Origin of the sequence: Bacteroides sp. An269 (assembly GCF_002159755.1) — a bacterium.
Lineage (GTDB): Bacteria > Bacteroidota > Bacteroidia > Bacteroidales > Bacteroidaceae > Phocaeicola > Phocaeicola intestinalis.
Map to the genome: position 1 here is coordinate 1 of NZ_NFJG01000009.1, position 57,671 is coordinate 57,671.

Consider the following 57,671-nt stretch of genomic DNA (forward strand, 5'->3'; position numbering starts at 1 on the left):
GAAGCTGTTTTGAATTTATCGTGCGATGATTTGGGATGAGTTTTTGAGGCATTTTCGCTTCTGTGATGAGGAAGATAGCGGGCTATCTGACGAAGAACAGGGGCGAAAAGGACCAAAAAATCGCCCAAAGCACACACGAAAAAGGATACATCAAGCCAAGAAAAACTTTTTGAAGAAATTCAAAACAGCTTCTGAATTCAGTTTCTGAATACGGTTGCGTTCTTATAGATTATGTGGTGAAAAAATCAGCGTATGTTGCTATCGAATGAAGATTTGCCCTATTTTTGCACCGTTATTTAGAAGAGATGATATGATGACGATAGACTTTACTTCGATTGCTGCCCTGTTGGCGGATATATGTGTCGTATTCTTTGTGGTTCAAATGAGTGTGATGTGCGGCTTTTACAGCAGGATTCACCGCCATTTCCGGAAAGATGCTGGAACGGATCCCGTAGAATATCCTCCGCTTTCGGTGATTGTCGTGACCAAAGATACGGGCGAGCTGCTGCACGATAGCCTGGCAGCTATTCTGGAACAGGACTATCCGGCATTTGAAGTGATTGTAGTGAACGATTTGTCGGCTGGTGAAGACGAACTGATATTGAAACGTCTGGCAAACATATATCCGAATTTGTATCATACGTTTATTCCAGAAACGGCACGTTATGTGAGCCGGAAGAAACTGGGAGTGGCGATGGGTATACGTGCCAGTCATTACGAATGGGTGGTAGTGACCAGTCCTTATGCCAGACCCGAAAGTAAGGAATGGCTGCGCAGCCTTGCCCGCGAGATGACACCCGAAACCGATATCGTGCTGGGTTACAGCAACTATGTGTACGGGAAAGGAATGTTTGCCTTGCGTGTCAGGACAGATGCTTTTTTCCGTTCGCTGCGTTACCTCGGCATGGCACTTGCCGGGCATCCTTATATGGGACTTGGGCATAATCTGGCATATCGCAAGCGTGCCTATCTGGAACACAAGGGCTTCAGCAGTCATTTGCAGTTGCAGCGTGGTGAAGACGATTTGCTGGTGAATGCCATTGCCGACAGGTATAACACACGGGTAGCACGGGGAAAGGAAAGCATTGTACGTCTGCCATTGCCTGTTTCCCGGAAAAGCTGGAGGGAAGAGATGTTGGGAAGCGTATTGACGGGACGTTTCTACCAGGGTGTGGCACCGTTGCTGAATGCGTTGGAAACGTGGACATGTTTCTTGTTTCACCTGGGATGTGCCGTTGCTTTTGCTGTAGGCCTGGTAAGCGGGCAATGGATATGGGCAGGTATGGCTGCAGGGCTGTGGCTGGTTCGTTTGCTGGCGGTGATGCATATATGGTATCATACAGCGTGGGATTTGGGCGAGAAGTTCGGCGTGTTTTTACCAATCTTCGATGTGCTGCGCCCGTGGTGGAGTCTGGCACACCATATCCGCTTCTGGTTTTGCCGGAAGGATGCTTTTCTCAGGAAATAGTTTTATTTTGAACACAGACCACACAGAATGTGCAGGGAGAGGCACTAGAATGATTAACGGTTGAATAGTTCGAAAGTGAATTTACATCCTACCGAAGTGAATTTGCCTTGCTCATTGCCTATGAAAATGCCGAAATCGAAGATGTGCGTGCCTATGCCGTACCCTAATTCGATATAGGGGTTAAGGTGTGGCATAAAGAGGATGCCCCCATATAGCCGTTCTTTCTGGATGAAGGACAGCAGACTGCCTACCGGATAGAGTAGCAAGAACGGTGTTTCGTAAGTCATATTACCCCGGATGTAATGGCGTGAGGCATTGTACCAGCGTGAATCAAGCATCTGGAAGGTGCCGCCGATATCATCGTTCCAGCCTTGTGGCAGGTTGCGGTTGGCAAAATTGACATAATCTACAAAATACATGTCATCCTGGTTGGTAAAAAAACCTCCTCCTACGTGGTAGGCAATGGTATGCATACCCCGTATCCGGATTTTCTGTTCGGCAGAGAACTCGAAACGTTCGTAGGCTCCAGAGTTGTTCAGTACTTTGATGCCCCGTTCATAGTCGATAAGGAAAGTAGGATAGCGTGAACCTATATTTACTTTGCGGTTGCCGTTGGTATAATAATGGTACATGCATGGGGTCCATTCGATGCGCAGCCGGGGGGCGAAGCTATTGTAGCGTAACCTTACCCGCTGTGCCACTTCGGGAGTGCCGTTGACAGCATGACGCCAATGCATCGATACACCGGTCCATAACGTCAGCCCGTTAATGATTTCGATGTTGTGCGAAACGTTGAGATACACATCCTTGAAGTAATCCAGTTCCAGTCCGTCAAAGCTGAATGTACTGTCGGGCTGAGCCTGAAGCTGGTCGAGCACGATACTGCTGTAGATGCGGTTACCGTTTCCTACACTTACAGAAATGGCTCCGTGTTTTCGGGGATTGTAGACATATTCTCCGTCAAGTTTGGCATAAAATTCTTTTTTCGTGAAGTTATAGCCGATTTGCGGCACCAGATGAAGCAGCCGTCCGTTATGAAACAGTTTGTTGTATTTGAATTCTTGCCGGTAAGAGATTCCGTTACGGTGGCTATAGCTGATTAACAACGGGTTGATAAGCGGCGAACAGGAGATATTTCCTATTTTGTTGATGTCAATGTTATAGCTGCTTATCAAGGCATCGCCCATCTGCCCCAGAAGTACCAGATTTTTGCGGAGTTTGGTAGGAGGAGCTTTCAGTGTATCTTCCGGACTTATTCTACGGCGTTCGTTATAAGCTTGGTAAAGGCTGTCTTCCATATCGCTGAGTGGTAGCGGACGGATACGTGCGAAAGAATCACGGTCGTGCATGAGCCGGGTGGTGTCGCAGGTTAGTGTGTACGAGTCGGTCAGGTTATATCGCTGTTGGTCTTTTGTCAACCATTTGTCGGGCAGGTCCGACTTTTTATGAAATTTTACCTCTTCGTAATTGAGCCAGCCAGTACAATTCATTTCCAGATCGTTGCGCAGGAACTTGAAGCGGATGTCGAGGTTCATCATGTGTGGCAGGTACTTGGTTTCTGGCGTGTCGCCCATATACATGGTGATGTGGAAAGTTATCAGGTCATATTTCCCTTGAAAATCGAGGTAGCGGATGGTCCAGTCACTGGAAGAAATCCAGCACGACCCTTCCAATAGCTGGGTACTGGGATAGCGTGGGATGATACGCAGCTTGTAGATTTTTCCGTTACGGCGGTAGGCGACCGAGTCGAGCAGGTAATTGTAATGGATGCTTGATTCCTTGCTGAGTGGGGAAAGTACTTTGTCTTCCATGATGGAAGGAGCATAGAGGTTGAACTTCAGGAAGTCGGCTATATCGAAGAAACGGCTTTCGCTTCCCGGAAACGTGCTCGATATCGACTGTACCTTCCGGTCGTAGATACTGGGAGCTGTATAGTGAAGCTTGCTGATGGACTCGTGGATGTATGTGTTCACTCCTTTCTCCAAACGGAACATCGAAGGGATGTACTTGATGATACGGTTTCGTTTGTGGATTTTCAGCAGGCCTTTCAAGTATAATTCAGCCTTGTATTCTTCCACTTCAGAGGCATAGAAGTTGGCGGCATTGAATATATGTGTCAGGATGGAATCGGGCACATCAGTCTTGTGAGGTAAAGATTTCTGAAACGAGCCTATCTCTCCCCGTGCCGGACATATTGCCAGTAAGAGCAGGACAATCCAGCATATAAAACCCTGTACAATTTTCATATTTGCCATTCTAAAGGCAAATATATAATAAATCCTCGTGTCACGGAGGCAATTTTTAGGGTTTGAAATAAAGATTTTCATTTTTTCTTACTACCTTTGTGCTCCACAACATCGTTTTATAGCACCTATGGTAAAGAAGGAACTGACAGAAGCCGAGATTGCCGAAAGTATCCCCGATTTATGGCAACCTCTTACAGAGGCGCAACGTGAATATCTTGCGCAGAACTTTACAATTCAAAAATACAAGAAAAATGAGGTTATTTATTGCGAAGGCGAAACTCCGCAGTATATGATGTGTCTGTTGAATGGCAAGGTAAAAATTTATAAGGACGGAGTAGGTGGGCGCAGCCAGATTATCCGGGTTGTGAAGAACAAGGAATATTTTGCCTATCGTGCCTATTTCGCGCATGAAAACTTTGTGACGGCGGCGGCGGCTTTCGAACCTTGTACGATGTGCCTGATTCCGATGGCTGTTATTGAAGAATTGGTGGTCCAAAATGCGGAGTTGGCGATGTATTTCATCCGTCAGCTGTCGAAAGATCTGGGTATTTCAGATGCGCGTACGGTAAACCTGACGCAAAAGCATATCCGTGGACGCCTTGCCGAATCGCTCTTGTTCCTGAAAGATACGTACGGATTGGAGGAAGACCAGTGTACGCTGAGTATTTATCTTTCGCGTGAAGACCTTGCCAATTTGTCGAATATGACGACATCGAATGCTATCCGTACTCTGTCGAACTTTGCCGCCGAGAAACTGATTATCATCGACGGGCGTAAAATCAAGATTGTGGACGAAGAAAAACTGAAGAAAATCAGTAAAATCGGATAACTCTCTCTTTAGGGGCACGATTGCCTCAAAAAACTTTCCCGCCACAGATTACACCGATTCCCATTCCATCGAACCTCCATTCAGACCGGTGTAATCCGTGGCTTTTCTTTTTCCCTGTCCGGTTGGTCCGCGCAGGCATATAGTTTCATTGGGCGCATCAGCCGGAAGCCTTAGGAAAGGCAATCTGTTTTCAGTCTGGTTTTATTATACTGAAACTATAGTTTATTTGTATTGAAACTATAGTTTATATACTTTGAAACTCCAGTTTCAGTGCATTGAAACTGCTGATACTTATAATTCCTTCTGGAAAGCAATGTAGCTGCCTTTCTCACTACGGAGGACACAGGTACACAGATTTAATGTGTCAATGAATAATAGGGCAATGTGCTAATTTATTTTCGCATTAGCATATTGTTTATTGACCTATTCTTCTGTGGCACTCTGTGGTGAATAGTTATGTTTCATTAAAATCATAAATCTATACCGCATATAGTATAAGAAACTTTTTGGAGAAATTCAAAACAGTTTCTCATTTGTGCGCCATAACGAAATCGGTGATAATCTGGTAAAGCCGTTGCAGGTCGGTTTCTTCTCCGCATGCTGTTTCCAATGGGCAATATCCGGTCTGCTGGCGGTTGATGATGTGAGGCACTTCCTGTGCGCAAGACACTTTTACTCCATATTGTTCGAATAACTTTCGTGCGGGGGTGCTTAACACATCGGCATAGACTTCCGTCATTCCGCCCAATATCATCAGGGCGGCGGCTCCCTTGCCGATGACTTTGTCGGCTATGGTAGCACCTTGCATAAAAGCAGGGTCATTATTATATAAGGTATAAAGATCGGCTACGCCACGTTGCGTAAACGTGCGCGTCTCACCACGGTTGGCAATGACGCACGAATAACCTCCTGCATGGAGGAGGGAGATAAGTTGGTTCATCTTTTTAATTTACGATTTTGCGATTTACTATTTACGATTTATGCCAATCAGGAGTTAAGGAGTTAAAAGGAGTTATCACTCCGCTCCGCTTCGTTAGGAGTTAAGCCAATAGTTTTGTTGGTGGAAGCAGGAGTGAAGGTATTGGCTTAACTTCTTAACTTCTTAACTCCTTAACTTCTTAACTCCCTCTAACTCCTGATTCACAATGTTTCCTGCTTCAATTTTTCCACATACTGGTCGATGCGTTGCATTTCGCGTGGGATATCGATGTATTGCGGGCAATGCGGATTGCATTGCTCACACCCGATGCAGTGGGATGCCTGGCGCAACTTCGGCACGCTGCGGTCGTAGCCTATCAGGAAAGCACGGCGGGCACGGGCATAATTGGGATCGAGCTTGCTTTGCGGCATATTGCCCTCGTTTACACATTTGTTGTAGTGGAGCAATACCCCCGGAATGTCGATGCCATAGGGGCAAGGCATGCAGTATTGGCAGTTGTTGCATGGGATGGTGGGGTATTTGAGCATCAGCTCGGCGGTATCGAGCAGGAATTGCTGTTCCTCCTGGGTGAGCGGTACCAGCGGCGAATAGGTGCGGATGTTGTCTTGCAGATGCTCCATGTAGGTCATGCCGCTCAGTACGGTGAGCACCATGGGCGGTGTGCCGGCAAAGCGGAATGCCCACGAAGCGACGCTGTTTTCGGGGTTGCGTGTCTTCAGACGTGCTACGATGTGTTCGGGCACTTTCGACAGGCGTCCTCCCTGCAGGGGTTCCATGATAACCATCGGAATGTTCCGCTTGGAGATTTCGGCATACAGGTAGTCGGCGTTGACGTTTCTGCCCGATGCGTGCTTCCAGTCGGAATAGTTCAGCTGGATTTGGATGAAATCCCAGTGCACCTGCTCGTGGTATGCCAGTATCTTGTCGAACTCTTCCTTGCTTCCGTGAAATGACCAGCCGAGGTGACGGATGCGTCCTGCCTCACGCTCCTTGATTAAGTAATCGAGCAGGCCGTTGTCGATGAAGCGGTTCTGGAAGCTGCGCTTGCCGGTGTTGCCCAGCGAGTGGAGCAGGTAGTAGTCGATGTAGTCCGTCTGGAGCTTCTTCATCGAGTCGTGGTACATTTCTACGCTCGACTTGAAGTCCGTAAGGTCGAAGTTCGACATCTTGGTGGCGATGAAGTATTTTTCTCTCGGGTGTCGTTTCAGGGCGATGCCTGTCGAGGTTTCCGACCAGCCCTGCACATATACGGGTGCAGTATCGAAATAATTCACTCCGTGTTCGATGGCGTAGTCTATCAGGCGGTTCACCTCTTCCTGGTCGATGACGTTTCCGCCTTTCTCGGGTGCGGGGAGCGTAGGCCAGCGCATACATCCGTAGCCCAGAATGGAGACTTGGTCTTTTGAAGGCGGGAAGTTGCGGTAAGTCATCTTGCCTGTTGGCACAGGATTTTGTGCAGATGTCTCGGCTGATTCTTTGGGGGAGCATCCCGTCAGGGCTGCGGCGGTACCGGCGGTGCTGATGCCTACTATTTTCAGGAAATCCCTGCGGTTCATGCGGTTATCTTGTTTGTTCATAATAGCAGTGTAATTTGTTGATGTAATTTTTCACCACAGATTACACGGATTTAAATAATTGATTTAATCTGTGTAATCTGTGGTGTATGTTTTAAATGATTCGGTGGACTTCGTGGCCTTCTACGTAGATGGCGCTGAGCGGGCGTGCCGGACACAGGTTCTCACAAGCTCCACATCCGATGCACTTCTCGGTGTCTATCGCCGGAATCTTGAGAGATTCGGAATCCGACGGGTCGGAAGGAATCATCAGAATAGCTCCTGTGGGGCAATGGCGCGCACAGTTTCCACATGCCTGTTCGTCGGTGAGTGGGATGCAGCGTTCTTTCACCCATACGGCATGGCCTATCTGGATGGCAGACTTTTCGGCTTTATCTATCAGGTGAATGGCACCCGTCGGACAGACTTCCGAACATTTCGTGCATTCGGGGCGGCAATAACCGCGTTCGTAGGATGCGGTAGGTTGCATGAACTTGTCAAGCGAAGAAGAAGGACGGAGCACTTCGTTGGGGCAGACCGATACGCAAAGCTGGCAAGCGGTGCAATGTTGCTGCATATTGCGTGCGCTTTGCGAACCCGGAGGAGTAATCGGAGTCTGACGTTTCGGTGCCTGCTTGTCGATGATGTCAGCAAGCCCGCCGTCCAGTTTGACGATTTCGGCTTTCTTTACAGCCTGTGCCTTGGCTGCGGAGGCAAGGAGCAACAGCGACCCTGCCAGTACCTCACGCCGTCCCTTATTCTTGGGTTGCGAAGTAGATTGTGACGGAGCGGCTTCTTTCTTTCCGTAGGCAAAACGATAGTGGATGGCATCGTGCTTGCATTGCTTCAGGCAGTCGAAGCAAGTCACGCACCGGCTATGGTCTACAGCTGCATTCGGAATATCAATGCAAGCTGCCTTGCAACGGCGTGCGCACAAGTTGCATTTCCTGCATTTCTCTTTATCGATTTCGATGCGGAATAACGAAAATTTAGAGATAACCCCCAACACGGTTCCTACGGGGCAGACGGTATTGCAATACGTACGTCCGTTCCGCCACGCCAATACACCTATTATTATAAAGGTAAGCAGGGCGATGAGGAATGTCGGAAGGCTCTTCAGCCACACCTCGGTTTCATAGAAAGCGTAGCTGTCGGCACGTTCTGCAAAATAGGCCAGCAGGTTGTTTCCCCACTGGTAAACGGGAGCAAACAGGTTGTTGGCGATTCTTCCGTAGGCGCTATAAGGGGCAACCAGTGCGGCAATCGAAGTGAGTCCGCCTGCCATCAACGCCAAGAACACGACCAATACGCTATAACGCAACACGTTTTTCGCTTTCGAATACGTATAAGGAAGTTTTTTCTTCCCTCGTCCTATCCGCGCCACGATGTCTTGAAAGACTCCCAACGGGCAGATAACGGAACAGTAAATGCGTCCGCATACGAAAGTAAGCACTATAAGAAGGAGCACAACGCCGGCATTGAGTGCCAATACAGCCGGCAAGAACTGAATCTTAGCCATCCATCCGAACCATGCATGCAATGTCCCTGTAAAGTCGAGGAACAAAAGCGTGACGATGCAAAAGAATAGGAAAGCTATTACTTGTCTGATTTTTTGCAACATAATGAGTGGTCTTTTGTTATTTCATGTCACAAAATTAGAAGTAAATGTTTTTTATGGTATCAGGCAGATAACAAAACTTTCTTAATACCGATAATTTATATCAGGTCTAAGTTTATTCTTAATTTGTCATGCTAGATTTTGTCACGCTGGATTTGTAATCCAGCGTAATGAAAGGCACAGAGGCACACAGAAAAAAAATAAAATTTGAATATCCGCATTTCACCCAATTGCCTTGTAGGAGCGTATCGCATACGCCCGAATACGTCAACTAATCCACGTGGATGTCTTCAGGGCGTATGCGATACGCCCCTACATGGGATGTTTGCGGATATTCAATAAATAAAAACTCTGTGTGCCTCTGTGGTGAAATATCAGAGCTTGCCGATACGGCGGATGGCTTCCTCGCAATCCTCGCGCTTGCCGAAGGCGGTGAGGCGCAGGTAGCCTTCGCCGCTGGGGCCGAAGCCTACGCCGGGCGTGCTGACGATGTGGGCACGGTAAAGCAGCTCGTCGAAGAACTTCCACGAGGTCATCCCTTCGGGAGCCTGCACCCACAGATAAGGCGCGTTTATGCCTCCGAACACCCGGTAGCCGGCACGGGTCAGGCCTTCGCGCATCGTACGGGCGTTTTCCATATAGTAGGCGATGGTTTCCTTCACCTGTGCCCTGCCTTCGGGCGAATAGACCGCCTCGGCACCACGCTGGGTGATGTAGCTGGTGCCGTTGAACTTGGTGCACTGGCGCCGGTTCCACAAGGGATTGAGCGGGACGCGCTCGTCATCGAGGGTAGCGGCGGTCACTTCCTTGGGCACCACGGTATAGCCGCAACGCACGCCCGTAAAGCCGGCGGTTTTCGAGAAGCTGCGTATCTCGATGGCTACTTTTTTCGCCCCGCGTATCTCGTAGATGGAATGGGGAACATCGTCATCGTGGATGTAAGCCTCGTAGGCGGCATCGAAGATGATGAGCGTATCGTTAGCCAGCGCATAGTCGACCCATTGCTTCAGCTGGTCGCGCGTGAGCGTGGTGCCTGTAGGGTTATTGGGATAGCACAGGTAGATCAGGTCGATGCGGTGGTCGGGGATGGCTGGGACAAAGCCGTTTGCGGCGGTGCAGGGCAGGTAAGTAATGTTGCTCCAGCGTCCGTCTTCGCCCAGCGTACCTGCACGCCCGCACATCACGTTGCTGTCGATATAGGCAGGATAGACCGGATCGGTGATGCCCATACTGTTATCCCAACGCAAGAGTTCGCCGATATTGCCCGTGTCGCTCTTCGCCCCGTCGCTGATGAATACTTCGGAGGGGCTGAGCTGGATGCCGCGCGGCGCGAAGTCGTGCTTGATGATGGTTTCTATCAGGAAATCGTATCCCTGCTCGGGACCGTAGCCGTGGAAGGTCGCAGATGATGCCATTTCGTCCACGGCGCGGTGCATTGCCTCGATGGATGCCTGCGGCAGGGGACGGGTCACGTCGCCGATGCCCAGGCGGATGATTTGTTCACCCGGATGGGTTACTTGATAAGCCTTTACTTTTTTCGCTATATCGGAGAAGAGGTAGCTCCCCTTCAGTTTCAGGAAATGTTCGTTGAGTAATGCCATATTGAGTTCTTGAGTTTTCTCACCACAGATTACACAGATTATTAAAATAAATTCTTCTGTGTTTCTGTGGTTCTGTGTTCAATAAAAATCTGTGTAATCTGTGGTGAAGCAGATTCACACGGTTATCACACCGTCGAATACTTTCTCGGCGGGGCCGGTCATGAAGAGGCGGGTGCCTTCGCCTGCCCAGCGGATGCGGAGCGTGCCCCCGTCCATGATGATGTCCGATTCTCCGGGGCAACGGTGGGTGTATGCCGATGCCACGGCGGTGGCGCACGCTCCGGTGCCGCATGCCATCGTGATGCCCGAACCGCGTTCCCATACACGCATGCGGACACGGCCGGAAGCCAATACCTGCGCGAACTCCACGTTCACACGGTCGGGGAAGAGCGGATGATGTTCCAGTACCGGTCCCACACGAGGCAAATCCACCTGCTCCATATCGTCCACGAAAATCACCAGATGCGGGTTGCCCATCGATACGGCAATGCCTTCGCGATAAGGATACCCCTCGCCCAATTCGACGGGATGAATATCCGCCGGGATGCCCATATCCACCGTCACGGCGTCCACCTTGCCGTCTTCCACATGCAGGCGGAGGGTCTTGATGCCCGAAAGCGTGTCGAGAGTCACTTCGGTCTTACGGGTCAGACCGTACTCGTACACATACTTTCCGATGCAGCGGCTGGCGTTGCCGCACATCTTGGCTTCCGAACCGTCGGCGTTGAAGATGCGCATGCTGAAATCCGCCTTGCCGGACGAGCCTATCAGCACCAGCCCGTCGCTTCCGATGCCCGTATGGGGGCGGCTCCACGCCACCGCCAGCTCTTCGGGATTCGGCAGGGGATATATCAGGGTGTTGACGTAGATGTAGTCGTTGCCTGCCCCTTGCATTTTGGTAAATTCTATCTTCATCAGTTAATAATTAATAGTTAATAATTAATAATGCCAATCAGGAGTTAAAAGGGAGTTATCACTCCGCTACGCTCCGTTAGGAGTTAAGCCAATAGTTTTGTTGGTGGAAGCATTAGTAAAAGTATTGACTTAACTCCTTAACTTCTTAACTCCTTAATTCCTGTGAAACTTTGGCGTATGCCTCCTCGTGCACCCCTGCTACAGCGCGTCCGCTCGGCTCGTTCATGTTCTTGAAAGCCTCGTCCCAAGCAAGCGCCTCGGCGGTGGAGCAAGCCACGCTGGGCACGCTGGGCACGCTTCGGGCGGCGCTCTCGCTGGGGAAATACTCTTCGAAGATGCTGCGGTAATAATACTCTTCCTTGTTCATCGGGGTGTTGACGGGGAAACGCTCGGCGGCATGTGCCATCTGTTCGTCACTCACGGCTTGCGAAGTGACGGCTTTCAGCGTATCTATCCAGCTGTAGCCCACCCCGTCGCTGAACTGCTCTTTCTGGCGCCATGCCACTCCTGCCGGGAGCATATCCTGAAATGCCTCGCGCACGATTTTCTTTTCGATGGTCTTTCCGGGACACATCTTGGCGGCAGGGTTGAGCCGCATCGCCACGTCGAGGAACTCCTTGTCGAGGAAAGGCACGCGCCCTTCCACGCCCCATGCCGCAAGCGACTTGTTGGCACGCAGGCAATCGTAAAGGTAGAGCTTGGAGAGCTTGCGGAGGGTTTCTTCGTGGAACGCACGCGCATCGGGCGCCTTGTGGAAGTAAAGGTATCCGCCGAACACTTCATCGGCTCCTTCGCCGCTCAGCACCATCTTGATGCCCATGCTCTTGATGACGCGTGCCAGAAGATACATCGGCGTAGAGGCGCGCACGGTGGTTACGTCGTAGGTCTCGATGAAATAAATCACATCGCGCACGGCGTCCAGCCCCTCCTGAATGGTGTAGTTGATTTCGTGGTGCACGGTGCCGATGTGGTCTGCCACCTCGCGTGCCTTCGCCAGGTCGGGCGCACCTTTCAGCCCCACGGCGAACGAGTGCAGCTGAGGCCACCATGCCTCCTGTTTCCCGTTGCTTTCCACACGGCGGGAAGCGTATTTCTTGGCAACGGCGGAAATGACCGAGCTGTCCAGCCCTCCCGAAAGCAGCACACCGTAGGGCACGTCGCTCATCAGCTGGCGGCGTACGGCGGCTTCGAGTGCCTCACGCAGTTCTTCCACGGATGCCGGATTATCCTTTACGGCATCGTACGACATCCAGTCGCGGGTGTACCAACGGGTCATCTTTCCCTCCTTGCTATCGTAATAGTGTCCGGGCAGGAAAGGTTCGTAGCGGTCGCAAAAACCTTCGAGTGCCTTCAGTTCGCTGGCACAATACATCTTGCCGTCGGCATCATAGCCGATGTAAAGGGGGATGACGCCGATGGGGTCACGGGCAATAAGGAAGGTGTCCTGCTCTTCGTCGTAGAGGGCGAAGGCGAAAATGCCGTTCAGTTCGTCCAGAAAATGGATGCCCTTGTCGCGGTAGAGGGCAAGAATCACCTCGCAATCACTTCCCGTCTGGAACTGGTACTTGCCCGCATACCGCTTGCGGATGTCCAGGTGGTTATAGATTTCGCCGTTTACGGCAAGTATTTGTTTATGGTCGGGCGAGAAAAGGGGTTGCTTTCCGCTTTGGGGGTCGACAATGGACAAACGCTCGTGGGCAAGGATAGCGGTCCGCCCGCAATAGATTCCGCTCCAGTCGGGTCCGCGGTGACGTATTTTCTTTGCCATGGCAAGTGCCTTGTCGCGGAGCGGTTTGGTTTGTTCCTTGATATTGAATATGCTGACTATTCCACACATAAGTTTGTGAGTTTTTAAGTTTGTGAGTTTTTGGGGGTTGAGGTTGAAACGCAGATTTTCGCAGATTAACACAGATTGAGAATTAATTGTTTCTCCTGTGTTTTCTGTATCCTAAAAGTAATCTGCGAGAATCTGCGTTAATCTGCGTTTCAATGCATCCTTAATTTTTAGGTGAAAGAAACCGGTCGATGCTTTCGGCGGCTTTCCGTCCTCCGGCGATGCATTTCACTACGAGGCTGGCGCCGGTAGCGGCATCCCCTGCCAGGAAAGCATTCGGGGGAAGCTGGGGAGCTTCCGGCTTCAGGAATCCCATGGCGAGCAATACCAAGTCTGCCTTGATGACTTCCTTCTTGCCGGTGGGTTTCATTACAGGGCGTCCTCCGCCTTCCGCAGGCACCCATTCCACTTCTTCCACTTCCACACCACACACGTGCCCGTTTTTCCCGATGAATTTAGTGGACGACAAACTCCAGCGGCGTGTGCATCCTTCTTCGTGGCTGCTGCTGGTTTTCAGCACTACGGGCCATTGGGGCCAAGGCGTGGCTGGATTATCTCCTACGGGCGGCTTGGGCATAATCTCGATTTGTGTCACGCTTGCTGCTCCTTGGCGGTTGCTTGTGCCGATGCAATCACTTCCGGTATCGCCTCCGCCTATCACCAGCACGTGTTTGCCTCGGGCATCGATGCGCTCTTCTTTCGTGAAGGTCTGTCCGGCAAGTACCCGGTTTTGTTGTGCCAGCATCTCCATTGCGAAATGGATGCCTTTCAGGTCTCGTCCGGGGATGGCGAGGTCGCGTGCCTGGGGCGTGCCGGTGCATACGCAATAAGCGTCGAAGCCTTCGGGCAGCTTCTGCACGGTGATTTCAGTATTGGGCTTGAACGTCACCCCTTCTGCTTCCATCAGCCTGATGCGCCGGTCGATGATGTTCTTTCCCAGTTTGAAGTTGGGGATGCCGAAGCGTAGCAATCCGCCGATGTATTCCAACTTCTCGAATACGGTTACTTCATATCCTTTCTTGTTCAGCTGGTTGGCAGCGGCAAGCCCGGCAGGTCCCGACCCGATAACCGCCACTTTCTTCCCGTTGCGCGGATAGTGTTTCGGCTTGATGTAGCCTTCGCGGAACGCCGCTTCGATGATGGCGGCTTCATCTTCGCGGATGGTGACCGGCGCATGAATACTCAGTTGCAGCACGCAGCTCTTCTCGCACAAGGCGGGGCAGATGCGTCCGGTAAACTCCGGAAAGTCATTGGTGCGGCTCAGTATCTGGAAGGCTTCTTCCCACTTGCCTTTATACATTGCGTCCTGAAATTCGGGCGGACGGTTGCCCAGCGGGCATGCCCAATGGCAGAAGGGTACGCCGCAATCCATACAGCGCGAGGCTTGCAATTTGCGGTCGCTGGTATTGAGTGTCTGTTCTACTTCACTGAAGTCAGTAATCCGTTCGTGTATCGGCCGGTAGCCGGCTTCCTGACGGGGTATGGTTAAGAATGCTTTAGGATTTCCCATAATATATTAAATGAAGAATTAAGAATGAGGAATGAAGAATCAGGAACGAGGAATGAAGAGTGACATCTACCCATTCTTCATTCTTAATTCTTCATTCTTAATTTATATTTAGTAGTCTCTTTGCACTTCGGCAATCTTTTGCTGGAGTTTGCGCATCTGCTCTTCGGCAAGCACCTTCTTGTATTCAATCGGCGTCACCTGAATGAACTCGTCTACGTAACGGCTCCAGTTGTCGAGCATGGTGCGTGCCAATTGCGACCCCGTGTAGAGGTAATGCTGGCGTACCAGTTCGTGCAGTTCCTTGCGGGCGGTGGAGTCTTCCAGCAAGGAAAGTTCCACCATTTCCATGTTGCAGAAATAGTCGAAGTTGTGGTTCTTGTCCCACACGTAAGCCACGCCTCCGCTCATACCGGCGGCAAAGTTACGTCCGGTTTCTCCCAATACGACCACCCGACCGCCGGTCATGTATTCGCAACAATGGTCGCCTACGCCTTCTACTACGGCTATGGCACCCGAATTGCGCACCGCAAACCGCTCTCCGGCACGTCCGTTAATATACACTTCGCCGCTTGTAGCACCATAGAGCAGGGTATTGCCCACGATGGTATTCTTCTCGGCATCGAAATTGCTCCGTACAGGAGGCTGTACTGAAATGTGGCCTCCGCTCAAGCCCTTGCCCAAATAATCGTTGGCTTCCCCTTCCAGCTTGAAGCTGATGCCGTGGGTCAGGAAAGCGCCGAAACTCTGTCCTGCCGAGCCTTTGAACTTCACGTTGATGGTCTGGTCGGGCAAGCCTGCCTCACCATACTTCAACGCTACGGCTCCCGAGAGCATCGTGCCTACTGCACGGTCGGTATTGGCAATGGCATATTCCAGCGATACTTCTTTCTTGCTCTCCAACGCCTCACGGGCAGCGGCAAGCATCGCTACGTCTTTCACGTTGTCGATGTCGTGCTTTTGCATAGTGACGTTGTGCAGTGCCGACCCGTTGTTCACCTGATACAGGATGCGGCCGAAGTCGAGCAGGGCTGCCTTGCTTCCCATTTGGCGGGGCTTGATTTCGATGAGGTCGGTACGTCCTACAATGTCATCGAGGTGCTTGAAGCCCATTTCGGCAAGATACTCGCGCACCTCCTGTGCCAGGAAGCGGAAGAAATTGACTACATATTCGTATTTCCCGCGGAAATGGTCGCGTAACTCCGGATTCTGGGTAGCTACGCCCACCGGGCACGTGTTGGCATGGCACTTGCGCATCATTACACATCCCAAGACTATCAGTGCCGCCGTACCGAAACCGAACTCTTCGGCTCCCAGCAATGCCATGCTGATAACATCCCGTCCGGTCTTCAGTTGTCCGTCGGTCTGCAGGCGTACCTGTCCGCGCAAACCGTTCAGCACCAGTGTCTGCTGAGTCTCGCTCAACCCTATTTCGGGCGGGATGCCCGCATAGCGCATTGATGAGGCGGGCGAAGCCCCTGTGCCTCCTTCGGCTCCCGAAATCACAATCAGGTCGGCTTTCGCCTTCGCTACGCCGGCGGCTATGGTCCCGATGCCGCTCTCTGCCACCAGTTTCACGCTGATTTGGGCTTTCGGATTCACGTTCTTCAAGTCAAAGATGAGCTGAGCCAAATCCTCGATGGAGTAGATATCGTGATGGGGCGGAGGTGAAATCAATGAGATGCCCGGAATGGAATGGCGCGTACGGGCGATGACCTCGTTCACCTTGAAGCCCGGAAGCTGTCCGCCTTCACCGGGCTTGGCTCCCTGCGCCACCTTGATTTGTATCTCTTCGGCATTCACCAGGTATTCGGCGGTCACTCCAAAACGTCCCGATGCCACCTGCTTGGTCTTGCTACAGAGCGAGATGCCGTCGAACGTGTCGTGAAAGCGGTCCGAATCCTCGCCTCCCTCGCCCGTATTGCTCCGTGTGCCCAGCTTGTTCATCGCAAGCGTCATTGCCTCGTGGGCTTCCTTGCTGATGGCGCCGAACGACATGGCTCCCGTCACGAAATGTTTCACTATATCCTCTACCGGCTCCACTTCTTCTACCGGAATGGGGTTGCGCTTGAAGGAGAAGAAGTCGCGCAAGAAAATGGGATGCTCTTTCTCGTCCGCCTTGCGGGTGTATTCCTTGAACTTGGCATAGCTTCCCGTGCGTGTGGCGAGCTGAAGGGCACTGATGGTTTCAGGGTTCCAGGCATGTTTCTCTCCGTCTTTCCGGTAAGAGAACTGTCCGATATGCGGCAATAAAGGCTCTACTTCATCCGGCATGAACCCGTTGTCGTGGAACGTGATATAGTCTTTGGCTATCTCTTCCAGCCGGATGCCTCCCACCGAAGACGTTCCGGTGCCGAAATAAGCCTTCAGCAATTCTTCACTCAGCCCGACGGCTTCGAATATCTTGGCGCCGCGGTACGAACGGATGGTACTGATGCCCATCTTGCTCATCACCTTATACAATCCCTTGCAAATAGCCTTGATGTAGTTCTTTTCCGCGGTTTCATAGTTCATTTGGATTTCGTTGCGTTTCACCAGTTCGTCCAATACCGCAAATGCCATGTACGGATTGAAGGCACTTGCCCCGTATCCCAGAAGCAGGGCGGCATGCATCACCTCGCGCACCTCTCCGCTTTCTACAATCAGCGCGGTCTGTACACGTTTCTGCACGCTGATGAGGTGATGGTGCACGGCACTTACGGCAAGCAGGGACGGGATGGCGGCGTGTTCCGTATCGATGCCTCTATCCGACAGGATGATATAGTTTACGCCATCATCTACCGATTGTTCGGCTTTCTTGCACAACTGGGTCAGGGCTTCCTGCAATCCTGCCTTCCCTTTGCTGACTTCGAAGAGCGCAGGAAGCTTCACGGTATTGAAGCCCTTATAGCGGATGTTGCAGAGAATGTCCAGTTCGGTATTGGTAAGGATGGGATGCGGAAGGCGCACCATCTTGCAATGGCTTTCGCTGGGCAAGAGGATGTTGGTGCCCACCGCCCCGATGTATTCGGTGAGCGACATCACCAGTTCCTCGCGTATCGGGTCGATAGCAGGGTTGGTCACTTGTGCGAACTGCTGGCGGAAATAGTTGAATAGCAACTGAGGCATGTCGCTCAGCACCGCCAGCGGGGTATCGTTTCCCATGGATGCCGTAGGTTCGGCACCGTTGGTGCACATCGGTGTCAGCGTGCGTTCGATGTCCTCGCGCGTGAAACCGAAGGCACGGAGCTTACGCTCGAAATCGGGCACGGTATTTTCCACCTTCCGCCCGCTCTTCAGGGTGTTCAGCTCGATGCGGTTGGCAGAAAGCCATTGGCGGTACGGGCGTGCCGATGCAAGCTGTTCTTTCAATTCCCCGTCGTAATAGATTTTGCCTTCCTGGGTATCGATAAGCAATATCTTTCCCGGCTGGAGGCGTCCTTTTTCCTTGATGGTCTCCGGCTCAAAGCTGATGACACCAGCCTCGCTTGCCACCACCATCATGTCATTTTTCGTAATGAGGTAGCGTGCCGGACGCAAGCCGTTACGGTCCAACATACCTCCGGCATACCTTCCGTCGCTGAAAAGCAGGGCGGCAGGTCCGTCCCACGGTTCCATCAGGATGGAATGGTATTCGTAGAATGCCTTCAGGTCTTCGCTGATAGGATTCTTGTCGTTGAACGATTCGGGCACCAGCATCGCCATGGCATGAGGCAGGCTCAAGCCCGACATCACGAAAAACTCCAATACATTGTCCAGCGAGGCGCTATCGCTCATGCCCGGCTGGATGATGGGACGGATATCCTTTACATTGCCCAGAGTAGGCGTAGAAAGCACACTTTCCCGGGCTTCCATCCATGCACGGTTTCCCCGGATGGTATTGATTTCGCCGTTATGCGCCAAGAGGCGGAAAGGCTGGGCAAGGCTCCACGTGGGGAAGGTGTTGGTGCTGAAGCGGGAATGCACGATGGCAAGCCCGCTGGTGAAGTAAGGTTGTGTCAGGTCCTGGAAATACTCGCGTACTTGCACCGACGAGAGCATACCTTTATAAATAATGTTCTTGCTGGACAATGACACTATGTAGAAGTCTTTGTGTTGTATCCGCTTCTCGATTTTCTTGCGTATGATATACAAGGTACGTTCCAGGTTTTCCACGTCCGTGGCACCGGTGATGAACACTTGCTTGATAGCCGGCTCCGTCTCCTGTGCGCTTTGCCCCAGGATGGAAGAGTTGACCGGTACGCTCCGCAGGTGCATCAGGGTAAGCCCTTCACGCTCTATTTCCTCTATCATGATGCTCAGGATGCGTGCCTGTTCCTGCTCGTCCTTGGGCAGGAAGACCAACCCTGTGCCGTACTTTCCTTTTTCAGGCACCGGTATGCCTTGCAACAAGATAAACTCATGAGGAATCTGTACCATGATGCCGGCACCGTCTCCGGTCTTGTTGTCGGCACCTTCCGCCCCGCGGTGTTTCATATTCTCCAGCACTTTCAGTGCCGAGTCCACCAGTTCGTGCGACTTGTTGCCATGAATGTCTACAATCATTCCCACACCGCAAGCATCGTGCTCGTATGCAGCATCGTATAATCCCGTTTGTTGTACGTCTGTAGCTGCGCTGCTCTCCATTCTGATAAAAGTTTCCTCTTTCATTGGTGTTTGCTTTCTTTTTACTACTGTTTAGTCGTTTGTATCTATCTCTTTGCTCGCAAAGATACAGATACTACGTTCATCGTGTACACCTACAGACCGTTTTTGTTTCAAGAAATATCAAGTGCCCGCCGCTGTACTTTCAATCTGCTCAAATAACCCTTGCCAATCAAACATATCATAAGCAAAACAAATTGTTTTAATTACAATATAAAAGAATAAGGCTTTTTATAGCTCAACATTCCATCGGCTTCTATTGCCACAGACATACTGTCAATAAGACAGTCCACATGACTGCATTGCTTGTAAGATTATTAATCTTCAAGCCGAAAGATTATTAATCTTCACGCTGTAAGATTAATAATCTTACAAACGATGCAGCATATGGCGGAGAGATACAGATACACCGGCACTACTTATCCACCGAGATCATCCCCTAATCGTCTATGCATTCTGATGCAATCAGAGGGAGAAAGACACATATCCGTTGGATTTTGCTTTTTTTAGCAGATAAATTCACCGTTAACGTTACCAGCGACTGAAAATTTATAGTATTTTTGCCTCGTATTGCAAAGTACAGATTACAAATATGCCAAGTAACATTAAACATCTAGGTATTGTGGAAAGCATCAACGGAACTCGCCTGAAGGTGAGAATCGAACAAACATCAGCTTGCGCGGCATGTAGCGTCAAGCAACATTGCCACGTGCCTGAATCAAAAGAAAAGATAATCGATGTGTGTAACCCACAAGGAGTGGTGTGTGCCGTCGGACAAAAGGTATTGATTTCGGGCACCACCGCGATGGGCATGAAAGCCGTCCTGCTGGCTTTTGTCTTTCCTTTTTTGGTTTTACTCTTGGCACTTGCTTCCGTCCTTCACCTTACGCACAATGAGTTGGTTTCCGCCCTTGCCACACTAGGTGCACTGGTTCCTTATTACCTTATTATATATATATGCCGTAAGCGACTGAACCGTTCGTTTATCTTCCGGCTGGAAAATGTAGTCTAATCAAATAAACTAACTTTATACGTATGAATATGATTTTAATTGCGGTCGTTTCATTGGGAGCCATCGGACTGGTATCTGCCATCGTCTTGTATGTGGCTTCGAAGAAATTTGCCGTGTACGAAGATCCACGTATTGCCCAGGTAGCCGAAGTGCTTCCACAGGCAAATTGCGGTGGATGCGGATTTCCGGGATGTTCGGGCTTTGCCGCAGCATGTGTCAAGGCAGGCTCGCTCGAAGGGAAACTCTGTCCCGTAGGTGGACAACCCACGATGGAGAAGGTAGCTGCCATCTTGGGGCTGAAGGCAGAAGCCTCCGAGCCTAAAGTGGCTGTAGTAAGATGCAACGGCACATGCGACAATCGTCCCCGGCTCACGCAATACGACGGTGTGCGCTCGTGCGTAGTGGCAAACGCCACCGGAGGTGGAGAAACGGGATGTTTCTTCGGATGCCTGGGTTATGGTGATTGCGCCAATGCCTGCCAGTTCGGGGCCATCCGCATCAATCCTCAAACTGGACTGCCCGAAGTGGACGAGACAAAATGTACCGCGTGTGGAGCCTGTGCGAAAGCCTGCCCACGAAACATCATCGAAATCCGCCCACGTGGAAAGAACAACCGCCGTGTGTATGTGCAATGCGTCAACAAAGACAAAGGTGCCCTTGCCCGTAAGGTGTGCGATGCCGCCTGCATCGGATGTGGCAAATGCGTGAAAACTTGTCCATTCGAAGCCATTACACTCGAAAACAACCTTGCCTACATCGACCCTGCCAAATGCAAGGCGTGCCGCAAGTGCGAAATGGAATGTCCGCAAGGAGCCATCGTGGCGGTCAACTTCCCTCCCCGTAAGCAACGGGAAACCGTTTCAGCCGAAATAGAACAACCCGAAGTAAAACCTTAAAAACAACAGATAAAGTGAAGACATTCAGAATTGGTGGAGTACATCCAGCAGCTAATAAATTGTCGGCGGGCAAAGCCATCGAACCCCTTGCCCTCCCCCGACAGGCGGTGTTCCCTTTGTCACAACACATCGGCGCACCTGCTACCCCCCTCGTAAAAAAAGGCGATACGGTAAAGGTGGGCACCCGGATAGCAGAAGCAGGAGGATTTGTCTCAGCCCCCATCTTCTCGTCCGTATCTGGCAAGGTGAACAAGATAGATAGCGTCATTGATGCCAGCGGCTATCGTAAGCCCGCCATCTATATCGATGTGGAAGGTGATGAATGGGAGCCGGACATCGACCGCAGCACCACTCTCCTAAAAACATGCGACCTCAGCCCCGAGGAAATCGTGTCACGTATTAAAGAAGCCGGCATCGTAGGCATGGGCGGTGCCTGTTTTCCCACACACGTCAAGCTCAGCCCTCCGGCAGGATGCAAGGCAACTTGCGTCATTATCAACGGCGTGGAATGTGAACCTTATCTGACCGCCGACCACCGGCTGATGCTGGAAAAGCCCGATGAAATATTGGTAGGCATCTGCATCCTGATGAAGGCCGCCAAGGTTAATCGTGCTTACATCGCCATCGAAAACAACAAGCCAGATGCCATCCGCCTGCTTTCCGAAAAAGCCAAGGCTTATGCAGGTATCGAAGTGGTTCCTCTGCAAGTAAAATATCCCCAAGGGGGCGAAAAGCAATTGATTGACGCTGTTATCCGCCGGCAAGTGCCAGCTCCTCCTGCATTGCCCATCCATGTAGGTGCCATCGTACAAAACGTAGGCACGGTATTTGCCATCTACGAAGCAGTACAAAAACATAAGCCCCTCTTCGAACGCATTGTAACCGTCACAGGTAAGTCGCTCAAGACTCCTTCCAATTTTCTTACCCGACTGGGCACTCCGATGAGCCAGTTGATAGAAGCAGCCGGAGGTATGCCCGAAGATACCGGCAAGGTAATCGGAGGAGGTCCGATGATGGGAAAAGCACTGATGAGCACCGACATACCTATATGCAAAGGAAGTTCGGGCGTACTGCTGATGAACGAACATGAAGCACGCCGTGCAACTCCTCAACCTTGTATCCGTTGCGCCAAATGTGTAAGTGTATGCCCAATGGGACTGGAACCTTACCTGCTTGCCACCTGTTCGGCACATGGCGATTGGGACCGCGTGGAACACGAACAGATTATGTCGTGCATCGAATGCGGATCGTGCCAGTTCACCTGTCCCTCACACCGCCCGATACTCGATAATATCCGGTTGGGAAAAGGCAAAGTCGGCGCCATCATCCGCGCACGCAACACCAAAAAGTGAATTATAAGTTGAAAATGATAAATTGTAAAATATAAATGGAAAATAAACTCATCGTATCTTTATCGCCTCACGTGCATAGCGGCGATAGCATCCAACGCAATATGTATGGCGTGCTGATAGCGCTCATCCCCGCCTTGCTCGTATCGTTCTTCGTGTTCGGACTAGGGGCTATCATTGTCACGCTCACTTCGGTAACAGCCTGCCTCTTCTTCGAATGGGCCATCACAAAATACATCCTGAAGCGCGATGGAAACACCCTTTGGGATGGTTCCGCCGCCATCACCGGCATCTTACTGGCATTCAATCTACCTTCCAACCTGCCTATATGGATTGTCGTCATCGGTGCCCTCGTGGCTATCGGTATCGGCAAGATGACTTTTGGCGGACTAGGGTGCAATCCGTTCAATCCGGCACTCATCGGCCGTGTATTCCTGCTCATCTCTTTCCCCGTACAAATGACCTCGTGGCCTCAAGCCGGACAATGGGGAGCTTACCTTGATGCCGAAACCGGAGCAACTCCGCTTGCCCTGATGAAGCAAGCCATCAAGTCGGGCGACCCTTCCGTATTGAACGACCTGCCCAGCAGCCTGCTCCTGTTAATAGGTTTTCCTGAAAATTGTCAGGCAGGAGCCGGATGTCTGGGAGAAATCTGTGCCCTTGCCCTGCTTCTCGGACTGGCTTATATGTTGTGGAAAAAAATCATCTCGTGGCACATACCGATATCCATCCTTGCTACCGTATTCGTTTTTTCGGGACTGATGCACCTGGCGAATCCCGTCTATGCCTCGCCCGTACAACATCTGCTCACCGGAGGATTGATGTTGGGAGCCATTTTTATGGCAACCGATTACGTAACCTCGCCGATGAGCCATAAAGGAATGCTCGTCTACGGCGTGTGCATCGGTTTCCTTACGGTAGTCATCCGCACCTTCGGAGCATATCCCGAAGGCATGTCATTCGCCATCCTGATTATGAATGCATTCACTCCGTTAATCAACACTTATTGTAAACCCAAACGCTATGGGGAGGTAGCAAAAAAATGAAAAAACTGGAATCGTCATTGAAAAATATGATCCTGTCGCTGACTGGATTTTCTATTGTAGCCGGTGGATTGCTGGGCTGGGTCAATGCAGCTACTGCCGAGCCTATTGCCCAGGCCAATGCCAAAGCTCTGAGCGATGCCATAGCCGTGGTGATACCGGGATTTGACAACAATCCTGCCGAAGAAGCGGAAACAGTAGAAGTAGAAGGCACCACCTACAAGATATATCCTGCCACGCAAGGGGGCAAGCCCATCGGAGCAGCCGTAGAAGCTTCGGCAAATGGATTCGGCGGTACCCTCACCGTACTGGTAGGTTTCGATACCGAAGGCAACATCATCGACTATTCCCTGCTCAGCCATGCAGAAACTCCGGGACTAGGTTCGAAAGCCTCCGACTGGTTTAAGAAAGGAGCCAAAGGAGACATTACCGGTAAAAACCCCGGCACCCAATCCCTCACAGTAAGCAAGGATGGAGGCGAAATAGATGCCATTACCGCTTCCACCATCACTTCACGTGCCTTCCTGCAGGCAGTAAACAATGCCTGGTCTGCCTATATGAACGGCCAAGTAGATGCCACCAGTGGAGCTTCCCAACAACATTAACAAGAAAGGAGAACATTATGAACAATTTTAAGATACTGATAAACGGAATCGTCAAGGAAAACCCCACGTTCGTGCTCCTGCTAGGCATGTGTCCTACGCTGGGAACAACCTCATCCGCCCTCAATGGAATGGGTATGGGACTCGCCACAATGTTCGTGCTCATCTGTTCCAACTTTGCTATCTCCGGCATCAAAAACCTTGTGCCCGACATGGTACGCATTCCCATCTTTGTCGTGGTTATTGCTTCCTTCGTTACCATCTTGCAAATGCTGATGCAGGCTTATGTACCCGCACTCTACGCCACACTGGGACTGTTCATTCCCCTTATCGTAGTCAACTGTATCCTGCTGGGACGCGCCGAAGCTTTTGCCTGCAAGCATACTCCGATAGCCTCTCTTTTCGATGGACTGGGCATCGGCCTGGGCTTCACCATTGCACTTACCTTACTAGGCGGTGTGCGTGAATTTTTAGGCACAGGCAAACTGTTCGGCATTTCCATCCTGCCCGAACAATATGGCATGCTGGTCTTCGTTCTGGCTCCGGGTGCTTTCATCGCCTTGGGATATCTCATTGCGATTGTAAACAGATTAAAAAAGAATAATTAAAGAGTTCAGAGAGCCCATACTCCGCAGATGCAGCTCGACCATCGGCATTAACTTCTTAAACTCTAAAATAAAAAACAACAAACCATGGAATATATCCTTATATTTATCACCGCTATCTTTGTGAACAACATCGTGTTGTCGCAATTCCTCGGAATTTGTCCTTTCCTGGGTGTATCGAAGAAAGTAGAAACAGCAATGGGTATGGGAGCTGCCGTAGCCTTTGTGCTCACGCTTTCCACCATCGTCACTTACGTCATCCAGAAATTCGTACTCGACCCATTCGGACTAGCTTATCTGCAAACCATTGCTTTTATCCTTGTCATCGCCGCGCTGGTACAGATGGTCGAAATCATCTTGAAAAAAGTGTCACCGGCACTCTATCAGGCATTGGGCGTGTTTCTGCCGCTTATCACCACCAACTGTTGCATCCTGGGTGTAGCCATTCTGGTCATCCAAAAAGATTTCGACCTGCTGACAGGCGTGGTCTATGCTTTCTCTACAGCCTTGGGATTTGCCCTTGCCCTGATAGTTTTTGCCGGCATCCGCGAACAGCTTAGTCTGGTCAATATCCCGAAAGGAATGCAAGGAATGTCTATTGCGCTGATTACTGCCGGCCTGCTGGCAATGGCATTTATGGGTTTTTCGGGTGTCGACAAAGGACTTGCTGCCCTGATGGGACTCTGACACAGGTTTTACATATAAGCCAATTGTCCCTATTACAAAATACAATGTCTACCATTTGTCTGCCCAAGCAGAATCAAAATGAAAGGCACTTCCTTTGCCTGCATATCATATATTCATCGGTCATTGCAAATATATGCAACGGCCGGTGAATATACCTTCGTTTTGAGAATAAGCCTCCTGACCAAATGAGAACATTTTACAAGACCAAACAAAAAAAGCTAAGGCTTTTTTAAACCAAATCGTTTGCCTGTTTGTTTTATTGTCAGTACATTTGTTCTGCTTGCACAAGTAAGCAGAAAACTTAAACAAATTGGCAATGAAAAAAATTCTGACCATCATCCTGCTGGGCACACTTGTCACAGTGGCACAAGCCCAACGCATACTCACACTGGACAGCTGCAGAAACCTTGCCCTAGCAAACAACAAGGAGCTGCGCATCGCACAGGAAAAAATAAACGCGGCACATTATCAACAAAAAGCCGCTTTCACCAATTTCCTGCCCAAAATAAACGTGACGGGCACTTATATGCGCACGCAAAAGGAAATCTCTCTGCTCAGCAATGAACAACAGCAAGCCATCGGAAACATGGGAACAGCTCTTGCCCCTCAACTCCAACAACTGGGTGCACAGATGCAACAGATAGCAGCCACACATCCCGAACTGCTCCCCTTGCTCACCCCCCTTTCGGGCGTAATGGGGCAGATACCCGATGCACTGAATGGCGTAGGTGGAAGCATCGTAGACGCGTTCCGCACAGACACACGTAACCTCTATGCTGGTGCTGCCACCCTGACCCAACCCCTCTTCATGGGCGGAAAAATCATTGCATACAACAAAATCACCCGCTATGCCGAACAGCTTGCCGCCTCGCAACACGCCACAGGAATGCAAGACGTCATCCTGAATACTGACCAGGCTTACTGGCAAGTAGTCTCGCTGGCAAATAAAAAGCATCTCGCTGAAAGTTTTGTGAAACTGGTTCAAAGGCTCGACTCGGATGTAACAAAAATGGTAGAGCAAGGCGTTGCCACTACTGCTGATGCTTTAAGCGTCAGAGTAAAAGTGAACGAAGCGGAAATGACACTGACTCAAGTAGAAGACGGACTTGCCCTGGCAAAAATGGTACTTTGCCAATTGTGCGGAGTTCCGCTCGACACCGATATCCGTCTGGCGGACGAGGATATGAAAGACCTTGCCTTACCAACCACCTATACCGAAAGCAACGTGGGTACAGCACTTGCCAACCGCGAAGAATTGAAAAGTCTGGAACTTGCCGAGAAAATCTACCGGCAAAAGGTAAACGTGGCACGAGCCGAATTTCTACCCTCCATAGGACTAACCGCCAACTACCTGTTTACCAACCCTTCATTAGTAAATGGATTCGAGAACCGCTTTCGCGGCATGTGGGGCATAGGTGTAGTGGTCAGTATACCGGTATTCCATTGGGGAGAAGGTATTTACAAAGTACGTGCCGCCAAAGCTGAAGCCAACATTGCCCGCTACCGGCTGGACGATGCAAAAGAAAAAATCGAATTACAGGTCACTCAAAGTTCATACAAGGTAAACGAAGCCACCAAGAAACTGGTTATGGCAGAAAAGAATATGGAAAAGGCAGAAGAGAACCTGCGCTACGCCAATTTGGGTTTCCGTGAAGGAGTCATCCCCACCAGCAACGTACTGGAAGCACAGACCGCCTGGCTCTCGGCACAATCGGGAAAGATTGACGCACAAATCGACCTGAAAATGAGCGAAATCTATTTGAACAAATCAATGGGAACACTAAAATAAGACAAACAATATGGCAGAAAGAACGCAACGCAACAACATCATGCTGGCATTCATTACACTCGTAGCAGTGGTATTGATTGTAAGCATTATCGGCTTCATCACTTTCCGGAAAGGTACTGAAATCATACAAGGACAAGCCGAAGCCAACGAATATCGTGTATCGAGCAAAGTGCCCGGACGTATCCTGAAAATTTTCGTAGACGAGGGAGATGCAGTGAAAGCCGGTGATACCCTTGCTATCCTCGAAGCGCCCGATGTAATGGCGAAACTCTCGCAAGCGGAAGCCTTGGAACAGGCTGCCCAAGCGCTGAATGAAAAAGCCGAACGTGGCACCCGTGCCGAACAATTGCAAGCCGCCTACGAAATGTGGCAAAAAGCCAAAGCAGGCCTGGAAATCGCCGAAAAATCATACCAACGGGTAAACCGCCTGTACGAAGAAGGAGTGATGTCGGCACAAAAGCGCGATGAAACCAAAGCACAATATGACGCAATGGTGGCCACCGAACGTGCTGCCAAAGCTCAATATACAATGGCAAAAAACGGAGCACAACGGGAAGACAAGTTGATGACTGCCGCCAAGGTGCGCCAAGCGGAAGGTGCTGTGGCTGAAGTAAATTCATATGTCAGCGAAACGTATCTCACGGCATCTGCCGATGGAGAAGTGACGGAGATATTCCCTAAGGTAGGCGAACTGGTCGGCACCGGAGCACCCATCATGAATGTAGCCCAACTGGATGACATGTGGGTGACGTTTAACGTGCGTGAAGACTATCTGAAAGATTTCCACGTAGGGGGCGAGATTTCGGCGTTTATCCCGGCATTGGAAAAAGACGCCACATTTAAAGTGACCTATATGAAAGACTTAGGCACTTATGCCGCATGGAAGGCGACCAAGACCACCGGCGGTTTCGACCTGAAGACATTCGAAATTAAAGCCAAGCCCGTACAGCCGGTAGAGAACCTGCGGCCGGGCATGTCGGCGATAGTTAAAAAGTGAGTTTTTAAGTTTTTGAGTTCTTAAGTTTTTGAGTTGATAATAGAAAAAACTTACAAACCAACAAACTTAAGAACCCAAAAACTCAAAAACTTAAAAACTTAAGAACTCAAAAACTTATGCACACAACCATTCATAAACGCCTGTACCGTATAGCCGTACGCGAACTGCGGCACATCGCGACCCGGCCGATTTACCTCTTCTGCATGGTAATAGCACCGGTATTCTGCTACGTGTTCTTTACCACGCTGATGGCAAACGGCTTGCCTACAAACATGCCCGCAGGTGTTGTGGATATGGACAATACGGCGACTACGCGAAGCATCATCCGCAATTTGGATGCATTCCAGCAAACGCATGTCACGGCTCGTTATGCAAATTTCCACGAAGCACGCAAGGCGGTCCAGCGTGGCGAGATTTATGCTTTTTATTACATACCCGAAGGCACCACCGAGGAAGCTATCTCCGGAAGGCAGCCCCGCGTGTCGTTTTACATCAATTACGCGTACCTCATCGCAGGGTCGTTGCTGTACCGCGACCAGCGCACGATGTCGGAACTTGCTTCGGGTGCCATCGGGCAGAGCACGCTTTTAGCCAAGGGGGCTACCGAAGAGCAGGCAATGGCGTTTCTCCAGCCCGTCGTTATTGACACCCATGCGTTGAACAATCCGTGGCTGAATTATTCGGTGTATTTGTGCAATACCTTATTGCCGGGCATCCTGATGTTGCTCATTTTCCTGACCACCTCGTATGCGTTAGGCATGGAGCTGAAGGAAAATACGGCACACGTCCTGATGCGTCTGGCAGACAATTCCATCAGCACGGCATTGGTAGGGAAACTCTTGCCGCATACGGTTATCTTCTTTATCGTGACCGTATTCTATAATGTCTATCTGTACGGGTTCTTGCATTATCCTTGCAATAGCGGCATTTTCCCGATGCTTCTTGCGGGATTGTTGCTGGTGCTGGCTTCGCAGGCGGTCGGCATCTTTTTCTTTGGCATGTTCGGCACCCTCCGCCTTGCCTTGAGTGCGGCTTCGTTATGGGGAGTCATTTCATTTTCCATCTCCGGCTTTACCTTTCCGGTCATGGCGATGCATCCCGTCTTGCAAGGGCTGGCGGTTTTATTCCCCTTACGGCATTATTTCCTGATATATGTAAACCTTGCCTTAAACGGTTATCCGCTCGTCTACGTATGGCAACCCATAGTGGCGCTTTTGCTTTTCCTGCTTCTTCCGTTCTTTGTGCTGAAGAAGTTGCGCACGGAAATGTTGCACTATGTATATATCCCCTAAAACCGATGGATTATGAAAAAATATTCGTTCAGACATACTATAAAGCAGGGCATCGCCGGATTGTTCCATATCTGTAAGGAAGAGCTGAAGATGACCGTCAAAGACCAGGGCGTACTGATTTTTTTCCTCCTTGTGCCTTTGGCGTATCCGCTGGTCTATGCATTCATCTATACCAATGAAGTAGTGCGTGAAGTGCCCGTGGCTGTGGTCGATGCCGACCGTTCTTCCGTGAGCCGCGAATACCTCCGCCGGGTAGACGGAGGTCCGGATGTCCGTATCGTGTCTTATTGTTCCGATATGGAAGAAGCCCGGCTTTTGCTGAAAAAGCAAAAAATATACGGCGTGGTTTATGTTCCCGAAGGTTTTAGCCGTGACTTGGCTTCGGGAGAGCAGGCGCATGTTTCCATCTTTGCCGACATGAGCGGCATGCTTTATTATAAGGCGCTTTTGCTTGCCAATACCGAGGCTTCGCTGGAGATGAACAAGGATATTCAAATCCGGCGTGCGGGCAATACCACCGGGCGGCAGGATGAGATTACGGTCCGCCCGATAGATTACGAAGCGGTATCGCTCTATAATCCGCAGGACGGATTCGCCAGCTTTCTTATCCCTGCCGTGCTTATCCTGATTATCCAGCAGACCTTATTGCTCGGGATAGGTCTGTCGGCGGGTACGGCGCGCGAGAACAACCGTTTCCGGGATTTGGTGCCCATGGTACGCCATTATCAGGGTGCCATCCGCATTATTTTCGGGAAGTCCTTGGCTTATCTTTTGGTCTATCTTGCCGTGGCGGCATATATCCTTTGTGCGGTGCCCAAGATGTTCCGGCTGGTCTTTCTTGCTTCGCCGGATACATTGGCAGCCTTTGTCCTTCCCTACCTGCTGGCATGCATTTTCTTTGCCATGGCATGTTCGTGTCTCATCCGAAGGCGTGAAGACTGCATGATGATATTCGTGTTCACATCGTTGCCTTTGCTGTTCATTTCAGGCATTTCATGGCCTGGAGCGGCAATCCCGGATTTCTGGAAAGCGGTGTCGTGGATATTCCCTTCTACTTTCGGCATCAACGGATATATCCGCATACAGACGATGGGAGCCACACTGAACGATGTCTTGCCCGAATACCGGGCATTATGGATGCAGGCAGGCATTTATTTCCTTCTTACATTCTTCCTCTACCGGAGGGAAATCCTGTTGAGCCGGAAACATGCCTTAAAACGCTTGCATGAGTTCCGGAAGAAGCGGCAGGCGGTGTTGCGGTAAGGTTTATCCTATTTTAATGGGGCACAGATTTTTTTATTTATTCCGTTTGTGTTTTGTGATGTACTTATGATACGGTTTGCGTTATTGTCTATAAAGAACTTCAATAAATGACATAAACTTTATCATGGATAAAAACAACGGTTTAAACGAAAGGGCAGAACGCATCCCTCAACGTACAGTCAATCTATTTGAACAGGTACGGCAAAAAATCATCCTGATTAGAGATTGTCAGGTGATATTAGACGTGGATGTTGCCGAATTATATGGGGTGAGGACAAAAGAAGTCAATCAAGCTGTGCGTAACAATCCGGAGAAGTTTCCGAGTGGATACGTACTTGAGCTTGACAAACAGGAATTTACAGATTTGCGGTCAAATATTTTGACCGCAAATCTATCACCCAAGACCCGTGTCCTCCCCAAAGCGTTCACGGAGAAAGGATTGTATATGCTTGCCACTATCCTGAAAAGTCCGCAAGCTACGCAAGCCACCCTTGCTATCATAGAGACATTTGCCTCTGTGCGCCAGCTCAAGCGTGAATTGCACGCCTTACACGGTGAAACGGATGGCAAGTCGCAGCAATCCAAGATGCAACACATTGGAGAAATGCTTTCAAGCATAGTCATGCCTGACCTGGAAACATCCGAAACAGAATCAAGCCTTGAACTCAATTTCCTGATAGGCAAAATCAAGCATACGGTAAAACGGGTGAAAAGGCAAAATGATGCAGACCATACCGAAGTGGAATGACCACTTGTCATGCTTCATGCAGCCCCTCGATATACTCATACAGCTTCCGGTAGAAGGCGTGGCGCGTCAGGGTGGAGGCATCGCCCAAGATGATGAGCTTCATGCGGGCACGGGTGATGGCTACGTTCATCCGGCGCAAGTCGTTGAGAAACCCGATCTGGCCGTCCTCGTTGGCACGCACCAGACTGATGAGGATTACATCACGCTCCTGTCCCTGGAAACCGTCGACCGTATTGACCGTTATCGAGGAACGGAAGGGCTTGAAGAACGCGTCGCGCCGGAGCAGCTGGCGGAGGTATTGCACTTGTGCCTTGTAAGGGGAAATCAATCCGACATCGATGCGTTCTTCGAGGAACCGTTCCCTGCCGATGCGGGTGATGTAAGATTTCAGTTGGCCGATGGAGAGTTCGGCTTCGGCTTTGTTGATGCGCCCGTAACTTTCGCCTACAAACTCTTCGCCGGCATCCATTCCTTCTGTGTTTATCCATTCGATGGGTGTATCGAAATCGAGGATGCCGCGGTATTTCACTTCGGGAGCCGACTGGAGCATGCCTCCGTAGAACCATTCGGACGAGAAACGCATAATCTCGTCATTCATCCGGTACTGCACTTTCAGGAGCGAAACCGTTTCAGGTTTTTGACGCACGATACATTGCATCAGCGTGTCACCCAAACCTCCACGCAAAGCGTCCAAACATTTCACTGTAGGCGGAAGCTGACAATGGTCGCCTGCCAGAATGACGCGGTTTGCCTTACGGATAGCTATCCAACAGGCAGCCTCCAGTGCCTGCGCTGCCTCATCAATGAACAAAGTACCAAATTTCTGCCCCATCAGCAAACGATTAGCACTACCTACAAGCGTACAAGCTATCACCCGTGCCTCAGAAAAAAGAGCGGTATTGATACGCACCTCCAGTTCAGTAGCACGGTCTTTCAACGAATTAATTTTCGTACGGACATCTTCACGATTGCTTGTCTTACGTATCCGGGCATAGAGATCGCGAATAGCACGACGGATACCCCACAGTTGCGGATAGTCAGGATGTGACTCAAAACGGCGTTCATAAGTGAATGAAAGCATTTTGTCGTTCACCCGACTAGGATTTCCGATACGCAACACATTCACTCCTCGGTCTACCAGCTTTTCGCTAATCCAATCCACCGCCATATTGCTCTGTGCACACACCAGCACCTGATTTTCGCGGTGCAGAGTTTCGTAAATTGCCTCAACCAACGTAGTGGTCTTTCCCGTCCCTGGAGGGCCGTGCACGATAGCAACATCCTTGGCATGCAGCACCTTATTGACGGCTTCTTCCTGCGTACGATTCAGCCACGGGAAGCGCACAGGCTGGAAGGTAAAAGCAGAAGCAGGAACAGAACCGTGGAAGATGTCGCGCAACTCCGCCAAACGGTTGTTCTTCGCACCTATCACTTGCTTCAAAGCTTCGAACATCAGGCGGTAACTGGTTTCATCGAAATAAAGCTGTACACCCAGCACATCTTTGCCCTGCAATGCAGCCCAAGCATCGGCATTAGGAAGTGCCACTACCATTCGGTCCTCGTCAACATAACTCACCGTCGCCACAAAGTTGAGGTACGCAAGTTTCCCCATCATGTCCTGCGTAAAAAAGCACACTGGACGCCCATACTCGAACAAGTGTTCTATCTCCTTATCTTCCTTCCGTTCCACTTCCACTACCAACTGATTCAAGGCATTGTAATAATTTCGTCCGATGCTGACGGGATACCAACACATCCCGCGTTTCACCTTCCTGCCTACGCCCATCAATTCAGTCTGTTGGCGAAACTGTTCTTTCTCGTATTCGTACTCCATCCGCAACAAGTCGTATTGATGCTGCAGATACAATACTGGAGAGTGTATCGTAGATTGTTCTTTCATACCCGTAAATGATTTCAAGATACAAAGGTACGAGTTCTCTGAAAAAGAAAGGCTGAATTGTTGATAAATTCCATTATTATCTGTATTTTTACCTGCCAACCAAAAAAACATAGAAGTTATGAAAAAGCAGGCAGATTACATCAAACGCATTGATATTAAAAGGATGTGGGGACGCAAAGACATTTCATGGAACCTGCGCCCCGATGTCAATATCCTAAGCGGTGTGAACGGCATCGGCAAGAGTACTATTCTGAACAACTCCGTCCGAAGTCTGACCGCACTGGAAGGAGGAGCCTTGACTAACGGATTTCAAGAAGGGGTATCATTCAGTTTCTCGCCCGAAGATGCCACATACATCAATTTCGATGTCATCCGCAGCTTCGACCGCCCACTCATCAGCTCGGGCTTACTTGAAAAAATAGGCAACCAAAACGTAAAAACCGAACTCGACTGGCAACTCTACCAATTACAACGCCGCTACTTGGACTATCAGGTAAACATCGGCAACCGCATCATCGAAATGCTGACCAGTGGCGACCCCGCCCAACAAGCCCAGGCACCTGAAATGTCGAAAGCAAAAACACTGTTCCAGGACCTGATAGATGACCTGTTCAGCGACACGGGCAAGAAAATCAACCGCAAAAGCAACGAAATCCTGTTCGAACAAGACGGCGATGAGCTCACCCCTTATCAGCTCTCATCAGGCGAAAAGCAGATGCTGGTTATCCTACTCACCGTATTAGTACAGGACAAACAGCCCTATGCCTTGTTTATGGACGAACCTGAAATATCACTGCATGTAGAATGGCAACAACGCCTCATCACCCTCATCCGTCAACTGAACCCGAACGCACAAATCATCCTGACCACCCACTCGCCAGCTGTCATCATGAACGGCTGGATAGATGCCGTAACCGAAGTGAGCGACATTACCACTCATTAAAAAACAAACACCATGGGAAAAAGACTGACCGACAACTTGTCCTCGATGTATCTGGGCGCAGCCAACAGCCTGAAGCCTAAACACGCGCGGAGAAAAATCGTAGCTTATGTAGAGAGCTATGACGATGTGTCTTTTTGGCGCTCCCTATTGGCTGAGTACGAAAACGAAAACCGTTATTTCGAAGTGATGCTTCCTTCACGAACTTCGCTGGCAAAAGGAAAGAAAAGCGTATTGATGAACCAGTTGGGAAAACAATTAGGAGAAAATATGATAGCCTGTGTAGACAGCGATTACGACTACCTGCTGCAAGGACGCACCCAGACCTCACGTTATATGATAGAAAACCCCTACGTGCTGCAAACCTATGCCTACGCCATCGAAAACTACCATTGCTATGCCGAAGGGCTGCACGAAGTATGCGTCACAGCAACACTGAACGACCATGTCCTGATAGACTTTCCGGCATACCTGAAACTCTACTCACAGATAGCCTATCCGCTTTTCGTATGGTCGGTATGGTTCTACCGCCGGCACAATTTGTCAGAGTTCTCTCTGATGGATTTCTGTTCGTATGTCAAAATAGACCAAGTAGGCATACATCATCCCGAATACAGCCTTGCAGTTATGGCCAAAAAGGTTAACCGCAAACTACGTGACTTGGAGCACCGCCATCCCGAAGGCATTCCCGAAGTGGAAGCGATGAAGGAAGAGTTTAAGCACTTAGGAGTATATCCCGAAAACACCTACATGTTTATCCAAGGACATCACATCCTCGACAATGTAGTGATGCGCCTCCTGACACCGGTATGCACTTATCTGCGGCGCGAACGCGAGCAACAAATCAACGACCTCGCCCTGCATGAAACCCAACGGCGCAACGAACTGACCGCCTACCAGCGCAGCCAGGTCGATGTGGCATTAGTCATACATAAAAACACCAACTATAAAGAGTCGCCCACTTACCAGATGATACGGCGGGACGTAGAAAAATTCCTGCGGATAATCAAGGCATAAGCCGTACTATCACCTACGAGGGTCGGTATCACATGCCCCTTAAATCAAATATAAAAATAGGAATATCCGCATTTTGCCCAATTGTTCGTAAGGGCGTATCGCATACGCCTTGAAAATGTCCGTGTGGATAAGTTGCTACATTCGGGTATATGCAATATGCCCGAATGCGAATATCCATAAAACATTAAAAAAGCATACAGAATTCTTTTCTCATATTATACCATACCACGATATGGATTTGTGCATTTTTCTGAACCTTTTGCACCATTTCCGTAGAGATGATGTGCACATCGTCTTTATCATGTGACATATACAAAATACACAATTTAATGCCGCAGGAAGTATTAAAAAGAAATGTGCCAATTACGGCACACCTCTTTTTTCTATGCTTATCGTACACGTCACTTCTCCGGTGTATTGGCAAGCGTAGCCGTCAGGAAGTCGTAGAATTTAGATACGGATGCAATTTCACACTTCTCATCGGGCGTATGCGGACCTACCAGTGTGGGACCGAAAGAAATCATGTCCAAACCTGGGATCACCGCACCTATAATGCCACATTCCAGCCCTGCATGGATGACCTTCACTTCGGGAGCTGTACCAAACTGAGCCTGATAAGCCTCTTTCATCGCGTGAAGAATGGGTGAATTGACATTCGGTTCCCAACCCGAATAGCCGCCAGAACGTTCCACCCGCATACCTGCCATCGAGAAGCAGCTTTCGAGTGCCGTATTGCGGTAATCTTTCATCGACTCACGTGCACTGCGGGTCAATATCTTGACAGAAGCCTTCCCGCCTTTAACGTCTACGATAGCCAGATTGGATGAAGTCTCTACCGTATCGGGAATGGTCGGGATATATCGTTCCACACCGTTAGGGCAAGCATAAATAGCATCAACCAGATTATCGCGGATTTCTTCGGGAACCATGTATTCGGGCAAATCCACACGTTCTGCCTTAAACGACAAGCCATCCTCGATGGTGGCATATTCATCACGCCACACCTGTTCACACTCGCCCACATATGCCATCACATCATCTACCTCCTCTTCAGGCACCGTAATCACCACCTCACACTCACGCGGAATGGCATTACGCATATTTCCACCTTCCCACGACACAAGGCAAGCCTCATCATAGGCTATGACCTGATTCAGGAAACGAGCCATCAGTTTATTGGCATTGGCATGTCCCCAACCTATCTGAATACCCGAATGTCCTCCGCGCAATCCTTTCAATGTCACTTTCAGAGCCACATCTGCAGGATCGGTCTTTTCTTCCTTATATTCCAAGGTTGCGGTCAGGTCCTCCCCTCCGGCACATCCGATATACAATTCACCTTCTTCTTCCGAGTCCAGATTCAGCAAGATATCCCCTTCAATAGTTCCCGGCTTCAAACCGAAAGCACCATACATGCCCGTTTCTTCATCTGCCGTAATCAAGGCAACCAGCGGACCGTGCTTCAAGGTTTTGTCTTCCATAACCGCCATGATAGCAGCCACCCCCATACCGTCATCAGCACCCAGCGTCGTACCTTTGGCACGCACCCAACCGTCTTCCACGTATGCCTGAATCGGGTCTTTCTCGAAATCGTGTTCGGTGTCCTTGTTCTTTTGAGGAACCATATCCATGTGTGCCTGCAAAATTACGGTCTTCCGGTTTTCCATACCTGGAGTGGCAGGCTTGCGATATATGATATTTCCAGCCTCATCCTGAAAAGATTCCACACCCACACTCTTGCCAAATTCCAACAAGAATGCCTGAATTTTCTCCAAATGTCCTGACGGACGAGGAACTTGTGTCAACGAATAGAAGTGCTTCCACACATTCTGTGGAGCAAGCGAAAGAATGTCACTCATAGATTTTAAGTTTTATGTTTATTTGTAAGCGGCAAAGCCACCAATCCGTAAATACCTAACAAAATTAATAAAAAGGTTTGAATTCCGTGTACCAGCAAAGCAAATATTCCGGCATCTTCCTTACTGACGCCATACATCATCATCATTGTTATCACAGCAAAATGCCACGGACCGGCACCGTTGGGCGTAGGGACAATCACGGCAATACTCCCCACTACAAACAATACCAGTCCTGCCATCCAACCCAAATGTGCCGAAAAGCCGAAACAATAAAAAGTCAAGTAAAAATGCAGGAAATAACATGCCCAAATGGCAACTGTATACAGAATATAAAGCCACGGACGATGTACGTTGCGGATAGAAAGACATCCCACCCATACATTCTGTATCAATCCTTTCATCCGGGCAAACACAGCCAAGTTACGCACCAGCCAATATGCCAACACAAGAGCAGCCGCTATGCAGAGCAAGGTAATATAAAAGTTGGTCGAAGTAAACAGATGGAGAAAAAAAGCCCCGTCGGTCCCAGTTATCCGGAAAAAACGGGCAAAGATACCTGACTGTAAAATTAAAGTCACCACCGTTATCAACACCACACACACCGAGTCGATAAGACGTTCGGATACGACTGTACCCAAAGATTTAGAGAAAGACACCTGGTCGAATTTCGACAAGATACCACAACGGGACACTTCTCCCACACGGGGAATCACCAGATTGGCAGCATACGACACGAATATGGCATACACACTGTTTGATGCTTTCGGATATTCGCCCAAAGGTGCCAAAGCCAAGTTCCATCTCCATCCGCGAAACACATGCGACAGCACTCCAAACACCAGCGAAAACAACATCCAACCATAATTCATACCATGCCCCAACACATAAGACACCTTCCGGAAGTCGAACCCATGATACGTCCATACCAAGATAGCCGCACCCAGAACCAAAGGCAAAACAATTTGCAAGACCTTATTTATAAGTTTTTTTATACCACTCTGTTCAATTTTACTCATGTATTTAAGATTAATGCTTAACTTTGCAATATGCAATATGCAAAGATAATATCTTGCTCGAATAAAATCGTTATTTATAAAGAAAATACATACAGAATGAAGTCAGTCAGGCCAAAAAAATTTTTAGGGCAGCATTTTTTAAAAGATTTACAGATTGCCAGCGATATTGCCGACACGGTGGACACCTGTCCAGAATTGCCAATCCTGGAGGTAGGACCCGGCATGGGCGTATTAACCCAGTTCCTTGTCAGGAAAGGCAGACCGCTGAAAGTAGTAGAACTTGATTTCGAATCGGTCGCCTATTTACACAACAACTTCGCAGAGTTGGGCGACAATATCATCGAACAGGATTTTTTACAGATGGACTTGTCTAAACTGTTCGACGGGAAACCCTTTGTCCTGACGGGCAATTACCCTTACAACATATCCAGCCAGATATTCTTTAAGATGTTGGACAACAAAGACCTCATCCCCTGCTGCACCGGAATGATACAAAAAGAAGTGGCAGAACGCATCGCTGCATCACCAGGCAACAAGACATATGGCATCTTGAGTGTCCTGATTCAGGCATGGTACAAGGTAGAATACCTGTTCACGGTCCACGAACATGTGTTCAATCCGCCCCCCAAAGTGAAAAGCGCCGTCATACGCATGACACGCAATGACACGACACACCTGGGATGCAATGAAAAGCTGTTCAAACAAATCGTTAAGACGACATTCAATCAGCGGAGAAAGACATTGCGCAATTCCATCTCTACCATTTTAGACAAAAGTCATCCGCTCTGTGCCGATACAATATTCAACAAACGTCCCGAACAACTTTCGGTACAAGATTTTATCAGTCTGACCAACCGGGTGGAAGAAGCACTGGTTTCAATTGACAATCAACAATTAATAATTAACAATTAACAATTAACAATTAATGATTGGCAATTGAAAGAATCTGTGGTAACCCCAAAACTTAAGAACCCCAAAAACTTAAGAACTCAAAAACTTAAGAACCACCTCTAATATATATAAGGTATGGAAAACGAAGAAATAAAAAAAGTATCCGAACTGATTGAAAACAAAGAATCAGACAAGCTGAAAGAGCTCCTGAACGATTTGCACCCTGCCGATATTGCCGAATTGTGTGACGAACTGGATGCAGAAGAGGCACGTTCCATATACTTGTTATTAGACAATGAAAAGGCAGCCGACGTATTGATTGAAATGGATGAGGACGCCCGTAAACGTTTCCTCGAAATCCTGCCTTCAGAAACCATTGCCAAAAGGTTTGTCGACTATATGGACTCGGATGATGCAGTAGACATCATCCGTGATATGGACGAAGACAAACAGGAAGAAGTCCTTTCGCATATCGAAGACATCGAACAGGCAGGCGACATTGTCGATTTGCTGAAATACGATGAAGATACTGCCGGTGGTCTGATGGGTACCGAAATGGTCATCGTAAACGAAAACCTGAGTATGCCCGAATGCCTGCGCGAAATGCGCATTCAGGCAGAAGACATGGACGAAATCTATTATGTATATGTAGTAGACGACGATGAGCGCCTGCGCGGCGTATTCCCGCTGAAGAAAATGATTACCAGCCCTTCGGTGTCGAAAGTAAAACATGTGATGAAAAAAGATCCCATTTCGGTACATGTAGACACCCCCTTGGAAGAAGTGGTACAAGTCATTGAAAAATACGACCTGGTGGCTCTTCCGGTAGTCGACAGCATCGGCAGACTGGTAGGACGCATCACGGTCGATGACGTAATGGACGAGGTACGCGAACAAGCCGAACGTGACTACCAGTTGGCTTCCGGTCTGTCACAAGATGTCGAGTCACACGACAATGTATTTCGCCAAACCACAGCACGCCTGCCCTGGCTGCTGATTGGAATGTTGGGAGGAATCGGAAACTCAATGATTCTCGGCAACTTCGACACGACCTTTGCCGCCCATCCCGAAATGGCACTCTACATTCCATTGATAGGTGGTACAGGCGGAAATGTCGGTACCCAATCGTCCGCACTGGTCGTGCAAGGACTGGCAAACAGCTCTTTAGATGCAGGCAATACCTTCAAGCAAGTACTTAAAGAATCGGTAGTGGCACTCATCAACGCCACCATCATCTCCATGCTGGTATATATCTACAACTTCATCCGTTTCGGTGCCAGTGCCACGGTCAGCTATTCGGTATCCATCAGCCTGTTTGCCGTTGTGATGTTTGCTTCCATCTTCGGCACTCTGGTTCCCATGACTCTGGAAAAGCTGAAAATCGACCCTGCCATTGCTACCGGACCGTTTATTTCCATTACCAACGACATCATCGGAATGCTGATGTATATGGGTATCACCGTGCTTCTGGCATAAGAAAAAAGAAAAAAGTGAGGGTACACTTAAAAATAATTATCAAAAAAATATGAAAATCAGATTTTATTCTTTTAATTTGTAATTGGTGAAGAATTAAAACCAGATATTCTCTAAAATCTACATACGATGGAAGTAAACGAAACAAACCGCCCACTAACTGAAGTTCAGGAAAACAACGTACCTGAAACTTCGGTTCCCACTGTTGAATCTGTTGAATCAACCGACAAACCGGTGTATGCACCTAAGCAAACACAGGAAGAAGTGGTAGAACGTCTGACAGAAATCAACAAAGACGCCTGCAATGCAGACAAACAAGAAATCGATTTTTTAAAACAAACTTTTTACAAACTGCACAAAGCTGAACAAGACGCAGCGCGTAAAGCCTTTATTGATGAAGGCGGTAATGCGGATGACTTTGTCCCTGCCCCCGACCCGTGGGAAACAAGGTTCAAGGAAATCATGAGCTCCATCAAAGAAAAGCGAAGTGTTATGGCAGCCGAACTGGAACAGGAAAAAGAAGAAAACTTGCAGAAAAAGCTTGCCATCCTCGATAAGATGAAAGCACTGATTGAAACAACAGAAGACACTAGCAAGATATACAACGAGTTCAAGCAGCTTCAGCAGGAATGGAATGACATCAAGCAAGTACCCGTCGGCAAGGTGAACGAACTATGGAAATCATACCAACTCTATACCGAAAAGTTCTACGACATGGTGAAGCTGAATAACGAATTCCGTGAATACGACTTCAAGAAAAACCTGGAACAGAAAACCCACTTGTGCGAAGCTGCTGAGAAACTGGCAGAAGAGCCCGATGTAGTATCTGCTTTCCATCAGCTTCAGAAGTTGCATCAGGAGTTCCGCAACATCGGTCCCGTGGCAAAAGACTTGCGCGAAAGCATCTGGGCACGCTTCAAAGCTGCTTCTACTGCCGTAAACCGCCGTCATCAGCAACACTTCGAAATGCTGAAAGAAAAGGAGCAGAACAACCTCGACCAGAAGACGGTCATCTGCGAAATCGCTGAAGCGATGGAATACGACAAGCTGAAGACTTTTGCCGACTGGGAGAACAAAACACAGGAGATTCTTGCCTTGCAGGCAAAATGGAAAACCATCGGCTATGCACCGCAGAAAATGAACGTCAAAATATTCGAACGTTTCCGCGCAGCATGCGATGAGTTCTTCAAACGGAAAGCCGCCTTCTTCAAACAGATTAAGGAAAACATGGCAGAAAATCTGGAAAAGAAAAAAGCACTGTGCGAAAAGGCGGAAGCCTTGAAAGACAGTACCGACTGGAAACAGACCGCCGAAATCCTCACTCAATTGCAAAAGGAATGGAAAACCATCGGTCCGGTGGCAAAAAAACATTCGGATGCAGTATGGAAACGCTTCATCGGTGCCTGCGACTACTTCTTTGCACAGAAGAACAAAGCAACTTCTTCGCAACGCTCGGTAGAGATAGAAAACATGGCAAAGAAAGAAGAAATCATCAAGCAGCTGGCTGCTCTTGATGCTTCGGGTACTACCGATGACAATACGGCTGAACAGACACGCAGCCTGGTGAAAGAATGGAACTCCATCGGTCATGTACCTTTCAAGGAAAAAGACCGCCTGTACAACGAATTCCACAAGCTGGCTGATAAATTGTTTGACAAGCTGAACATCTCGGCATCCGAACGGAAACTGAGCGACTTCAAGTCGGGATTAGGCAAAGGGGATAACCTCTACCGCGACCGTGAAAAGCTGGTACGTACCTACGAAGGATTGAAAAGCGACATTCAAACCTACGAGAACAACCTGGGCTTCCTCTCTTCTGCATCAAAGAAGGGCAATACACTGGTAGCCGAGGTAACCCGAAAGATTGAACGCCTCAAAGGAGACATGGAACTGGTGCTGAAGAAAATCGAAGCCATTGACGAAAAGCTGAAAGAAGCGTAATATATTTGTAGTTCACCACAGATTACACAGATTAAAGAAAATTATTTTATCAATCCGTGTAATCTGTGGTGAATTATTGTTATCACCAGTTATCCGTACGGAACGGGAACAAAGGCAATTCACGGGTACCTGCCACATTTCCCGGTTGGAAATCACGGAAACAATAACGTACGGCTACCGGATTAGCCACCTTGTCGCAAGTTACTTTTATCTGAAGGTTGTTGTATACTTCCGCCTTGGCAGGATAAAACACCTTGTCCCTGCCTGCCACTTCAAAACCTTCCATATCACTCAGCCGGCTGAACCCGTCGGGCGTATCATTGAACGAAAGAATCACACTGCCGTCCTTCACCTCCATCGACTTATACGAAGGACCTGCCGACACAATACCTTTTACACCATACGTCTTTGCCAAAGCCATATAGGCAAGACGTTTTCCCACATCGGTCTTGTTTTTCGGATGGATATTCTTTGCCTCATAAGGTTCCACCAGGTCATTGGTCGAAATCAATGCACTGTTCGGGATAATGGATTGCGCCTTAAACTGCTGTTCGCGCAGGAAAGCACTGCCCGTACCTTCGTAGGATCCGAACGGAGCAATCTCTACAAAATAGAAAGGCAATTCGCCCAGTCCCCATTCGTTACGCCACAAGTCCACCATTGTCTTCAAACGCTCTGCATAGTCGGGATGACCTACGTTCGATTCGCCTTGGTACCATAAGAATCCCTTGATGGTATAGTTCTGCAAGGGCTTCAACATCCCGTTGTACATAATAGTCGGGCTCATATAATGCCACCAGTCGTGTGGCTCCTCCTTGCGGATGTCCCGCTTCAGGTCTATGTCGGAATAATTCTTCACGATACTTGCCGGAAGCCACCCCTCCACCGTCGAGCCTCCCCAACTGCAATTGATGATACCGACAGGTACGTCAAGTACCCTGTTCATCATCATTGCAAAGTGGAATGCCGTAGCACTGAAAAAAGGCGCATTCTCCGGGTTGCTCACCTTCCAGCTGCCTTTACAAGTCTCTACAGGCTTCAGCTGGCCGTTTTTCTCTACCGTAGCCACACGGATTCCTTTCCATTGCGATGCAGTAGCGATGGTTTCGTTCGCCCCTTCTATCGGGCAGTTCCAAAATCCGTTCAGCGGCATCTCCATATTCGATTGCCCCGAACAGAACCACACCTCACCTATCAGCACATTGTCCAGCTTCGTTTCTTCGCCATCCGAAAAAGTAATGGTCTGCGCCTCATACGTAGCGGCAGGCGTCTGCACCTTGGCAAGCCATTTGCCGGCTGCATCGCTCTTTACCTTATATACCCGGTCACTCCACGATACCCGCACGCTTACCTCCGTATTCGGATTCGCCTTTCCCCATAACTTCACTTCAGTCTGTTGCTGAAGCACCATGTTGTCACTCATTATGTCGGGCAACGTAACTTTTGCCCACGTGCTTGTCTGCATAGCTGCCAGCAGACAAGCCATTACAATCCTTTTTCTCATATTTATTACCAATTCATTAGTTCCTTCAGGTAAGCCGTAAGCTCGTTCGCCATTTTCTGTTGCTGGCGCATCGACGGATGCCAGTTGGCTCCATATCCCAACGAACCGGTCTGCGGAGACATGTCGAAACGGTACACCTCCGTATCGCCAGCTTCTTTGCGCTCTGCCACAACCTTGTCCATCGCCCGCTTCACGTCTGCTAACGGTTTTCCGCTCAGCATCGAGCCACTCAGCAGCACGAGTTTCGCTTTCGGATAGATAGTGCGCAGATGTGCTACGAACTTCCGGTATCCATCGGTCAGCAATGCGAAATCATACTTCCCGTCACCGGCATCATTGGTTCCCAAATTGATGCAGACCACATCGGGTGTATACAGGCTATGGTCCCATAACTCTGTCGGGTCGGTAAACATCACCTGTTCGTACATCGCCGGCAGGCAATCCTTGCTTCCCGACGCAGGTGCTCCGAAATTACGGTAAATGCCGATGCCCGAACGTGCCACTACCAAGTGCTGTGCATTCAATGCACGCGCCGTGCGTGCCGCATACGTATAGAAATGGTTTTCCGTCTCGTAGGTGAAAGGGTCGTTCCGGTCGTCCGACTCTACGCCATAGCCGCACGTAATGGAATTGCCGATAAACTCAATGCGCCGTTCGGGCAAGGCGGGAGCCTCAGCCAGCGTACATCCCTTGTCCAGGTAAAAGCCCTTGAAGACCGGTTTCAGTTCATATCCCTCCAATACATACATGATGCGCGCCCGGTGCGTCCCTTCGGGCAAACCCTCGACAAGGGTCACAATAGAATCGTTCTTCGTAAAACCGATGCGGTAAGGCAACCCGTCATCTATCTCCACCATAAAGTCCCCACTGCCCGGCTTTGCCTTCATCTGCAACGAAGTGCCCTCGAAATCGGCATAGATGCTTACACCCGGATAAGTGAACGTGACCGCCTGCGGAATGCGGTGGCTGACACGTCCCATATAGACAATGCGTGCGTCATCGGCAGACACAAAAGCCTCATCCCCCTTGGGTATACCGGCAAAAGCGGAAAAGCCGGAAAAGAAAGCCGGAATCATCCAGCCTAAAGCATAAATCATTCGTCTGTGTGTTTTCATCTTTCATGTATTTTTGCAAAGATAGCGAAGATTATCCACACACGCTAATAGAATCTTATCCAAATCTGCTCAAATCGTATCAAAAAGCTTCCGGTCCTTCATTTGTGCATTTTCTCACCACACAGATTAAAATAAACGAATATCCGCATTTTACCCAATTGCCATGTAGGGGCAGGATTTGCCTGCTCCTCGTACCATGCCATTTCCATAGAGACGGTGCGCACATCATCCTTGCATTTGATGGCATATCGGTAAGGAACATTTGGCTTTGCATGTAGCCTATATCTTTGTTTCAGGCGGCATACTTTTACGTTCTTGATATGGAAACCGTACGTTCTCGATATGGAAACCGTACGTTCTTGATATGGAAACCGTACGGTTTTCATATGAAAACCATAAAAGGAAGCCGCCTGAAACGATAATGTAATCCAAATGCGGAAACAATTGTTCCGGGAAAAATGCACAAACTTATGCCGTGCATGGTATAATCAAATATGAATGTCCGCATTTCACCAATAAGAAGTTATTTCAGGTTTCTTAAATCGTACAACCACATTTGGTTATTTCGGAGAATATACTTATTTTTGCGTATAATCAAACGAAGCAGGCATGTACGAAGAATATATTACCGCCCAAAGCACTCCAGCCGGGAAAGTATTGGAGCATATCTTGCGAAGAGCCAATGTCTCGCAAAAAGAACTGGCTCTCCGTTCGGGCATTTATCCCCAACGTATACACGACTTGATTAAGGGAATACGGAGGTTTACCATTCCTTATTCTTTGAATATCGAAAAAGCGTTGAACATAGGGATAGAAGGATATTTCTATAAAATACAGGCTAATTATGAAATTTACCAATTCATCACCAACGAAGAGCTTAAACAACATCCAGACTTGTCCCAGTTCAGCAACGCTTTGTTTTGGGACACAAAAGTGGACAAAATAAACTGGATACGGAATAAGAAATGGGTCATCAAGCGTGTATTTGAATATGGGAATGAGCAAGAGATAAAGGAAATCATCCGCTTTTACGGCAAAGACGTCATAAACAAGATTTTCCCGCAAATAAAGAATGCATGGAAAAAGGAAGACAGAGATGCGAACTATAAAAAATATATGCAATGAAACTGCATGAGGATACAGTATCTCCCCTCTTGCTGGAAGCGTTAAAGACCCTATCCGGAAGTCCTGTGTTTCAAGATTTCCATCTCGTAGGAGGAACTTGCCTGAGCCTTCAGTTAGGGCATAGGAGGTCGATTGATATCGACCTTTTTACAGACATGGAGTATGGAAAGATGGATACCCGAGCGATGAAGGATTTTCTTTGCGCACATTTTCCCTATACTGAAAATTTAGATAGCATGAATCAACGGGCATTAGGCTATTCTGTCCGCATTGGAAATCTCCGATAGAAAGTGTAAAGGCAGATTTCTTTTATACCGAAAAGTTTATTCCACCCTCAAGGTCAATGGCATCCGGCTTGCAGACATACGGGAAATTGCAGCTATGAAAATCAAAGCAATCACTTAAGAAGAACCGCGCCAAAAAGATTTTTGGGACATTTATGAACTAAGCAACCGTTTCTCGCTTCAAGACATGATAGAGTGGGCTATCCAGCGTGACCAATGGAGCGTGACAGAGAGGGACATTGAAAAAGGATTCCAAAACATTTTCCATGTCGAAGAGTCAAATGAAGGCATAGATTGCTATAGAGGTTACGAATGGGAATTAATCAGGATAGATTTGAAAGCTATGGCTGATGAATATTTTTCCCATAAGACAATTGTTTAAAAAGCGGCATATTCGTTTTACCATACTAACTTATAGCCTACACCCTTTACCGTATGCAGGTCTATTCTTTTATCACCTTGCAGATATTTGCGTAAGTGGGCAATGAAGTTGTTCAGACTTTGTTCATTTGCTGCCTCCCCCTGCCATAACACGTCTTCTATCTCTGCACGGGTTACCACTTCATTCCGATGGGAAGCCAACAGGGAAAGCAGTTTACACTCGGACAGGCTCAATGTTCTTGCCTCGCCGGTTTCCGTTGTCAACAAACGTTCTTTAGGATTTAACGTAAAATGCCCGATACGGATTTCGGCAAATGTATCCGATGTATAGCGTTGCACGTAGGCAAGCAGTTCCTCCAGTTCGAAAGGTTTCTTCAGGTATGCCACCGCTCCTGCCCGTAATGCCCTTGCTACTTCTGAACTCTCTATATGCGATGACACGAACAGTATAGGTATATCGGGTGCCAAAGCTTTCAGCCGTAAAGCCTTATCGATGCCATCGTCTTTTCCTATTTCTACGTCCAGCAGAAGCAGGTGAGGGTTCAGTTCGTTGATAACAGAAGTAATAGCTGTCAACGAGGTCTGGTAATGCGTCTCATAACCGGCTTCGTTCAACGCCAAAGCCACAATGGTGCCCAACGTCATATCATCGTCTATAAATAATATCCGTTTCTTTTCCATGTTCTTTTTAGGTTACAAGTTAACAAGGTATCAGTTGATAAGGCTTTGAATAGCCTTATAGTCATTAGCCTAAGTGTTTAAACTGACATCTCGTCAATTATAATGGAAGAACTACCGTGAACACGCTGCCTTTGCCTTCAGTACTTTGTACACTGATTGTTCCTTCATGTTCGTCAATGATGTATTTTGTCTGCGTCAGCCCGATACCGTAGCCTTTCTGTAAGCGGTCCGCTTCGCGAGGCACTTGATAGAACTGGCGGAATATCTTCTTTTGGTAACGGGCGGGAATTCCCCAACCGTTATCGCTCACCGCCATGCTAAGCCTGTCTGCCTCCTGTGTCAAGGCAATTTCCACCTTTACACCCTCATCGGCATATTTCAAGGCATTCTCTACCAGATTGCGCAACACATTTTCCAGATACATCGCATCCGCCCTGACGGTGCATCCTTCCGGCAATTCATTGCGGACGATCAGCGTATGCGGTTTATTTCCATAAGTTACGTCCATTTCTTCCTTTATCCGACATGCCAAGGCTGCCACGTCTACCGGTGTCTTGCGCAACACCAATTTACAGCGGTCTTTCCGTGCTACAATCAAGAGCGACTCGATATTTGCCACCAAGTGTTTCACTCCTGTCTCGTTCATCAGGATTACCTTGCGTCTCACCGGGTCTTTCTCTCCTTGTTTAAACCAGCCCAGCATTGCCAATACACCATTAAGCGGAGCTTTCAGGTCGTGTATCGTGCCGTTTACGCTATTCTCCCTTTTCCGCAGCAAAACGTCTTTCCGCCGTATCTCGGTCAGCTGGAATACCAGACAAAGCAACACAACCACCACAATTGCTGCTGAAAGCATGAGCGTGTACCACAGCTGTTTCAGGAAGGCAGACATCGGAATCTCCGACTTGACCTGCACCGCATACAGCCCTTTTGTCCCGATGTAGAGCATTTCCGAGCAATGTCCCTTTTCGTCCGGTTGCAAGTCGCCTGCCGAAGCAGTCAGTCGCTTGCCGGCATCATAAAGCAACAAAACGTGGCGGTAGTTCCCACCGATAGGCTCTAAAGAATATAAACTGTCCAATGTGGCAAGCCGAAGCATATTCCCTTCTTCAATTTCCTTGTCTTGCTGCCACTGCTGCAAAATTTCCCCCCATGTTTTTCCTATATTTTTTCTCCATTCGTTGTCAAGGTTTAAGGTATCTCCCGGTGAGGTAGAATGCCACAGGCTGTCACGCTCCTGCGGGGTCATATCCGATGCAGCTTTGATATATAACTGGAACTGGGAAGATTCCTGGTTCTGCTCTCGGCTACGCAGATGCAACTCTTTGGTTATGGAAAGCTCCAACGCATCTTGGGTCAAAGATACTTTTTGCTTGATGTAATCGCGGTACAGGTTTTCGACATAGCTTACTTGCAAGCAAAGCAATGCTACAATCGCAATCACCGTTATATAATAGTATCTTTTCATCCTTGTTCCCGTTTGTCATGCAAAAATAAGCATTTTCCGGCAAACTGCAATCTCTTCAGTTGAGAAACAACACTTGCTCTTTTCATTTACGACATAATCAAAATTCCCAAAATGATTATGTAAAGATTATGTTCCGATTATAAACGGTTCGGATAAAGCTCTGTAACTTTGTAAGTGTAAAACAAAGCAATTAAGAAGTGAATGTTATATTATAAATCTTCCTATTTTATGAAAAATATTGTTTTATGTTTAGTTCTAAGTATGATAACTTTATATGCACAGGCATATAAAGGACAAGTGACAGATACTAGCTCAAATCCGCTTATTGGAGCTACAGTTTCTTTTTTATCTAATGATAGTACTATCTTGTTAACAACTATGACAGATACACTTGGATATTATGAACTCAACGTAACACATTATCCTGCAATTATTAGAATTCAATCATTAGGTTACAAGACAATAAATATATCCATATCTAAAGAACCCGACTACGTATTTAAAACTGTACTCGAAAAAATGCTATATCTACTTAACGAAATTGTTGTTACTCCTGAAATGGTAAAACATTATGGAAGTCATACTAGTTATCGAATCTCTCAAAAAGAAATAGCTAACTATGCCAACTTTGCACAAGCCATGAATATAGTACCCTTTATGACTGTTACCTCTTCGGGTAATATATCTTACAAAGGAAATTCGAATATTGTGCTTCTTTTGAATGGAGTAAAAACTACATGGGTAGAAATTCAAGCTTTAGATAAAAATGATGTCTCAAAAATAGATGTTTATGAAAATCCGCCAGCTCAATATGCACTTGTTGGAGCTAGTGCCGTCATTAATATTGTTACAAAGCGTAATATAATAGGAGGAAATTTATCTTTAAATTTACGTGATGCGCTTTATCCCATTTATGGGAATAATTCACTCGTGGCTTTTTACAACTACGGAAAATCCCGCTTTAGTCTGCAAGTAAACAATGTAATGGCACATTACAACAAGGTACAAACAAATGAAAAACTACAATATTCATTCCAAAACAATGAATACAATAAAAAGAAAATCGGCAATAATTCGCCTAAAGATAGAGATAATAATTCTATTGTATTAGGTTATATGATAAACCATCCCAACCGATACCAATTCAATGCCAATTTATCCACCAACTTTTACAAGAAAAATGAAAAAAAGATGCAAACAATTTCCTATACCAATACAGAAAATCTTAATGGAGAAAGTAATTTATATAACAAATATAGCATGTATTCTCTTAATCTATATTTCAATAAAATATGGGACAAAAAACAGTCATTATTGATAGATGCGACAGGTACGTTGTATAGCACTCAATTTAAGTCAACTTATACAGAACAGAATGACCTTCAAGAAATGCTCTTTAATAGTTATTCTAATTATACCACACAACGAAAATCACTTCTTTCCACTATCCAATATACGGCACTTTCATTCTTCGGACAATGGACATTAGGAATACGAGAAACTTATCAATCAGCAATACAAAAAGAAGGGAATAAAGAGATGCCATTGAATCAACAGACACTTCATGGATATGCACAACTTTATGGAGGGAAAAATAAATTTTATTATCAATTAATTTTAGCATCCAAATTTCTCAATGTCAAAAAAGAGAACAATACAATATGGTCAAAATGGTATCCTGCTCCTACAGCAAAATTTTGGTTTTATCCTCAAAAAAATGTTACACTACAACTAACATACAGTTATAGTGCAGATGTCCCTTCTGTATCTTTAATGAGCGAAACAGAGCAATGGCTTGACAATTTTTATGTCTATAAAGGTAATTCTAATCTTACACCTTCTCAAAATCATCACATAGATTTAACAGGCAATATAATAACTCCCCATATAAATTTCCTGTTTTATTGTTTATACAATTACAATCCAAATAGTATTGTAAATACTTTTAAAACTACGTCACAATACATTCTCCAAACATACAACAATTTACAATCAAAGCAAGAAATCGGGGGACAAGTGGTTCTTGACTATTTCCCTTTAAAAAACAAATCACTTAAAATTGGAGCTGTAGGAATTTATATTCATCATCACGGAAAAGAAAAAAACGGATTAACATGGAATGGGTATCGTTATCAATTAATGGGATATGCTAGTTACACTTTACCCAAATGGGATTTCGAAATATATTATCAATACCCTGGACAAACTCTTAATGGTCAATTAATTACTCCAAGAGCCGAAGTTGTACAAGTAGATATAGCATATAAACCCAAACCTAATATGAGTATCGGATTACAATGGAATCAGCCATTTATGAAAGGGTTTAAAGAAGGTGAACATACAACAAAAGCATGTATTATACAATCAACATCTTACAGCAATATTCGTGATTATGCAAATATGATTTGTCTCAAATTTTCTTATAATTTTTCATTTGGGAAACAGAACAAATATCCTAAACAACAAATTAAAAATGAAGACAATGACTCAGGACTATTAACGAAATAAATCTTATGCAAAATCACAAAATATCATTTATAAAACAGCATGATTCAATGCAATGCGGAATAGCTTGTTTAGTAATGATATGTAATTATTACAGACATACATATACAATAGAAAATATATCTCGAATTTGTTATGCCACGACAAGTGGAGTATCATTATTAAGCATACAAGACGCAGCACAAAAATTAGGTTTTAGGACAAAAAGTGCTAAGCTATCTATCGAACATTTGGATAGCCAACATAAACCCTGCATCCTCCATTGGAACCAGAACCATTTTGTGGTGCTCTATAAAATAAGGAGAGGGAAAACCTTCTATATTGCCGACCCGGGCAAAGGGAAAATCAGATATACCAAGGAAGAATTCAGGCGGCACTGGATAAGCACCACCTCGCAAGGGGAGGAAAAAGGAGTCGCCATGTTCTTAGAGCCTACCCCGGAGTTCGGCAGGCTGGAAGGGGAAGAGGCGGAAGGCATACACTCGTTCCGCTTCCTGCTGGGGTACGTGAATCAATATCGCCGGTACTTCGTGCAGATTGCCTTGGGGCTGCTGGTAGGGAGCCTGCTGCAGCTCATCCTGCCTTTCCTTACGCAAGCGATAGTGGACTTGGGCATCAAGCACCAAGATATCAAGTTAATTTTAGGGACTAGGTACTAGTTGACTAGGTACTAGGGACTAGGTTTTAAATAGCTTTGTCAGCGGAAACCTTAGTATCTGAAACCTAGTCAACTTGTCCCCTAGTCCCTTGTCACCTCAAAAACTCAAAAACTCAAAAACTTAAAAACTCCAAACATGACCGACAAACGCATTGAACTCCGCTCGGAAAAAGTACGCCGCATCATCGGCACCATCCCTCCGGCATTGGTACGCTGGAACATCACTGTATTGATTGTCATTCTGTCCGTTCTGATTGCGGCAGTATGCTGCATACCTTATCCCTACGGGGAAGGGGAAAGCATCCTGCAGCATATACTCGGTTGCTTATAAGCCATTTCAGGAAAGAAAGGAAATATCAACAGAAATACTTGCTTTTATAGAATAACCCAAGCATGATGTTTCAATTCTTTTTCTCTATGTTACATCCAATAAACCCCATGTAACAAATGCATACATTATGCTTCCTTGTGTACTAAATGTACTTGGTTTCCTTCAGTGTATTTACGTATTTGTTATATATTTGCGGTATCAATCACCAATAAAACTTATCTATTATGGAAAATCATAACATTCATAACATTTTATTCTGCTTTCATCTGTGCATACTGATGGGTGCCCTATTGCCTATCCCGTTCGGCAACATCTTACTTCCCTGGTTCTACTGGCTGTATAAAGGCGGCAGAAAGAACAGAGAAATATCAGGACAAGCATGCAGGGCATTGAATTTCCAATTCCTGTGCGGATGTCTCGTTTTCGTTTATGCCATCATTGCCTGGACGAGCTTCATCAATATGATGGCAAGCGGGAATAAGCCCGATTATGTCTGGCTGGCACCCATCGTATGTTTCTACACCGTTGCAAGCGTGTTGTATCCTTTCTTCATTCTGGTTTATATGAACATCACTAGAAAAAGCAGACAGTTTTATCCGAAAACAATCTATTTGTTCAAATAACCGGCTGATGACCAGATAATGAAAGATTTCTGACTAGAGCCTGCTACAAATCCACGGGAATGTCTATCTTTGCAAAAAAACGTGCGACAATGAACATGACCGAACTGCAAAATGTTACCTCCCGATTTCCTCAGATAAAAGAGATAAAGGGCATCCAGGCTTTACAATCCGGACTGATTAACCGGACTTACCTTGTCGAGACAAATGGTCCGGACAACTATATACTTCAGCAGATCAATCACCACGTATTCACCAATGTGGAATTGCTGCAACACAACATCGAATGTGTGACCCGGCATATCCGAGCCAAACTGATAGCACGCGGAGAACCGGACATCGAACGGAAAGTATTGCATTTCCTGCCTACCACGGAAGGAAAGACCTATCACTTCGACGGGACGCACTACTGGCGAACCTGTGTGTATATCCGCGATTCGTACACACAAACCAAGGTGACACCGGATACTGCCTATCTGGTAGGGTTGAAATTCGGAGAGTTCGAAGCGATGCTTGCCGACCTGCCCGAGAAGCTGGAAGAAACCATCCCCGACTTCCACAATATGGAATTCCGGATGCAGCAGTTAAGAGAAGCCATAAGAACGGACCAGGCAGGACGGAAGGGAAAAGTGCAGGATTTGATAGACACACTGGAACGGGATGCCGATGACATGTGTGCTGCCGAACGGCTGTACCGTGCCGGCAAATTGCCTAAACGGATTTGCCATTGCGATACGAAGGTAAGCAATATGCTGTTCGATGCGGAAGGCAAGGTGCTCTGCATCATCGACCTGGACACGGTGATGCCCTCATTCGTGTTTTCCGACTTCGGCGACTTCCTGCGCACTGCCGCCAGCACGGCTGCCGAAGATGAACCAGACACGAAGAAAATACATTTCAACATGAATATTTTCCAGACTTTCACCCGCGGATATCTTGAATCGGCAAGCGCATTCCTCACACCGCTCGAAATAGAAATGCTGCCCTATGCCGTCCGCCTCTTCCCCTATATGCAGGCGGTACGGTTCCTGACCGATTACCTCAACGGGGACACGTATTACCAGACTGCCTGTCCTGAACACAATTACGTCCGCACACGGGCGCAATACAAGCTGTACCAAGAAACATGCAAGGCTGTTCCCGATATGCAACAATACATCTCACAGCAAATGAAAAACCCTTTAAGAGAAAACGCAGATTAACACGGATTTCCGCAGATTATTTTTACAGACTATTATCAGACTTACGATTTGATTTCAGCCGCATTTCTCAAATCGACTGATTGCAAAGCATTCAAATCTGCGTCAATCCGCGAAAATCTGCGTTTCAAACAAAAACATCCATTATAAAAACCATAAACAAAAGAAGTATGAAAACCATCCAAACATTGGCTTTAGGGCTGTGTTTAGCCCTTGGAGCTTGTACTACACAACCCGACTCGACAGTGCAGACAAACGATAAAGGCACACAGTGGGAATGGAAACAAGGAACCATCGTAGTAAAAACGCCCGAACGCCCAGCGGGACAGAAAAGTGTATTGGGGCTTGCCCTTCCCAAAATGGAAGTGGTACGTGTAGGATTCGTAGGGTTAGGCATGCGAGGTCCGGGAGCCGTGGAACGCTTCACCTACATTCCGGGTACACAGATTGTAGCCTTGTGCGACTATGAACAGGAGCGTGCCGAAGCCTGCCAGAAATTGTTGCAGAAAGCTTCGCTGCCCAAAGCCGCCATCTACTCCGGCGAGAAAGGATACGAAGAGTTGTGCAAACGCGATGACATCGACTTAGTGTACATCGCCGCCGACTGGCTACACCACTTCCCCATCGCCAAATGCGCACTGGAGAACGGCAAGAACGTAGCTATCGAAGTACCTTCGGCTATGAACCTGAAAGAATGCTGGAAACTGATTGACCTGAGCGAAAAGAACCGCAAGCACTGCATGATTCTGGAGAACTGCTGCTACGACTGGTTCGAGATGAACACGTTGAACATGGCGCAACAAGGCGTGTTCGGCGAAATTATCCATGCACAAGGAGCTTACATCCACAACCTGAACGAATTTTGGGACCACTACTGGAAGAACGGCGAGGACGACAAGCTGGGCTGGCGGCTGGACTACAACATGCGACACCGCGGTGACGTATATGCTACCCATGGCTTAGGTCCCGTGGCACAAGCCTTGAACATCCACCGGGGCGACCGCATGGAGACGCTGGTAGCGATGGACACCAAGTCGGTAGTAGGCAAGGCACTGGTAGAAGCACGCACCGATTCCGCCTGCACGAATTTCCGCAACGGCGACCATACCACCACCCTTATCCGCACAGCAAACGGCAAGGTGATTGAAATCCAGCACGACGTAATGACACCCCAGCCTTACAGCCGCCTGTACCAGCTGACCGGCACGAAAGGATTCGCCAACAAATATCCGGTAGAAGGCTATGCGCTCGACAGCGAACAGCTTTCGGCTTCGGGCGTACAGCCGAAAGTGGACGACCTCAGCGCACACGGCTTCCTTCCGAAAGCTGAGCAAGAAGCCTTGGTAGCCAAATACCAGCACCCGATCCTGAAGAAATATGGCGAGATGGCAAAAGAAGTAGGCGGACATGGAGGTATGGACTTCATTATGGACAGCCGTTTAGTATATTGCCTGCAGAACGGATTGCCGCTGGACATGGACGTGTACGACCTTGCCGAATGGTGCTGCCTTGCCGAACTGGGCGAACTGTCGATGGACAATGGCTGCGCACCGGTAGCTTTCCCCGACTTCACCCGCGGTGAATGGAACGTGATAAAAGGATACAAGCATGCCTATGCCTCTCCCGAAGAGGAAGCTGCCACACTGGAAAAAGCCAAGGCATTCACGGCAAAACTGAAATCAGGTAACTAGGTAACCAGGGACTAGGCGACTAGGTTTCAAATAGTCCTGCTGATGTAAACCAAGCTATTCAGAACCTAGTACCTAGTACCTTGTCACCTAATACCTTTCGTCACATCCGCTCCATATCGCTTGCCGAAGAGTTCTTGCCGCGGTACGTGTTCTTCAACTGATTGAAACGGAAGACCAGGCTGACGGAGAAATTCCATAGCTGGTAGTCTTCGGTCTGGGTGAAACGGAGGTTTCCCTCACGCTGCTCTTCGCGGAACTTCATGGTGCGCAGCAGGTCGTAAGCCTTCAGGCTGACACTGAAACGTTTCTCGAAGAAATCTTTCTGCAATTCCAGATTCAGCATTTGGTAAGGACGAATGGATACGCTCCCCAAATCGCCGCCGGAATAGAAGGCGTAATACACACTTAGCAGATAGTCTTTCGGGAATGTGAACTGCTGGTTGAGCGCAGCGATACAGTTGGGCGAATGGTAGGCAAGCGGTTCTCCACGGTACATCACCTTGAAAAAGGGCTGGCTGATGCCCAACGTAAGGGAAGGATGCCAGATGCCGAACGTCTTCTGAATGTTCAGCGTCGCCTTCAGGTACTGAATGCGGCGGTAATTGCAAAAGGTGCTGATGATGCGGTTTCCCGCTTCTTCCTCATGGCAGGTGGACAGGTGGTTCTTCTCGTACGTATAGCTCGCGCTAAAATAAAAAGGTTTGTGGCTGATGCTCCACTCCAGTTTGTACGCCGTGGCAGGCAGCAGCAGCGGATTGCCCCGCTGGTACATGAACTCGTTGCTGTAATAGACGGCGTTGCTCAGCTGGCGGAACGAAGGACGTGTGGTGCGCGACGAGAAAGACAACGTCTGGCTCCAGCCGTTACGCTTGTAGCTGACGCTTGCCGAAGGATAGACGTTGTGGAAGCGGCGGGTCAGGTTGCCCGAAGCGTCCAGCCGGTCGCGGAACTTCATCTGCATATATTCGTAACGCACACCTGCCCGGAAAGAAAAGTCGCCCGCCTCTGCCGACACGTCTGCAAACGCCGCCGCACGCACTTCGTCTTCATCGTAAAGCGAAGCCGCCACATTGTCTGCCGTGCTCTGCAGTTCGTTGTGCGTATGCACCCGGCTCACGTCGCTTCCAAAGCCCACCTGCACACCGGAGGCAGGGCGGTAATCGAACGCCAACTGGCCCGAGGCAATCGACAGATTCCCCTTCCCATGGCTTTCTGTTTCCAGCCGTTCGCCCGAACTTGTTTCCGCCGTCGCCTGCCGATAGCGGTTCCGGTTGTACACAAAGTCGAGGTTGAGGGCGGACGAAAGCCGGTTGCTCCAGTCGGCGTTATGGAACAGGTTGGCGTGATACACGTCGGTGCGGTTCAGGTAATCGTTGTCGATGTCTTTTTCCGCCAAGGGTGCATGGCTCCACCCGTATGCCAGGCTCCCGGTACGGAACGTATAGTCACGTGTATGTGTGCCTTCCACCTTCGCCCCTATCACGTGACGGGCGGTAAGCTCATAATCTGCATTAGCGTACCACGTATGTTGCTTCGTGTCGCGGCGGTCGCCCTGGTCGGGATTCCGGTACAGATACAGGCTGTCGCCCAACGCCAGCTCGTGCGATTGCGGCTGGTTCACCACCGAACGGTAATCGGCATACTGGTAATACGCC

At 48.3% G+C, this 57,671-nt stretch carries 47 protein-coding genes (1 of these 47 running past the window's edge); 28 read left to right on the plus strand and 19 right to left on the minus strand.

Annotated elements, in window-relative coordinates; translation table 11 throughout:
* Positions 1-25: 25 nt before the first annotated feature.
* Both B5F71_RS20100 and B5F71_RS03485 read left to right on the plus strand, forming a co-directional pair.
* Positions 26-208 (plus strand): hypothetical protein, encoded by a 183-nt coding sequence (locus B5F71_RS20100; protein ID WP_158098029.1) that lies wholly within the window; start codon positions 26-28, stop codon positions 206-208.
* A gap of 102 nt (positions 209-310) precedes the next feature.
* Positions 311-1,468 carry a glycosyltransferase gene (locus B5F71_RS03485; RefSeq protein ID WP_087207774.1) on the plus strand — a complete coding sequence of 386 codons (1,158 nt, stop codon included), beginning with the start codon at positions 311-313 and terminating at the stop codon, positions 1,466-1,468.
* 53 nt (positions 1,469-1,521) lie between these two features.
* On the opposite strand, the gene B5F71_RS03490 is transcribed toward B5F71_RS03485, so the two are convergent.
* Positions 1,522-3,723, minus strand: coding sequence for a DUF5686 family protein (locus tag B5F71_RS03490; protein ID WP_087207776.1), 2,202 nt, complete (start codon positions 3,721-3,723; stop codon positions 1,522-1,524).
* 118 nt (positions 3,724-3,841) lie between these two features.
* Between B5F71_RS03490 and B5F71_RS03495 the strand changes: the two genes are divergently transcribed.
* Positions 3,842-4,543: a Crp/Fnr family transcriptional regulator gene (locus tag B5F71_RS03495; RefSeq protein ID WP_087207713.1), complete on the plus strand. Its 702-nt coding sequence runs from the start codon at positions 3,842-3,844 to the stop codon at positions 4,541-4,543.
* A 48-nt stretch (positions 4,544-4,591) separates the two neighbouring features.
* Here the strand turns inward: B5F71_RS03495 and B5F71_RS21150 are convergent, their stop codons facing one another.
* From B5F71_RS21150 to gltB, 9 genes are all read right to left on the minus strand, one after another.
* The gene (locus B5F71_RS21150; RefSeq protein WP_262483240.1) at positions 4,592-4,726 is read right to left on the minus strand and encodes a hypothetical protein; all 135 of its coding nucleotides are present in this window, start codon (positions 4,724-4,726) and stop codon (positions 4,592-4,594) included.
* Between the two features lie 346 nt (positions 4,727-5,072).
* A complete protein-coding gene (locus B5F71_RS03500) occupies positions 5,073-5,483 on the minus strand; it encodes a DUF1893 domain-containing protein (protein ID WP_087207715.1) in 411 nt (136 codons plus the stop codon).
* Between the two features lie 200 nt (positions 5,484-5,683).
* A complete protein-coding gene (locus B5F71_RS03505) occupies positions 5,684-7,060 on the minus strand; it encodes an aldo/keto reductase (protein WP_087207717.1) in 1,377 nt (458 codons plus the stop codon).
* A gap of 91 nt (positions 7,061-7,151) precedes the next feature.
* Complete coding sequence (locus tag B5F71_RS03510) at positions 7,152-8,657, minus strand: 4Fe-4S binding protein (RefSeq protein WP_087207719.1); 1,506 nt, start codon at positions 8,655-8,657, stop codon at positions 7,152-7,154.
* Positions 8,658-9,028: 371 nt separating this feature from the next.
* Positions 9,029-10,255 carry an LL-diaminopimelate aminotransferase gene (locus B5F71_RS03515; protein ID WP_087207720.1) on the minus strand — a complete coding sequence of 409 codons (1,227 nt, stop codon included), beginning with the start codon at positions 10,253-10,255 and terminating at the stop codon, positions 9,029-9,031.
* Positions 10,256-10,369: 114 nt separating this feature from the next.
* Entirely contained in the window at positions 10,370-11,170 is an 801-nt protein-coding gene (gene dapF / locus B5F71_RS03520) for a diaminopimelate epimerase (RefSeq protein ID WP_087207722.1), read from the minus strand.
* A gap of 145 nt (positions 11,171-11,315) precedes the next feature.
* Positions 11,316-13,007, minus strand: coding sequence for an asparagine synthase B (asnB, locus tag B5F71_RS03525; protein ID WP_087207724.1), 1,692 nt, complete (start codon positions 13,005-13,007; stop codon positions 11,316-11,318).
* Between the two features lie 160 nt (positions 13,008-13,167).
* Positions 13,168-14,514 carry a glutamate synthase subunit beta gene (locus B5F71_RS03530; RefSeq protein WP_087207726.1) on the minus strand — a complete coding sequence of 449 codons (1,347 nt, stop codon included), beginning with the start codon at positions 14,512-14,514 and terminating at the stop codon, positions 13,168-13,170.
* A 108-nt stretch (positions 14,515-14,622) separates the two neighbouring features.
* On the minus strand, positions 14,623-19,140 hold the full coding sequence (gene gltB / locus B5F71_RS03535; protein WP_087207728.1) for a glutamate synthase large subunit: 4,518 nt from the start codon (positions 19,138-19,140) through the stop codon (positions 14,623-14,625).
* 586 nt (positions 19,141-19,726) lie between these two features.
* Here gltB and B5F71_RS03540 point away from each other — a divergent pair.
* The 12 genes from B5F71_RS03540 (at position 19,727) to B5F71_RS03595 (ending at position 31,417) form a co-directional block, all read left to right on the plus strand.
* Positions 19,727-20,146, plus strand: a complete 420-nt coding sequence (locus B5F71_RS03540; RefSeq protein WP_087207730.1) for a SoxR reducing system RseC family protein — start codon at positions 19,727-19,729, stop codon at positions 20,144-20,146.
* 23 nt (positions 20,147-20,169) lie between these two features.
* Entirely contained in the window at positions 20,170-21,042 is an 873-nt protein-coding gene (locus B5F71_RS03545; protein ID WP_022041065.1) for a Fe-S cluster domain-containing protein, read from the plus strand.
* 14 nt (positions 21,043-21,056) lie between these two features.
* A complete protein-coding gene (gene rsxC / locus B5F71_RS03550; protein WP_022041066.1) occupies positions 21,057-22,394 on the plus strand; it encodes an electron transport complex subunit RsxC in 1,338 nt (445 codons plus the stop codon).
* A gap of 35 nt (positions 22,395-22,429) precedes the next feature.
* Positions 22,430-23,437 carry an RnfABCDGE type electron transport complex subunit D gene (locus B5F71_RS03555; RefSeq protein ID WP_087207732.1) on the plus strand — a complete coding sequence of 336 codons (1,008 nt, stop codon included), beginning with the start codon at positions 22,430-22,432 and terminating at the stop codon, positions 23,435-23,437.
* On the plus strand, positions 23,434-24,039 hold the full coding sequence (locus B5F71_RS03560) for an RnfABCDGE type electron transport complex subunit G (RefSeq protein ID WP_022041068.1): 606 nt from the start codon (positions 23,434-23,436) through the stop codon (positions 24,037-24,039). Before B5F71_RS03555 ends, B5F71_RS03560 begins: the two co-directional genes overlap by 4 nt.
* Positions 24,040-24,056: 17 nt before the next feature.
* The gene (locus B5F71_RS03565) at positions 24,057-24,644 is read left to right on the plus strand and encodes an electron transport complex subunit E (RefSeq protein ID WP_022041069.1); all 588 of its coding nucleotides are present in this window, start codon (positions 24,057-24,059) and stop codon (positions 24,642-24,644) included.
* 84 nt (positions 24,645-24,728) lie between these two features.
* On the plus strand, positions 24,729-25,328 hold the full coding sequence (gene rsxA, locus B5F71_RS03570) for an electron transport complex subunit RsxA (RefSeq protein WP_022041070.1): 600 nt from the start codon (positions 24,729-24,731) through the stop codon (positions 25,326-25,328).
* Between the two features lie 316 nt (positions 25,329-25,644).
* Positions 25,645-27,117, plus strand: coding sequence for a TolC family protein (locus B5F71_RS03575; protein WP_087207734.1), 1,473 nt, complete (start codon positions 25,645-25,647; stop codon positions 27,115-27,117).
* Positions 27,118-27,127: 10 nt separating this feature from the next.
* On the plus strand, positions 27,128-28,114 hold the full coding sequence (locus tag B5F71_RS03580) for an HlyD family secretion protein (protein WP_087207736.1): 987 nt from the start codon (positions 27,128-27,130) through the stop codon (positions 28,112-28,114).
* 116 nt (positions 28,115-28,230) lie between these two features.
* On the plus strand, positions 28,231-29,406 hold the full coding sequence (locus B5F71_RS03585) for an ABC transporter permease (protein WP_087207738.1): 1,176 nt from the start codon (positions 28,231-28,233) through the stop codon (positions 29,404-29,406).
* Between the two features lie 12 nt (positions 29,407-29,418).
* On the plus strand, positions 29,419-30,669 hold the full coding sequence (locus B5F71_RS03590; RefSeq protein ID WP_087207740.1) for an ABC transporter permease: 1,251 nt from the start codon (positions 29,419-29,421) through the stop codon (positions 30,667-30,669).
* Positions 30,670-30,793: 124 nt separating this feature from the next.
* Positions 30,794-31,417 (plus strand): ORF6N domain-containing protein, encoded by a 624-nt coding sequence (locus B5F71_RS03595; RefSeq protein ID WP_087207742.1) that lies wholly within the window; start codon positions 30,794-30,796, stop codon positions 31,415-31,417.
* Positions 31,418-31,424: 7 nt separating this feature from the next.
* Here B5F71_RS03595 and B5F71_RS03600 read toward each other — a convergent pair whose 3' ends face one another.
* Complete coding sequence (locus B5F71_RS03600) at positions 31,425-33,317, minus strand: AAA domain-containing protein (protein WP_087207778.1); 1,893 nt, start codon at positions 33,315-33,317, stop codon at positions 31,425-31,427.
* Positions 33,318-33,435: 118 nt separating this feature from the next.
* Here B5F71_RS03600 and B5F71_RS03605 point away from each other — a divergent pair, with 118 nt between their 5' ends.
* Together B5F71_RS03605 and B5F71_RS03610 are read left to right on the plus strand one after the other, a co-directional pair.
* Positions 33,436-34,260, plus strand: coding sequence for an ATP-binding protein (locus tag B5F71_RS03605; protein ID WP_022041077.1), 825 nt, complete (start codon positions 33,436-33,438; stop codon positions 34,258-34,260).
* Positions 34,261-34,272: 12 nt separating this feature from the next.
* Positions 34,273-35,274 carry a DUF4435 domain-containing protein gene (locus B5F71_RS03610; protein WP_022041078.1) on the plus strand — a complete coding sequence of 334 codons (1,002 nt, stop codon included), beginning with the start codon at positions 34,273-34,275 and terminating at the stop codon, positions 35,272-35,274.
* Positions 35,275-35,675: 401 nt separating this feature from the next.
* On the opposite strand, the gene B5F71_RS03615 is transcribed toward B5F71_RS03610, so the two are convergent.
* Both B5F71_RS03615 and B5F71_RS03620 read right to left on the minus strand, forming a co-directional pair.
* A complete protein-coding gene (locus B5F71_RS03615; protein WP_087207744.1) occupies positions 35,676-37,133 on the minus strand; it encodes an aminoacyl-histidine dipeptidase in 1,458 nt (485 codons plus the stop codon).
* Between the two features lie 5 nt (positions 37,134-37,138).
* Positions 37,139-38,140: a lysylphosphatidylglycerol synthase transmembrane domain-containing protein gene (locus tag B5F71_RS03620; protein WP_087207780.1), complete on the minus strand. Its 1,002-nt coding sequence runs from the start codon at positions 38,138-38,140 to the stop codon at positions 37,139-37,141.
* A gap of 105 nt (positions 38,141-38,245) precedes the next feature.
* Between B5F71_RS03620 and rsmA the strand changes: the two genes are divergently transcribed.
* From rsmA to B5F71_RS03635, 3 genes are all read left to right on the plus strand, one after another.
* Positions 38,246-39,061, plus strand: a complete 816-nt coding sequence (rsmA, locus tag B5F71_RS03625) for a 16S rRNA (adenine(1518)-N(6)/adenine(1519)-N(6))-dimethyltransferase RsmA (RefSeq protein ID WP_087207745.1) — start codon at positions 38,246-38,248, stop codon at positions 39,059-39,061.
* Between the two features lie 114 nt (positions 39,062-39,175).
* Positions 39,176-40,516, plus strand: coding sequence for a magnesium transporter (gene mgtE / locus B5F71_RS03630; protein WP_022041083.1), 1,341 nt, complete (start codon positions 39,176-39,178; stop codon positions 40,514-40,516).
* 126 nt (positions 40,517-40,642) lie between these two features.
* Positions 40,643-42,454, plus strand: coding sequence for a DUF349 domain-containing protein (locus B5F71_RS03635; protein WP_022041084.1), 1,812 nt, complete (start codon positions 40,643-40,645; stop codon positions 42,452-42,454).
* A gap of 82 nt (positions 42,455-42,536) precedes the next feature.
* Here B5F71_RS03635 and B5F71_RS03640 read toward each other — a convergent pair whose 3' ends face one another.
* The 3 genes from B5F71_RS03640 to B5F71_RS03650 all read right to left on the minus strand — a co-directional run bounded on the left by B5F71_RS03640 (position 42,537) and on the right by B5F71_RS03650 (position 45,459).
* Entirely contained in the window at positions 42,537-43,958 is a 1,422-nt protein-coding gene (locus tag B5F71_RS03640) for a sialate O-acetylesterase (protein ID WP_087207747.1), read from the minus strand.
* Positions 43,959-43,963: 5 nt separating this feature from the next.
* Positions 43,964-45,073, minus strand: coding sequence for an SGNH/GDSL hydrolase family protein (locus B5F71_RS03645; RefSeq protein ID WP_087207749.1), 1,110 nt, complete (start codon positions 45,071-45,073; stop codon positions 43,964-43,966).
* A 98-nt stretch (positions 45,074-45,171) separates the two neighbouring features.
* Complete coding sequence (locus B5F71_RS03650) at positions 45,172-45,459, minus strand: hypothetical protein (protein WP_143269840.1); 288 nt, start codon at positions 45,457-45,459, stop codon at positions 45,172-45,174.
* A gap of 223 nt (positions 45,460-45,682) precedes the next feature.
* Here B5F71_RS03650 and B5F71_RS03655 point away from each other — a divergent pair, with 223 nt between their 5' ends.
* Complete coding sequence (locus tag B5F71_RS03655) at positions 45,683-46,198, plus strand: helix-turn-helix transcriptional regulator (RefSeq protein ID WP_241148545.1); 516 nt, start codon at positions 45,683-45,685, stop codon at positions 46,196-46,198.
* Entirely contained in the window at positions 46,195-46,485 is a 291-nt protein-coding gene (locus tag B5F71_RS03660; RefSeq protein WP_087207752.1) for a nucleotidyl transferase AbiEii/AbiGii toxin family protein, read from the plus strand. The genes B5F71_RS03655 and B5F71_RS03660 overlap by 4 nt, the downstream gene beginning before the upstream one ends.
* Positions 46,486-46,881: 396 nt before the next feature.
* On the opposite strand, the gene B5F71_RS03670 is transcribed toward B5F71_RS03660, so the two are convergent.
* Complete coding sequence (locus B5F71_RS03670; RefSeq protein WP_087207756.1) at positions 46,882-47,544, minus strand: response regulator transcription factor; 663 nt, start codon at positions 47,542-47,544, stop codon at positions 46,882-46,884.
* A 97-nt stretch (positions 47,545-47,641) separates the two neighbouring features.
* Positions 47,642-49,012: a HAMP domain-containing sensor histidine kinase gene (locus tag B5F71_RS03675; protein WP_087207757.1), complete on the minus strand. Its 1,371-nt coding sequence runs from the start codon at positions 49,010-49,012 to the stop codon at positions 47,642-47,644.
* A 228-nt stretch (positions 49,013-49,240) separates the two neighbouring features.
* On the opposite strand from B5F71_RS03675, the gene B5F71_RS03680 reads away from it, so the two are divergent.
* The 6 genes from B5F71_RS03680 to B5F71_RS03705 all read left to right on the plus strand — a co-directional run bounded on the left by B5F71_RS03680 (position 49,241) and on the right by B5F71_RS03705 (position 56,016).
* Complete coding sequence (locus tag B5F71_RS03680; protein ID WP_158098030.1) at positions 49,241-51,520, plus strand: outer membrane beta-barrel protein; 2,280 nt, start codon at positions 49,241-49,243, stop codon at positions 51,518-51,520.
* A gap of 5 nt (positions 51,521-51,525) precedes the next feature.
* Positions 51,526-52,176, plus strand: coding sequence for a cysteine peptidase family C39 domain-containing protein (locus B5F71_RS03685; RefSeq protein ID WP_087207761.1), 651 nt, complete (start codon positions 51,526-51,528; stop codon positions 52,174-52,176).
* Positions 52,177-52,311: 135 nt separating this feature from the next.
* The gene (locus tag B5F71_RS03690; protein ID WP_087207762.1) at positions 52,312-52,506 is read left to right on the plus strand and encodes a hypothetical protein; all 195 of its coding nucleotides are present in this window, start codon (positions 52,312-52,314) and stop codon (positions 52,504-52,506) included.
* 224 nt (positions 52,507-52,730) lie between these two features.
* The gene (locus B5F71_RS03695) at positions 52,731-53,129 is read left to right on the plus strand and encodes a DUF4870 domain-containing protein (RefSeq protein WP_087207764.1); all 399 of its coding nucleotides are present in this window, start codon (positions 52,731-52,733) and stop codon (positions 53,127-53,129) included.
* 95 nt (positions 53,130-53,224) lie between these two features.
* Entirely contained in the window at positions 53,225-54,328 is a 1,104-nt protein-coding gene (locus tag B5F71_RS03700; RefSeq protein WP_087207783.1) for an aminoglycoside phosphotransferase family protein, read from the plus strand.
* Positions 54,329-54,495: 167 nt separating this feature from the next.
* Complete coding sequence (locus B5F71_RS03705) at positions 54,496-56,016, plus strand: Gfo/Idh/MocA family oxidoreductase (protein WP_087207766.1); 1,521 nt, start codon at positions 54,496-54,498, stop codon at positions 56,014-56,016.
* 100 nt (positions 56,017-56,116) lie between these two features.
* On the opposite strand, the gene B5F71_RS03710 is transcribed toward B5F71_RS03705, so the two are convergent.
* A protein-coding gene (locus tag B5F71_RS03710; RefSeq protein WP_087207768.1) for a TonB-dependent receptor crosses the window boundary here: on the minus strand, positions 56,117-57,671 show its 3' portion. The gene runs 752 nt beyond the window's last position; the window shows 1,555 of its 2,307 coding nt (coding positions 753-2,307); its start codon lies off the right edge, out of view; it ends in the stop codon at positions 56,117-56,119.

Bases quoted from the DNA above. Each gene is read 5' to 3' on its own strand.
- B5F71_RS03645 (WP_087207749.1), bottom strand. From the start codon at position 45,073: ATGAAAACACACAGACGAATGATTTATGCTTTAGGCTGGATGATTCCG.
- B5F71_RS03545 (WP_022041065.1), top strand. From the start codon at position 20,170: ATGAATATGATTTTAATTGCGGTCGTTTCATTGGGAGCCATCGGACTG.
- B5F71_RS03675 (WP_087207757.1), bottom strand. From the start codon at position 49,012: ATGAAAAGATACTATTATATAACGGTGATTGCGATTGTAGCATTGCTT.
- B5F71_RS03615 (WP_087207744.1), bottom strand. From the start codon at position 37,133: ATGAGTGACATTCTTTCGCTTGCTCCACAGAATGTGTGGAAGCACTTC.
- B5F71_RS03490 (WP_087207776.1), bottom strand. From the start codon at position 3,723: ATGGCAAATATGAAAATTGTACAGGGTTTTATATGCTGGATTGTCCTG.
- B5F71_RS03655 (WP_241148545.1), top strand. From the start codon at position 45,683: ATGTACGAAGAATATATTACCGCCCAAAGCACTCCAGCCGGGAAAGTA.
- B5F71_RS03660 (WP_087207752.1), top strand. From the start codon at position 46,195: ATGAAACTGCATGAGGATACAGTATCTCCCCTCTTGCTGGAAGCGTTA.
- B5F71_RS03670 (WP_087207756.1), bottom strand. From the start codon at position 47,544: ATGGAAAAGAAACGGATATTATTTATAGACGATGATATGACGTTGGGC.
- B5F71_RS03580 (WP_087207736.1), top strand. From the start codon at position 27,128: ATGGCAGAAAGAACGCAACGCAACAACATCATGCTGGCATTCATTACA.
- B5F71_RS03640 (WP_087207747.1), bottom strand. From the start codon at position 43,958: ATGAGAAAAAGGATTGTAATGGCTTGTCTGCTGGCAGCTATGCAGACA.
- B5F71_RS03695 (WP_087207764.1), top strand. From the start codon at position 52,731: ATGGAAAATCATAACATTCATAACATTTTATTCTGCTTTCATCTGTGC.
- gltB (WP_087207728.1), bottom strand. From the start codon at position 19,140: ATGAAAGAGGAAACTTTTATCAGAATGGAGAGCAGCGCAGCTACAGAC.
- B5F71_RS03690 (WP_087207762.1), top strand. From the start codon at position 52,312: ATGACCGACAAACGCATTGAACTCCGCTCGGAAAAAGTACGCCGCATC.
- B5F71_RS03590 (WP_087207740.1), top strand. From the start codon at position 29,419: ATGAAAAAATATTCGTTCAGACATACTATAAAGCAGGGCATCGCCGGA.
- B5F71_RS03595 (WP_087207742.1), top strand. From the start codon at position 30,794: ATGGATAAAAACAACGGTTTAAACGAAAGGGCAGAACGCATCCCTCAA.
- B5F71_RS03485 (WP_087207774.1), top strand. From the start codon at position 311: ATGATGACGATAGACTTTACTTCGATTGCTGCCCTGTTGGCGGATATA.
- B5F71_RS03515 (WP_087207720.1), bottom strand. From the start codon at position 10,255: ATGGCATTACTCAACGAACATTTCCTGAAACTGAAGGGGAGCTACCTC.
- mgtE (WP_022041083.1), top strand. From the start codon at position 39,176: ATGGAAAACGAAGAAATAAAAAAAGTATCCGAACTGATTGAAAACAAA.
- B5F71_RS03610 (WP_022041078.1), top strand. From the start codon at position 34,273: ATGGGAAAAAGACTGACCGACAACTTGTCCTCGATGTATCTGGGCGCA.
- B5F71_RS03585 (WP_087207738.1), top strand. From the start codon at position 28,231: ATGCACACAACCATTCATAAACGCCTGTACCGTATAGCCGTACGCGAA.
- B5F71_RS03685 (WP_087207761.1), top strand. From the start codon at position 51,526: ATGCAAAATCACAAAATATCATTTATAAAACAGCATGATTCAATGCAA.
- B5F71_RS03575 (WP_087207734.1), top strand. From the start codon at position 25,645: ATGAAAAAAATTCTGACCATCATCCTGCTGGGCACACTTGTCACAGTG.
- rsmA (WP_087207745.1), top strand. From the start codon at position 38,246: ATGAAGTCAGTCAGGCCAAAAAAATTTTTAGGGCAGCATTTTTTAAAA.
- B5F71_RS03530 (WP_087207726.1), bottom strand. From the start codon at position 14,514: ATGGGAAATCCTAAAGCATTCTTAACCATACCCCGTCAGGAAGCCGGC.
- B5F71_RS03560 (WP_022041068.1), top strand. From the start codon at position 23,434: ATGAAAAAACTGGAATCGTCATTGAAAAATATGATCCTGTCGCTGACT.
- B5F71_RS03635 (WP_022041084.1), top strand. From the start codon at position 40,643: ATGGAAGTAAACGAAACAAACCGCCCACTAACTGAAGTTCAGGAAAAC.
- B5F71_RS20100 (WP_158098029.1), top strand. From the start codon at position 26: ATGATTTGGGATGAGTTTTTGAGGCATTTTCGCTTCTGTGATGAGGAA.
- B5F71_RS03505 (WP_087207717.1), bottom strand. From the start codon at position 7,060: ATGAACAAACAAGATAACCGCATGAACCGCAGGGATTTCCTGAAAATA.
- B5F71_RS03650 (WP_143269840.1), bottom strand. From the start codon at position 45,459: ATGAAAACCGTACGGTTTCCATATCAAGAACGTACGGTTTCCATATCG.
- B5F71_RS03510 (WP_087207719.1), bottom strand. From the start codon at position 8,657: ATGTTGCAAAAAATCAGACAAGTAATAGCTTTCCTATTCTTTTGCATC.
- B5F71_RS03705 (WP_087207766.1), top strand. From the start codon at position 54,496: ATGAAAACCATCCAAACATTGGCTTTAGGGCTGTGTTTAGCCCTTGGA.
- B5F71_RS03565 (WP_022041069.1), top strand. From the start codon at position 24,057: ATGAACAATTTTAAGATACTGATAAACGGAATCGTCAAGGAAAACCCC.
- B5F71_RS03495 (WP_087207713.1), top strand. From the start codon at position 3,842: ATGGTAAAGAAGGAACTGACAGAAGCCGAGATTGCCGAAAGTATCCCC.
- B5F71_RS03555 (WP_087207732.1), top strand. From the start codon at position 22,430: ATGGAAAATAAACTCATCGTATCTTTATCGCCTCACGTGCATAGCGGC.
- B5F71_RS03605 (WP_022041077.1), top strand. From the start codon at position 33,436: ATGAAAAAGCAGGCAGATTACATCAAACGCATTGATATTAAAAGGATG.
- asnB (WP_087207724.1), bottom strand. From the start codon at position 13,007: ATGTGTGGAATAGTCAGCATATTCAATATCAAGGAACAAACCAAACCG.
- B5F71_RS03500 (WP_087207715.1), bottom strand. From the start codon at position 5,483: ATGAACCAACTTATCTCCCTCCTCCATGCAGGAGGTTATTCGTGCGTC.
- dapF (WP_087207722.1), bottom strand. From the start codon at position 11,170: ATGAAGATAGAATTTACCAAAATGCAAGGGGCAGGCAACGACTACATC.
- B5F71_RS03700 (WP_087207783.1), top strand. From the start codon at position 53,225: ATGACCGAACTGCAAAATGTTACCTCCCGATTTCCTCAGATAAAAGAG.
- B5F71_RS03540 (WP_087207730.1), top strand. From the start codon at position 19,727: ATGCCAAGTAACATTAAACATCTAGGTATTGTGGAAAGCATCAACGGA.
- B5F71_RS03600 (WP_087207778.1), bottom strand. From the start codon at position 33,317: ATGAAAGAACAATCTACGATACACTCTCCAGTATTGTATCTGCAGCAT.
- rsxA (WP_022041070.1), top strand. From the start codon at position 24,729: ATGGAATATATCCTTATATTTATCACCGCTATCTTTGTGAACAACATC.
- B5F71_RS03680 (WP_158098030.1), top strand. From the start codon at position 49,241: ATGAAAAATATTGTTTTATGTTTAGTTCTAAGTATGATAACTTTATAT.